Genomic DNA, 55716 nt, shown 5'->3' with positions numbered 1-55716 from the left:
AATTTCCGGCCGTTATGGCAACCGGCATCAGGAGACCCTGCATCCCGGCGATTATTCGGTGAAGGTGAGCTACGACAAGAAATCCGGGCGCGAGCCGAAGGAGATCAAGGCGACGGTCAAGGCCGCCGAGAGAACCGAGACGAATGTGCCGGAGTAGCAGTAAGCCGCTGCCCGGCCGGGTGCGGCGGCGGCTCGCCAATCTTCACGCCGGTAAATCCTGATGCAGCGATGCGATCGCACAGCCTAATCCACTGGCAGCCGCGACAGGCCTGCCGGATGTCTCCGGCGGCAAAGGCCAGACGCATTTTCTCAAGCAGCTCCGGCGTTGCCTGCAGTCGCTTTCCGGCGGTGATTGTCTCGTTCAAAAGCGTTGAAACCGAAAGCCGCGCCGCCTCGTCCCTCTGCACCACGCCCTCGTTGAAACAGTGGGCATGGCTTTCGCAAAACAGGCCAACGCAGATATCGTCCGGCCCATCGACCAGCTCGACATCCTCTTCGCCGGCGTTCAGCCGAGCGGCGACACGGTCGTAGTTTTCGACAAAGCCGGAGGTATATCCCTTCCCCACATAGGTCAGCATGCAGAGAAGGTGATGGGGGCGAAGGCGGACCGTCACGGGACGCATTTCCGATGAAGGAAACAGATCGGCGGACAGAGGAAAAATCCGCTCCGTGATTTCGCCGTATCAGCAGCCATCCATGCTCCCTTCACGCACCGCGGATCGTCATCGCGGGCGGATATCGATAACCGACTTTTCCGGCGGAGTCCAAACGAGCGCGGCCAATCGCTCCCCGCCTATCCGACGATGGCGAAGGCATCGTGCACCGAGCCTGAAGGGGTGCGGATTGCCTTGCGGCCGATCCATTGCACATGCCCGTCGAGAATTCGCACCGCCTCCTCGGCACGGCCGCCGCGCAATGCGTCGAGGATTGCGCGGTGATCGGTATCGGTGCGGCGCTCCCATCCTGCCCGCCAGGCGGAAAACAGGAACCGGGCGCTCGCGGCATGCAGGCCGTCGATCGCCTCCATCAGGCGCGGCATGTTGCAAGGCGCCGTGATGAGGCGGTGGAAGCGGCGATTGGCCTCTTCCCAATGCTGCACGTCGACCGCGCTATCGCCTTCGAGCGTGGCGGCCTCCGCCTGGTCGAGAATGGCTGAAGTCATGTTTGGAATGGCGTGGCGCAGCGCCAGAACCTCAAGCGCGGCGCGCATTTCCGCGACTTCGCGCACATCGGCGAGGCCGAAATCCGCGACCCGCACGCCGCGGCGCGGAATGCTGGCGGCCAAGCCCTGCGCCTCCAGCCTGCGGAACGCTTCGCGCACCGGCACATGCGATGCGCCGAATTCGGCGGCAATGTGATCCTGCCTCAGACGTTCACCCGGCGACAGCTCACCGCGCACGATGCGGTCAGCCAGTGTGCGGCTGATGCGTGCGGCAATGGTATCTTCGGGTCTGGTTTTCGCTGTCTTGGGCATAACATCCCATAACGCATCCGGCGCTGATCTGTGTAGCGGTTTTTGCACGCAGGAAACGCGCAAAGCCAAATCCCAGCTATGAGCCGGGCGCGACCGACCCTTGCGGGCCAGCCGGTTGAGCTTGACGCGGACTTGGTCTAAAAGCCCGGGCATCACTTTTTTCCAAGGCAAATCCGATACAGGGAGCGCCCATGAGCGGCTTCGACCTCATTATTTTCGACTGTGACGGCGTTCTGGTCGATTCCGAAATCATCGCCGCACAGGTGGAGTCCCGCCTTCTGACCGAGGCCGGGTATCCGATCTCCGTCGAGGAAATGGGCGAGCGTTTCGCCGGCATGACCTGGAAGAACATCCTCCTGCAGGTGGAAAGCGAAGCCAGCATCCCGTTTTCCGCATCGCTGCTCGACAAGTCGGAAAAGCTGCTCGACGCGCGGCTGGAACGCGACGTGAAGATCATCGAGGGCGTCAAGTTCGCTCTGTCGCGACTGACGACACCGCGCTGCATCTGCTCGAATTCCTCCAGCCACCGCCTCGACATGATGCTGACGAAGGTGGGCCTGAAACCCTATTTCGCACCACATATCTACTCCGCCAAGGATCTCGGAGCCGACCGCGTCAAGCCGAAGCCGGATATCTTCCTGCATGGCGCAGCCCAGTTCGGCGTTTCACCGGATCGCGCCGTCGTAATCGAGGATTCCGTGCACGGCGTGCATGGTGCAAAGGCAGCCGGCATGCGCGTCATCGGCTTCACCGGCGCATCCCACACCTATCCCAGCCATGCCGACCGGTTGACGGATGCGGGCGCGGAAACGGTGATTTCACGCATGCAGGACCTGCCCGCCGTTATTGCAGCGATGGCGGAATGGGAAGGCGCTTTTTAATCTCAGGCTTTGTCACAAACGCCACTTCGTCATGCTCGGGCCTGTCCCGAGCATCTGCAACGCGTTGATTTTGCTATACGTGTTTGAATCCTCGGGACGGGCCCGAGGATGACGTTGCGTATGAGGCATGGTTTGTTTGCGATCTGCCCGAAAGCCCGCAAAAGCAGCCTCCGGTTTTTACATTTCGCCCGTCAAATCACCGGCGCTTGGTCTTGGCCTTTGCGCCCTGCTCGGCAAAACCGATATAGACACTGACCGACCTCGGTGCGCCGCCCGGTCCGTTGGGAATGGCGACATGATCGTTGTTGAAGATGAACTGCGTGCCGGCACCGCCTGCAGCAACGTCGATGGCGAAATTGGTCGTTTCGCCATAAATCTCACCGTCGCCGTCCTTAACGGTGACGCGGATCGGTACGGTCACGCGGCCGGGCTTCGACATCGGGCCGGGAACGAGACGGCCCTGGGCCAGCACGTTTACCGTCAGCGTGGTTTCGTTCGCGGTGCAAGAGCGCGTCGTGTCTGACAGCGAAACCTGATAGGCGAGTTTCTGCGGATCGTCCTTTGCGCCACCGGCATAGACGCGGTGGACGGCATTGGCATCGAGAACCGTGACCGTCGGGCAGTTGGCCTGCACCACCGGAGCAACGGCATTTGCCTGCGCCGCCGGAGGGTTGACGGCAAGCGAGTCTGACGGATTGGAGGAATTGCATCCTGCAACAACGGCCAGAAGCGACATCGCGGCGGACAAACGCAAGAAATTCCCTGACACTCTTCTAATTCCCTCTCCATTGTCCCGGAACCGAACCGGAGACGCTGTTTATTGACCTTTCACGCAGGTTGGCGATGGTCTATAGCAGCGACGCCGGAAAAAATCGATTGGCATGTTTGGTTTTGCTTGAATTTTCAAAAAAGCCCTTCATTACCTCGCCAATCGCCTCATTCCGGCGGGATGCTGCTGATAAAGAGCCCGTAACGGCAACGGACAGACCGGTAAACGACAAGGGACTATCTCGTGAAATATGTATCGACCAGGGGTGCGGCCCCTTCGCTTGGTTTCTGCGACGCGCTTCTGGCGGGCCTTGGCCGTGATGGCGGGCTTTACGTGCCGCGCGAATGGCCCTCCATGTCGAAAAAGGAAATCCGCAACCTGCGCGGCAAGTCCTATCAGGACATCGCGTTTGAGGTTCTCTACCGTTTCACCGGCGGTGAAATTCCGGCCGACAAGTTCCGGGCGATGATCGACGACGCCTATGCGACGTTCCGCCATCCGGCCGTAGCACCCCTGACGCAGACCGGGCCGAACACCTTCGTGCTGGAGCTTTTCCACGGCACCACGCTTGCCTTCAAGGACGTGGCGATGCAGCTTCTCGCCCGCCTGATGGATTATACGCTGGCTGAGCGTGGAGAGCGCGCCACCATAGTCGGCGCCACCTCCGGCGACACCGGCGGCGCAGCCATCGACGCCTTTGCCGGGCGCGAGCGCACCGACATCTTCATCCTTTTCCCCAATGGCAAGGTCTCTCCGGTGCAGCAGCGCCAGATGACGACCTCCACCGCCTCCAACGTGCATGCGCTGGCGATCAACGGCAATTTCGACGATTGCCAGAACCTCGTCAAAGAAATGTTCAACGACGCGAAATTCCGCGACGGCGTCAAGCTTTCGGGCGTCAACTCCATCAACTGGGCGCGCATCATGGCGCAGGTGGTCTATTATTTCACGGCGTCCCTGTCGCTCGGCGGTCCCGACCGGAAGATTTCTTTCACCGTTCCAACGGGCAATTTCGGTGATATCTTCGCCGGTTACGTCGCCAAGAAGATGGGCCTGCCGATCGACAAGCTTGTCATCGCCACCAACGACAACGACATTCTGGCGCGCACGCTGAAGACCGGCCGTTACGAGATGCGCGGCGTCACCCCCACCACCTCGCCCTCGATGGACATCCAGATCTCGTCCAATTTCGAGCGGCTGCTGTTTGAAGCCTATGGCCGCGATTCCGCTGCGGTAAAGGCATCGATGGATGGCCTGAAGCAATCCGGCGCGTTTGAAATCCCGCCGCATGCGCTGAAATTCATCAAGAAGGATTTCCGCGCCGGCCGTGCCACCGAAAAGCAGGTGGCGGCGACGATCCGCGATACGCTTGAGAAAACCGGTTACCTGATCGACCCGCATACGGCGACGGGCGTTTTTGTGGCGGAAAAACACGAAAAAGCATCAAGCCCGATGGTTGTCCTGTCCACTGCCCATCCGGCTAAATTCCCGGCCGCCGTAAAATCCGCTTGCGCAATCGACCCGGCGCTTCCAGTATGGCTAGCTGACATTATGAACCGGGAGGAGCGTTTCGACATTCTGGACGCAGAGCTGAAGACGGTGGAAACCTTCATCGGCAGCCACGCACGCGCCGGCAAATAGAGACGCGGAAAGACTTGATATGAGAGTTAATGTGACCCGGCTTTCGTCCGGGTTGACCGTTGTCACGGAAAGAATGCCGCATCTCGAAAGCGTTGCTCTTGGGGTGTGGATCAAATCCGGGTCCCGCAACGAGACGACTGCCGAGCACGGCATCGCCCATCTTCTCGAGCATATGGCCTTCAAGGGTACGGCGCGCCGTACCGCCCGGCAGATCGCCGAAGAGATCGAAAATGTCGGCGGCGAAGTCAACGCCGCGACATCGACGGAAACAACTTCATACTACGCCCGCGTCCTGAAAGACCACGTTCCGCTCGCCGTCGATATTCTTGCAGACATCCTGACGGAGTCGCTGTTCGACGAAGACGAGCTGGAGCGGGAGAAAAACGTCATCCTCCAGGAAATCGGTGCCGCCACCGATACGCCTGACGATGTGATTTTCGACAATTTTTCCGGCGTCGCCTATCGCGACCAGACCATCGGCCGCCCGATCCTCGGCACTCCGGAAACCGTGCAATCCTTCACCAGCGCCCAGATCAGGCATTATCTCGCCCGCAACTATACGACGGATCGCATCTTCGTCGTTGCAGCAGGTGCTGTCGATCACCAGAGCTTCGTGAAGCAGGTGGAAGAACGTTTTGCCTCGCTGCCGCAGCTGCCGGTCACCACGCCGGTTCTCGAAAAGGCGATCTATACCGGCGGGGAAATCCGCGAGACCCGTGACCTCATGGACGCGCAGGTGCTTCTCGGCTTCGAGGGCAAGGCCTATCACGCCCGCGATTTCTACTGTTCGCAAATTCTCGCCAATATTCTTGGGGGCGGCATGTCATCGCGCCTGTTCCAGGAAGTGCGAGAGTCCCGCGGCCTTTGTTATTCCGTTTATGCCTTCCATTGGGGTTTTTCCGACACCGGCATTTTCGGCGTGCATGCGGCGACCGGCGGCAACGACCTGCCGGAACTGATGCCCGTCATCGTCGACGAGTTGCGCAAGTCTTCCCAGACCATTCATCAGGAAGAAATCGACCGCGCCCGCGCACAAATCCGCGCGCAACTGCTGATGGGTCAGGAAAGCCCGGCAGCCCGTGCCGGCCAGATGGCACGGCAGATGATGCTTTACGGCCGGCCCATCCCCAATGAGGAGATGATGGAGCGCCTGAACGACATCACGCGGGAACGCCTGACCGATCTTGCAGGACGGCTGTTTTTCGATACAGTTCCGACGTTGTCTGCAATTGGCCCGCTCGAACAGCTGCCGCCTCTTTCAGACATTACTGCCGCGCTTTCCGCGCAGCAGCCCGCAAGGATAAAGGCGAACGGCTGAGGGTTGCGGTTTCTTTCCGTACAGGGATGGTGAATGCTGCGTTTTCTTTCCCGACATAACGACACCCCGGAACTGCGCAGCGCCAACCATCTTCTCAGACTGCCGCGCTATGGCGATTTCAAGCAGTGGCACGTTCTGCGCTCGGAAAGCCGCCAGTTTCTCCAGCCATGGGAACCCACCTGGCGCCCGGACGAACTGACGGAAGGCTCCTTCCGCACGCGTGTGGTGCGCAACGGCCAGGAGTTTTCCTCCGGCACCGCCGTGTCGTTTCTGCTATTCGAGAAGGAGACGTTGCTCGTTGGCGGCATCACCATCGGTTATATCAGGAGGGGTGCTGCACAAAGCTGCATGATAGGATATTGGGTGGGCGAACGCTACGCCGCGCAAGGCCATATGTCTGCCGCATTAAAATTGGTAATACCCTATATCTTCAACGGACTTCAGTTGCACCGTATCGAGGCAGCCTGTATTCCGGAAAACTTCAAAAGCATCCGGCTTCTCGAAAATGCCGGGTTCCAGCGGGAAGGCCTCTTGCGGGAATATCTGAAAATCAACGGCCAATGGCGGGATCATACGATGTTTTCCCTTCTTGCCGACAAGCAAAGCTCCAGTGGAACGAAGTACGATACATGACTTACACTCACTCTGCGCCGTGCCTGTCGAAACGTCTGGCGGCAATTGCACTGGCTGCGCCGTTCTTCCTGTTTTTCCTGCTTTTTTCGTCTCTTTCCTACGCCTTCGAGCCGGTGAAGATTTCCCGTGACGATACGGCGCTAGATCTCACCGCGACAACCGATATCTATGCCAATCAGGGTGAAGCCTTTCAGGTCTCGACCGCGCCCGGTCCGGATGGCATCCGCCGCCGTATCGAGGTGCGCGCCAGCTCCACCGACCATCAGGGCGACTGGGCCGTCTTCGCGCTTGCCAACGTTTCGGAAGAGCAGCTGGAGCGCGTTATCGTCGCACCGCATTTCCGTCTGGTGAATTCCAAGCTCTTCTGGCCCGATCTCGGCTCGCAGCGCATCATCGCGATCACACCGAGCGAAGGCTTTGCGCTTGACCGGCAGCCAAGCCCGGATGCCGACGTCTTCCGCATCACGCTCAATCCCGGCTCCGTCATCACCTTCGTCGCCGAGCTGTCGACCCCGCAATTGCCGCAGATCTATCTGTGGGAACCGGAAGCCTACAAGGATACGATCAACGCCTTCACGCTCTATCGCGGCATCGTTCTCGGCATTGCCGGCCTGCTGGCCGTGCTCCTGACCATCCTGTTCGTCGTCAAGGGAACCTCGGTTCTGCCGGCGTCGGCCGCGCTCGCCTGGGCGGTGCTCGCCTATATCTGCGTCGATTTCGGCTTCCTTGAAAAACTCATCACCGTCACATCCAGCGATCAGCGAATATGGAGGGCGGGCGCCGAAGTGGCTCTCGCCTCCAGCTTCGTGGTCTTCCTGTTCACCTATCTCAATCTAAACCGCTGGCACGCACATCTGGGTTATGCGACCTTTGCCTGGGTGGTGGGTCTGGCGCTGCTGTTCGGCGTCGCGATTTACGATCCTTCGGTCGCCTCCGGTATCGCGCGCGTCTCCTTCGCGCTGACGGCGACGGCCGGCATCGCACTCATCATCTATCTTGGCTTCAACCGTTACGACCGGGCGATTTTGCTCGTTCCGTCCTGGGCGCTCATCCTCGTCTGGCTGTTCGGCAGCTGGCTGACGGTGACCGGACAATTGGACAACGACATCGTGCAGCCGGCGCTTGGCGGCGGGCTGGTGCTGATCGTGCTTCTGATCGGCTTCACAGTCATCCAGCATGCCTTTGCCGGCAGCGCCTATCAGCAGGGCCTGTTTTCCGATCTCGAACGGCAATCTCTCGCACTGACGGGCAGCGGCGATACCGTTTGGGACTGGGACGTGACGCGCGACCGCATCGTCACCACACCTGACATTTCCAATCGTCTGGGGCTGGAGCCCGGCACGATGCATGGTGCTGCGCGCAACTGGTTGCCGCGCCTGCATCCTGACGATCGCGACCGGTTCAAGGCAACGCTCGACGTGCTGCTCGACCATCGCAAGGGCCGCCTCAATCACGAATTCCGCATTCGCGCTGAAGACGGACATTTCCATTGGCTGCAAATCCGCGCCCGCCCGGTTCTTGGCTCTAACGGCGAAATCATCCGCTGCGTCGGCACCATCACCGACATCACCGAGCAGAAGAACTCGGTGGAGCGGCTGTTGCAGGATGCGATGAATGACAATCTGACCGGGCTACCAAACCGGCAGGTCTTCCTCGACCGCCTGCAATCGATCCTCAACCTCTCTCCTGAAAGCGACGGCGTGCGCCCGACGGTGATGGCGATCGATATCGACCGTTACAAGCTGGTCAACGATACGCTCGGCATTGCTGCAGGCGACAATATCCTCATCGCGTTGACACGGCGTCTGCGCCGCCTGTTGAAACCGCAGGATACGCTGGCGCGTCTCGGCGGCGATGAATTCGGCCTGATCCTGACCTCGGAGCGCGATCCGCAGCGGGTGGCCGATTTCGCCGATGCGGTGAACAAGGCAATCATGGTGCCGATCAATTTCGCCAATCGCGAAATCATCCTCACCGCCTCCATCGGCCTCGTTTCATGGATAGACCAGCAGGAAAGTGCCGCAGGTCTCTTGAGCGATGCGGAACTGGCGATGTACCGCGCCAAGCGCGCTGGCGGAAACCGCGTCGAGCCGTTCCGTCCCGCTTTCCGCACGTCCGGCACCGACCGCCTGCAAATGGAAAGCGATCTTCGCCGCGCCATCGAGCGCAAGGAGCTGTCGCTCGCCTATCAGCCCATCGTCAAGCTTGACGATGGCGCGCTGGCCGGTTTCGAGGCGCTGATGCGGTGGGAACACCCCAAGCGCGGCAACATTCCGCCAAGCGAATTCATACCCATCGCGGAAGCCTCCGGTCTGATCGAACCGCTCGGCATGTTCGCGCTGGAAAGGGCAGCGACCGACCTGATGGACTGGCAGCATTCCATCGAGAAGATGCCGATCTTCATCTCCGTCAATATTTCCAGCGCGCAATTGCTGAATAACGAACTGTATAACGACGTGCGCGGCATGCTGACGCGAACGCGCTGTAATCCGCAGCAGCTGAAGCTGGAGCTGACGGAATCCGTGGTGATGGAGAACCCGGAACAGGCGCGGCTGGTGCTTTCCAAGCTGAAGGAAACGGGCATCAGCCTCGCCATGGACGATTTCGGCACCGGCTATTCGTCACTTGCCTATCTCACCCGCTTCCCCTTCGACACGATCAAGCTCGACAAGGCACTGGTGGCAAATACCAGCGACAAGCGCAACGTGCTGCTGCGCTCCGTTATCGCCATGGCGCGCGCGCTCGATATGCAGGTGGTGGCGGAAGGCATTGAAACGCCTGAGGATGCGGCGGAACTCTCACGCATGAACTGCCATTTCGGCCAGAGCTTCCTGTTCGGCACACCGGTTTCCGGCGATGCGGCGCTGAAGCTTCTGCGGGAGCGGTTCCAGCCGACGAAGCGAGCTTCGTAAGAGGAATTGGAGTATGGGGTGGTAAAGGGCTACTCCATCCACCGCCGTAATTCCGGCATTGAGCCGGAATGACGGGAGAAGGAAACGACGCGTTTCCTGACTATGACTTCTCGTGTCTCGTATTCACTGCGCCATCGAGAACTGCTGCATCTGCTGTTGAGGCATCGCGTCGATCCTGCCGTGTAGCAGGTCGTGGATGAATTCCATCTTGCTCACAACAGGCGGGGCCAGCACGAAGGGATAAAGGTCCGCCTCCCCCATGCTGCGCTGGATCGAGTTGATGGCGACGCTGAGCGGAATCCAGGCCTTGACCAGTTGTGCGGCGCTACGGGCATTATAGGGATCGAAAGTGACTTCCGCCGCCATTTCCTCATGTCCGTCGGGGTCTATCGCCACGCCAAAGGCGCGCGCGGTTTCCAGCGTATCGACGATGTGAAGATAATGCGCGAAACACTCGGCAAAATCCTCCCAGGGATGCACGGAGGCGTAGGCGCTTATGAAGGTTTCCTGCCAGTTGGGGCGCGGCCCCTGCTCGTAGTTGCGCTGTAGCGCCGCGGCATAGTCTTCGCGCTCATCGCCGAATACCGCGCGGCAGGCCTCCAGTCGGTTCTCATCACGAACCAGCTTGTTCCAGATGAAATGCCCAACCTCATGGCGGAAATGGCCAAGCATGGTGCGATAGGGCTCGTTCATGTTGGCGCGCACCTGCTCGCGCGTCGCATCATCCACCTCTGCCGCGCGAATGGCGATCAGGCCCTCGTCGTGGCCGGTCATGGCGGGAATGACGGAACCGTCAGGTGCGACTTCGTCGACCAGAAAGTCGAAGACTAGCCCGCCGACAGGATCAGCATCGCGGTTGGGATGCGGCAGGCCGAGACGCAATATCGAATAAAACAAATGCCGCTGCGCCTGGCTGATGCCGCGCCATTGTTCGATACCCTTATCCGTCGCAATATTCGGCACGAGACGGTTATGGCTGCAGGCCGGACAAAAGGCGTTCTGGCTTTCCGCCGGCACAGACCAGTTGCAGATGTCGTTCACCTCATTGGCGCAGAACCGCACCTGTCTTTCCGGCTGGGCCACGAGTTGCCAGTTCGGCTCTCCCGCAGGCGCCAGCGCTTCCATGGAAAGGCGCTCCGGCACGAAGGCCAGACGATGGCCGCAAGAAACGCAGAAACGATTGTCGAAGTGGACCGGCTGGCCACAGGAAGCGCAGGAAAAAAGCTTCATTCATGAAACCCTTGCGGTGGATGAATTGGGTGAAGGCGAATATAAGAGACCAAGGTGAAAGGCGTAACAAACCCGCCCGTCAGGCCTCCAGACGACAAGAGCGCATGTGCGATAACACATGCGCTCCAAAGCACCGCATCAAAGACGCGGGAGCCCGTCAGGTGGCATTACATACGATCAACGACACCCTTGACCGCATCCTTGGCCTTGCCGACGTTCTTCTGTACCTTGCCTTCGGTTTCCTGAGCGGCACCCTTGGCGCGCAGCTCGTTGTTGCCGGTTGCTTCGCCGACGTTTTTCTTGACCTTGCCAGCAACTTCCTTGGCTGTACCGGCGATCTTGTCTGATGTGCTACCCATGTTACTGCTCCCTAGTTGAGCCGTACTGTCTGTGCGGCTTTCGGGACTGTTAACGTCAGGGATTGGGATTGGTTCCAGCAGTCGACAAAAGGAGCATCACGAAAAAATCAGGCGTGGCCGGCTTCCGCAGAAAGCATGCGAGCATCCACACCCATAAGCGCAAGCGCCCGTTCGTATTTGTTGTCCAGTCCACGGTCGAAAATCAGCTCTTCCGCCGCCGGGCAATTCAGCCATCCATTATTGGCGATCTCGTTTTCCAGCTGACCCGGACCCCAGCCGGCATAACCGAGCATCATGGTAGCCTTTTGCGGGCCGCGACCGTTGGAAATGGCGCGCACGATATCCAGCGTGGCCGTCAAGGAAATATCGTCGCTGACCGGAATGCTCGATTCACTTAAATAATCATCGGAATGCAGCACGAAACCCCGGCCAGATTCGACCGGGCCGCCGCATTGGATCGGAAATTCCCGGGTGCGGTTGGGCAGCATGATGGCGTCGTTGCTGTCCACCAGCTTCAGATGCAGCAGAATATCCGTGAAGGTGATCTGCTGCGGCCGGTTGATGATGAAACCCATGGCTCCGGCATCCGAATGGGCGCAGATATAGACCACCGAACGGGCAAAATTGCCATTGTCCAGCCCCGGCATAGCTATAAGGAACTGGCTGTCAAAAAAGCCACGTTCGCGTTTGTCCATCAGGGTTGAAAAGCTCACCGGCGCCTCCAGCTTGCCGAATTCCATCATTGAACGGGAAAGCGGCGTTCGCACTTCGACAGAGCACAGGATGCGGCATCGCGCCCGATCAATCAACCGAAAATGATGAACCGCACGAATTCGTAACTGGTCCATCAGGCGATGTTGGGTTAGACGGAAAGAATGAGCGTCAGGACATTCTTTCGATTTTCACATCTTCGCCTCGCCGTTGCCGTCGCCGCCCTTCTCGGTAGCGGGCAAGTAGCGCAGGCCGAAATTACCGACTGGGCGAGAAGTGAAGGCGGCCAGATGCGTGTGGCAAGCCTTGCCATGGATGCGGACGGCGTGGTGCGCGGCGTGTTGCAGATCGAGCCTAAAGACGGCTGGATAACCTATTGGCGCGAACCAGGCGAAGCTGGAATACCGCCCAAGATCACGCTTGATCCGGCAAGCGGTGTAAGCCTGACATCGATGGCCTATCCCGTTCCCAAACTCATCGAGAACGGCGATATCACCGATATCGGCTACGATCACGCCGTCAGCATTCCCTTTCAGTTGAAAGCCGTGGACACCAAAGCGGGAGGCAATATCGACCTCACCGCCTTCATCGGCGTCTGCCAGAATATCTGCATTCCCTTTGAGGCGACGTTTTCGATCAGCCGCGGCAATGCGGGCGATGACGACCACGAAGAGCGGCGATTGCTGGAAGAGGCGCGCGAGACGCTGCCAGAGGCTGCATCCGACGATTTCAAGGTTGTCGATTTCCACATCACGCCCGACAAGACCATGCTTGGCGTGCAATTGCAGCTGCCGGAAAACGCGCCGAAGGAGACCGAGATATTCATCGCCGGCCCCTCCGGTTTTGCCTATTATGAGCCGCAGAACCTGGTGCGAGACAAGCGCAAGCTCTCCTTCTACATGAACATCAAGGGCTTGCCAAAAACCTATCAGGTGCAGGGCAACAGCTGGCCCATTCTGGTCAAATCCGGCGATCGGACCATGGAGACCATGCTCAATTTTCCAAAGCCCTGACCGTTCAGGCGGCATATCCCGAACGGCTGTCTCAGCCATGTAATTTCCCGCGAAAACCGTATGACAGTTTTCTTTTCCTTGCTCTATAGTCGCGCGAACCAAACGGCCATAGGAGCATGGACATGACTATCAAGATCGGCGAAAAACTGCCTTCCGCAACCTTCAAGGAAAAGACCGCCGATGGCCCGGTGGAAACCACCACCGATGCGCTTTTTGGCGGCAAGACGGTGGTTCTTTTCGCCGTACCCGGCGCTTTCACTCCCACCTGCTCGCTGAACCACCTGCCGGGCTACCTCGAAAACCGCGACGCCATTCTCGCAAAGGGCGTGGATGACATCGCCGTCGTTTCCGTCAACGACTGGCACGTCATGGGCGCATGGGCACAATCGTCCGGCGGCCAAGGCAAAATTCACTTCCTCGCCGACTGGGACGCCGCCTTCACCAAGGCGCTCGGCCTCGATGCCGACCTCTCCGGCGGTGGCCTCGGCGTGCGCTCCAAGCGCTATTCGATGCTGGTGAAAGACGGCGTGGTTACATCGCTCAACGTGGAAGAAAATCCCGGCCAGGCGACGGTCTCGGCCGCTGCAGCGATGATCGAGCAGCTTTAAGCCACCTCTCTGTCGTCGCGAATGAAGTACAGTATCCATTAAAGGGCGGTCAAACCGCCCTTTTTCACACATTCATATCGAACACCAGAAGCCCGGCCAGACCGCCATCGGTCAGCGAGACCAAACGTTGACCGACTTCCATGTGTTGCGGGTGCGCCAGATATTCGTCGCGGGCTTCCGGGCTGTCCAGCGTCACGATGAAGCCATCGACGAAACCGCCATTCAGGCCTTCCGGCGAAACGTTCTGGCCGTATTTCACGTCGATTATGCCGGGTATCACGTTCTTGAGGGCCGCAATTGCTTCAAACACCGCGTGTTTTTCAGAGGATGCCGTTGCAGCCTTGAACCGTAGAAATACACAATGCAGGATCATCTGAATGTCTCTCCTCCGCTGGAACATCGTCCAACTGTTTGACGACAAGATAGATCGGGTTTCAGTTTTCACAATCCCTTATCACGGTTGGCCCGGATCAGGGCCGCATGGAAGAAATCAGACTTCCGTTACCGGCGTTTGAAAGGCTCCATGCCCTTGCGTGCCAATTCGTCGGCGCGCTCGTTTTCCGGGTGGCCTGCATGGCCCTTGACCCAGTGCAGCGTCACTTTATGGCGCTCCTGCGCCGCCTCCAGCGCCTGCCACAGCTCCACATTCTTGACCGGCTTGTTATCGGCGGTTTTCCAGCCCTTCTTTTTCCAGCCGAAAATCCACTTGGTGATGCCATCCTTGACATAGGCGCTGTCGGTATAGAGATCGACTTCGCAGGGACTTTTCAGCGCGTTGAGCGCCGAGATGGCCGCCAGCAGTTCCATGCGGTTGTTGGTGGTATCGGCCTCGCCGCCGGACAATTCCTTTTCGGTCTCGCCATATCGCAGCACGGCACCCCAGCCGCCCGGACCGGGATTGCCGGAGCAGGCGCCGTCGGTGAAGATATCGACATGTTTCATTCGCCAACCAGCCCGTATTCGGCGACATGACTGATGGAGCGGTGGAACCGCAGCTTGCGCAGATATTCCAGCGGGTCTTTCTTCACCACCAGCGCGCCCGCCGGCGTCGTCAGCCAGTCATAGAGGCGGGTCAGGAAGAAGCGCAGCGCCGAGCCGCGTGCCAGAAGCGGCAAGGCATCCAGTTCCGCCTCGCTCAACGGGCGCACCGACTGGTAACCTTCCAGCAGCGCCTTGCCCTTGGTGACGTTGTACGCACCATCCTTCTCGAAGCACCAGGCATTGAGGCAGATCGACACGTCATAGGCGAGCAGGTCGTTGCAAGCGAAGTAAAAATCGATGAGGCCGGAAAGCTCGTCACCGAGGAAAAAAACGTTGTCCTGAAACAGGTCCGCATGGATGACGCCCGCGGGCAAATCCTTCGGCCAATGGGCGGCGAGATAATCGATTTCCGGGCGGATCTCTTGCTTCAAGCCCTTCTCCACCTCGTCGGCGCGGTCTTCAGACTTGTCCCATAGCACCTTCCAGCCATCGACGGAGAGTGCATTGGGGCGCTTGATCTCGAACCCCTCACCGGCCAGATGCATGGCGGCCAGCGCCTTGCCGACTTCCCGGCAATGTTTCGCTTCCGGTTTTCGCAGCCACATGCCTTCAAGGAAGGAGATCAGCGCCGCTGGGCGACCGGACAATTCGCCCAGCAGTTCCCCGTCCTTGCGCGGCAGCGGCAAGGGGCAGGACAGACCCTTGGCGGCCAGATGCTGCATGAGACCGAGGAAGAACGGCAGATCGGATTTTTCCACACGCTTTTCGTAAAGCGTCAGGATCAGTGGATCCTTCGTCGTATGCAGCAGGAAATTGGAGTTTTCAACGCCTTCGGCAATGCCCTTATAGGATGTGAGGCTGCCAACGTCGTATTGTATGAGGAAATTCCTCAGATCATCTTCGGTGATGTCCGTATAAACTGCCAATTTCAAATCTCTTGATGAAGGATGGAGTGAAAATCTGAAGAGGGGATGACATATGCGCGGTGGGAACCGCTCACATATCTCGCCATCCCGGTCTAGGCGCCAGTGGCGGCTTTCGGTGGCAGGGCATTGCTGGCATTGCCGTTCACGAAAGCCATGTCGTCCGTCGTCAGCTCGATGCTGCGCAGTTCGCGGTTGACGAGGAAATGTTCCGTTTCCTCCACCGTGACGGCCAGATCGAGCGTCGTATCGAAACGCGCCTTGAAGGCTTCGATGATCTCATCAACTATGACCTCCGGCGCGGAAGCGCCCGCCGAAAGACCGACGGTGCGGATATCGCCGATCGCATCCCAGTCGATTTCCGCCGCACGCTGCACCAGAACCGAATGTTTGGCGCCAGCGCGCAGCGCCACTTCCACCAGCCGCTTCGAGTTTGACGAATTGGGAGCGCCGACCACGATGAAGAGATCGCAGCCGGGGGCCGCCTGCTTCACCGCATCCTGACGGTTGGTGGTGGCGTAACAAATGCTGTCGGCGGCTGGCGCCTGAATGGCCGGAAAACGTTCCTGCAACCGGGCAATAACGCCTGCGGTATCATCGACAGACAGCGTTGTCTGGGTAACGAAACCGAGGTTTTCTCGGTCCACCGGTTCATAGGTGCTGGCATCCTCCACCGTCTCGACCAGCGAAACAGTACCTTCGGGCAGCTGGCCCATGGTGCCGATGACCTCAGGGTGACCGGCATGGCCGATCAACACGACATGACGGCCGAGGCGCTGGTGGCGCATGGCCTGCTTATGGACCTTGGAGACGAGCGGGCATGTGGCATCGAGATAAAACAGGTTGCGCGCCTGCGCATCCTCCGGCACGGATTTCGGCACGCCATGGGCGGAAAAGACCACCGGCTGCTCGCGATGCTCGGTGGGGATTTCGTGCAGTTCCTCGACGAAAATCGCGCCCTTGGCTTCCAGCCCCTCGACCACATATCGGTTATGGACGATTTCGTGGCGGACATAGACCGGCGCGCCATAGGCTTTCAGCGCCAGCACGACGATCTGGATCGCCCGGTCCACGCCCGCGCAAAAGCCGCGCGGTCCGCACAGCCTTATCGTCAAAGGGGGTTTGGAAACGGCGATGTTCATTCGTGCTCCTTGGCGTGCTCCTTGCCCTTGCCCGGTAGCCAGCCTTACCGGACAGGGCGCGCGTTATTCACCTTGCGCCTTACCGTTCCGGAAATAGGCAAAACCGGCGACGATGACAAGGGCCGCCGCCAGACCATACCACGTTATCGCATATTGCAGGTGATTGTTGGGCAAATCTATCAGCGTCACGCCGCCCTGTGGCCAGCCGCCGGGGTTCGGCGCATCGTCGGCATCCACGAACAGGTTGACCAGCCTGTTGGGCGGGATATCGGTGCTCGACGCCATGGCCGCCAGATCCTTCCAATAGAAGATGTTCTTGGCGATATCGTTATCCGGCAGCAGGGAAGACGGTTTTGCAACGAGCGGCGCGCGCGCCAGTCCCTTGATCTCCACCTCGCCAGCGACCTGCCCTTCAGGCCGCTTCGTTGCCTCCTTCATCTCAAACGGCACGAAGCCGCGATTGACGAAGAGGATGCGGCCATCGGCAAGCGACAGCGGAGTATAGATGTAATAGCCGGTTCTGCCCTGGTGGGTGGCGAAGAAATGCCGCTCGCGGGCATGATCGAAAACGCCGGAAACGTTGACCCTGCGATATTCAATTTCGCCGCCGCTTTTGGCAATGGCTTCGATCTGCGAGAGCGTGGCCGGACTTGCGTTGCGCCGCGCCTCGATATCGGCAATCAGCGCTTCTTTCCAGTAAAGCCGCTTCACCTGCCATGTGCCTAGCCCGAGAAGGATGGCAAGTGCCAAAAGGACGAGCGGCGCGGCAAACCAGATGCGTCTTTCCGCCGCCTTCATGTGGGAAACCTCATTCACGATCAAGCCTGCCTTCGCTTGCATTGTTGTGGTATTGCAGCGCAATCATGATGCCCTTCATCTTGCGCAGCAGCACGAGGGAGACGATCACCGCAAAAGGCAACCAGAGCATGACATGCACCCAGACGGGCGGCGCAAAACGCTGATCGAACCAAAGCGCCAGCCCGACGACAAGGAAACCGACGATCAGCATGACAAAGACGGCCGGGCCTTCACCCGCATCGGCAAAGCCGTAATCCAGCCCGCAAGCACTGCATGCGGGTTTCGGGGTCAGGAAGCCGTCGAACAGCCTGCCATTGCCGCAACGTGGGCAGCAGCCCTTCAGCCCGACTTTTATTGGGTCCACCGGCGCAAAGCCGCCGTTTCCGGGTTCAGACATGATGGCCTCCCGCCTTGGGCCGGTTAAACCTCCGTCCGGCCCGCCTGTTTAAACACAAAGGGCGGCAGATGCCGCCCTCCGAGTCAGAAAACAAACCGCATCACTCCGCCAGCGGCGCGCCCCAGCCGCCCCAGATGTAGATCGCGAAGAACAGGAACAGCCAGACGACGTCAACGAAGTGCCAGTACCAGGCAGCTGCTTCGAAGCCGAAATGCTGTTTCGGCGTGAAGCCGCCGGCAATGGCGCGCAGCAGGCAGACCAGCAGGAAAACCGTGCCGACGAAAACGTGGAAACCGTGGAAGCCGGTCGCCATGAAGAAGGTCGCGCCATAGATCGAGTTCTTGAAGTCGAACGGGGCGTGCATGTATTCGTAAACCTGCACGGTCGAGAACAGGACGCCGAGGGCAACGGTGAGGACGAGACCGGTGATCAGCCCCTTGCGGTCATTGTGCAGCAGGGCATGGTGCGCCCAGGTGACGCAGGTGCCCGACAAAAGCAGGATGACGGTGTTGTAGAGCGGCAGGTGCCAGGGATCGATGACCTCGATGCCCTTTGGCGGCCACTGACCGCCAGTATATTCGAGGCGGGACGCCTGAATGGCCTCGTGCGGATAAAGGCTGGCATCGAAATAGGCCCAGAACCACGCGACGAAGAACATCACCTCAGAGGCGATGAACATGATCATGCCGTAACGCAGGTGAAGCGAAACGACGCGGGTGTGGCTACCCTCATTGGCTTCCTTGATCGTGTCTGCCCACCATGCGTACATGGTGTAAAGCACGATGACGAGACCGATATAAAACAGCCAGGGATTGGCCAGTTCCATGCCGAACAGCTTGAAGGAGCCAGCCGACAGGTAACGCATGTAACAGACGCCGCCGAAGGTCAGAATGAAGGCGCCGATCGAGGCCAGAAGCGGCCAGGGGCTTGGATCTATGATGTGGTAGTCGTGGTTCTTCTGATGCGTATCTGCCATGTGTGACAATCCCCTGGTATCTCTTCCCAGACCCGGCCCTGCTCAAAAGGCCCGAGTCTCCTCTCACAATTTGCTTTCGCCAGATTCAGTCTTTACCGGCAAGGACGCAACCGGTTTTTCGGTTTTGGCCGGATAAAACGTATAGGACAGCGTCAAAGTATGAATGTTCTTCGTTTCGCGCGCCGTGGCGATATCCGGATCGATGAAAAACACCACCGGCATTTCGAGCGTTTCGCCCGGCTGAAGCGTCGTTTCGGTGAAGCAGAAACACTCCACCTTGTTGAAATAAGCGCCTGCTTCCATGGGCGTGACGTTAAAGACCGCCGTGCCCGTGGTTGCCACCGCTGAGCGGTTCGTCGCCTTGAAATTGATCTGCACCGTCTCGCCGATTTTCGGCGTGACCAGCTTGTCGACCGGGCGGAAATCCCAGTTGAGGCCATTCGACGTATTGGCGTCGAAGGTGACGTTGATGGTCTTGTCGAGAATGACGTCGGAATATTGCTCGACGCGCTGGGTCGTGCCGTTATAGCCAGTGACGCGGCAGAACAGGCTGTAGAGCGGAACGGCGGCATAGGCCATGCCGATCATAGCGCAGAAAAAGACGAGACAGAGCACGAGGATGGAGCGATTGCTCACCCGCTGCGTGCCGGCCGTTGCCTTGTCTGCCCCGATATTTGCCCCAGTATTCGCCATGTCCCCCTCCTCTCCTCCGATCATGCCCTCACTGTCAGGCCGTCAATGCGAGCCGATCTTGATGATGGTGATGACGTAAAACAGCACCACCAGACCGGCGAGCAAGACGCCGAGCGCGACGTTGCGCCCGCGCCTCGATTTTTTCTGCGCCGTGCTCAGTTCCACGGTTTCCATCAAAAAACTCCCGAAATCACGGCTTTCAGGGCCGGAGCGAAATGATCGGCCAAAAGGCCGGAGAAGATGGCGAAGAGGTAAAGCACCGAATAGGCGAACATCTTCTTGGCGGGCAGCATTTTCTCGTCACCGTCAGGCATGCGCCGGACATCGAGCGAACAGTAAACGAAGATCGCGCTCAGCACGGCGGCGAAAATGCCATAACCGAGGCTCGCCAGACCGGTGAAATACGGCGCGACCGCAACTGCAGCCGTCAGCACTGCGTAAACGATCATCTGGTTCTTGGTGGAGCGCTCGCCCGCCACGTTCGGCATCATCGGAATGCCGACGGAGCCGTAGTCGCGCATCTTGAACAGCGCCAGCGCCCAGAAATGGGCTGGTGTCCACAAGAAGATGATGAGGAAGAGGATGACGCTATCAAGCGAAACGCCGCCGGTGACGCAGGCCCAGCCAAGCATGGGCGGGAAAGCGCCGGCAGCACCACCAATGACGATGTTCTGCGGTGTCGAGCGTTTCAGCCACATCGTATAAACGACGGCGTAGAAGAAAATGGTGAAGGCGAGCAGTCCGGCGGAGAACCAGTTGACCGCAAGCCCGAGGATGACCACCGAAAAGGCCGAGAGCGTCAGCCCGAAGGCCAGGGCCTCGCCAGGTGCTACGCGGCCGGACGGGATCGGCCGCTTGGCGGTGCGGCTCATCACGGCGTCGATGTCTGCATCGTACCACATGTTGAGCGCGCCGGATGCGCCGGCACCGACTGCAATACAGAGAATGGCGATGAGGCCGAGGACCGGGTTGATGTGGCCCGGCGCCAGCACGAGGCCCGCAAACGCCGTGAAGACGACGAGCGACATGACGCGCGGTTTCAGCAACTCGAAATAATCGCGCGCGCCGGCTTCCGAAAGTTCGGAGCTTTCCAGGCCAAGCATTTCGCGATTGTCGATGACGGTCATTTCGTATCCTGTTTTTCTTCAGATGCCGCTTGCCGCGGCATCCCTTGCACCAGCCCGAAAACAGAGTGTCGTTTTCGGCGTGCACGGTGCGTCAATTCATTGGTCCGAACGTTCCGGCACGGGCAGCACCGGGGTCAAAGACCCGATGCCATGCGCCTGGCATATCGCCACGCCCGTTCCGTCGCCCTGCTGCGTCTGCCCATTCATAGTGGCAGTACTTGGCTTTTATCATGTCGCACGAAAAGCTTCGCTTGGACAAAATGCCTCACGCAGCAGCAGACTCCGTCCGCCTCAAGGGAAACGGCGCGGATAAGCCACACCATCCCCTCTTTTCAGCTTCCGGAGTTCGCAAGCCCTGCCCGCGCACTCCGGTCCGGCATTCAGCGAATGCGCGGAAGCTGTTCCCACTGGTGGTACGGCGGCGGAGAGGACAGCTGCCATTCGAGCGTCGTCGCACCTTCACCCCAGGGATTGTTGCCAGCGATCCGCTTCTTGGCGAAGGCTTCCCAAACACCGAAGAGGAAAATCAACACGGCTACGGCAGAGATATAGGAACCATAGGAAGACACCAGGTTCCAGCCGGCATAGGCATCGGGATAATCGATGTAACGACGCGGCATGCCGGCAAGGCCGAGGAAGTGCTGCGGGAAGAAGATCAGGTTCACGCCAACGAACATCACCCAGAAGTGCAGCTTGCCGATGAACTCGTTGTACATGTAGCCGGTGATCTTCGGGAACCAGTAATACCAGCCGGCGAAGATCGCGAAGACCGCGCCGAGCGACAGAACGTAATGGAAGTGCGCCACGACGTAGTAGGTGTCGTGCAGCGAACGGTCGAGACCGGCATTGGCGAGCTGGACGCCGGTAACCCCGCCGACCGTGAACAGGAAGATGAAGCCGATTGCCCAGACCATCGGGGTCGAGAAGGTCAGCGAACCACCCCACATCGTCGCGATCCACGAGAAGATCTTGATACCTGTCGGCACCGCGATGACCATGGTTGCGAAGACGAAATAACGCTGCGCTTCCAGCGAAAGGCCGACCGTGTACATGTGGTGCGCCCACACGATGAAGCCGACAGCGCCGATGGCGACCATGGCGTATGCCATGCCGAGATAGCCGAAGACCGGCTTCTTGGAGAAGGTGGACACGATGTGGCTGATGATGCCGAAGCCGGGCAGGATCAGGATGTACACTTCCGGGTGGCCGAAGAACCAGAACAGGTGCTGGTAGAGGATCGGATCACCGCCGCCTTCCGGCGAGAAGAATGCCGTGCCGAAGTTACGGTCGGTCAGAAGCATGGTGATGCCACCAGCCAGAACCGGCAGGGAAAGCAGCAGCAGGAATGCGGTGACCAGAACCGACCAGGCAAAAAGCGGCATCTTGTGCAGTGTCATGCCCGGAGCGCGCATGTTGAGGATGGTGGTGATGAAGTTGATGGCGCCAAGGATCGAGGACGCGCCGGCAACGTGCAGCGAGAAGATCGCAAGATCCACCGCCGGTCCCGGCATGCCGTTGGTCGAAAGCGGCGGATACATGGTCCAGCCGCCACCCACGCCGTAACCGCCCGCCGGACCTTCGACGAAAAGCGACAGGAGCAGCAGGATGAACGCCGGAACGATCAGCCAGAAGGAAATATTGTTGAGGCGCGGGAAAGCCATGTCAGGAGCGCCGATCATGATCGGGATCATCCAGTTGGCAAAGCCGCCGATCATCGCCGGCATGACCATGAAGAAGATCATGATGAGCGCGTGCGCTGTCGTGAACACGTTGAACATGTGCTTGCCGCCGTCGATGGCAGCATCGCCCTCGAAGCCGTAAACCATGGAGGCCAGACCGTGGAAGATCTGGATGCCCGGCTCCTGCAACTCCATACGCATGACAACCGAAAGCCCGCCACCGATGATACCCGCCATGATGGCGAAGATCAGGTAGAGCGTGCCGATGTCCTTATGGTTGGTCGACAGGAACCAGCGGGCGAAAAAGCCCGGCTTGTGGGAATGATCATGCGAATGATCATCATGCGCGTGCCCATCATGAGCGGATTGACCATGCGAGTGATGATCGTCGTGTGCGGAAGGTCCAGCCATTGTCGTCACTCCAGGTCTCAGTTGGTTTCGTTGGCGGCAACGTCGACCGTGCGCGGAGCGCCATCGACGGAGGCCATCAGTGCCCGGTTCGCGCCGTTCAGATCTGAAGCGGCCGCGGCGTGCCAGGCATTGTACTGCTGTTCGGAAACCACCCGAATGGCGATCGGCATGAAGGCATGGTCCTTGCCGCAAAGCTCGGAACACTGGCCGTAATAAAGGCCTTCCTTCTCCGGCTTGAACCAAGTTTCGTTGAGGCGGCCCGGAACGGCGTCGATCTTAACACCGAAAGCGGGCATGGCGAAGGCGTGGATGACATCCGTAGGCGCCGCCGTCACCAGAAGGCGAACGGTCTTGCCGACCGGAACGACCATTTCATTGTCTACCGCGAGAAGACGCGGGTAGCGGGCCTTGTCCTCCTTGCCTGCAGCTGCACGATCCTGCTCTTTCAGCAGATAGCTGTCGAAGGCGAGCGGCTCGGCGCCCTCGGCAGCCTTGTATTCGTAGTTCCAGAGCCATTGCGTCGCAGTCGCCTTCAGCGTCAGATCAGGGTTTTCCGGCTGCGTCAGCTGCGCGTTCAGAAGATTGAACGACGGGAAAGCGAGGAACAGGAGAATGAGAACCGGCGCAAGTGTCCACACCACTTCGATCGCGGTGTTGTGGCTGGTCTTGGACGGCACCGGATTTTTCGCTGCACGGAATTTCAAGGCGACGATAATGAGCAGCGCAAGAACGAAAAGCGTAACCGGAACAATGAACCAGAGCGTATATTGTTCAAACCAGCGTATTTCGTGCATGATCGGCGTGGCGGCCTCCTGCATGCCCATTTGCCAATGCACCGGCTGATCGGCGTGGGCGCCGACAGCCGTGAGCAGACAGGTCATCCCCGCCAATGCTGCGTAAATCCTATTCGTCACGGTACCCTCTCCCTCACGCGTCTGATCTTGATCAATTACAGACGCAGAATCCATGCTTATGGTACTAACTTCAAACCACAGTTTGTCCTCTGCCGCAATATGCGTAAGGACACGGATGTCAGCCAATTTCACCATTGTTCGTCGCAGCCGAGTTTCCCATGTCCCGTATCCTGCAAGATATTTCAGGCGCGCTTGGCAATGGTCAAAATCCGGCGCAGCCCCTGCTGGCAGCGCTTTTGCAGCAGACTTCAGCCACCAGGCGCCGGCTGCCGCACGGTCAAATCAGGCGCCTGCACCCGGCAACAGGTCCTATTTCCGCCCAACTCGGCTGGAATTGAGGTACCAAGGCTTTTTTTCCGGATTATGGCGTCAAAATAGCCGCACTGATTCTGAATCCCAGAGGTATCCATGCGTCTTTCCCCGCTCGCGCGCACTTTTCTTGCCGCCGCCGGTCTTGCCATCATCGCTCCCGCCGCAGCGGCGCTGGCGCAACAGCAGCCGCCCGGAACGCCGAAGTCGACGCATGGAGCATGGTCGGTGATCTGCGACAAGCCGGCAGGCGCATCCGAAGATCAATGCGCCCTGATGCAGAACGTGATTGCCGACGACCGCCCGGAAGTGGGGCTTTCGGTGGTGGTCCTGAAAACCGCGGACCGCAAGTCGCGCATCCTGCGTATCCTCGCACCGCTTGGCGTGCTTCTGAAGGACGGCATGGAGCTTTATATCGACAACAACAATATTGGCCGCGCCTATTTCACCCGCTGCTTCTCCGAAGGCTGCTATGTCGAGGTCGATATTGACGACGAACTGCTGAAGGTTCTGCGCGCCGGCAAGAACGCGGTTTTCGCGCTGCGTGAATCCGTCGATCAGGATCGTGTCGGTATTCCGATCGAGCTCACCGGCTTTGCCGAAGGCTACGACGCGCTTCCCTGAAGCCTCGTGTAAAGAGACAGCCTTGCGTCTGTCGGCTCTAGTGCCTAAATCGAAGGAACGATAAAGACTGGAGCCTTCAATGACCAACGACCTTGTAAATCTCTTCGATTGCGACGAGACGCAGTTGCGCAAGCTGGTCGCGGAAGCGCTCACCGGCGCAGACGATGGCGAGTTGTTCATCGAACATGCGCAGGCAGAATCGCTGACCTTCGATAACGGCCGCCTCAAGGGCGGCTCCTTCAATACCGACCAGGGTTTTGGCCTGCGCGCCGTTGCCGGCGAGACCGTTGGCTACGCCCATGCGGGCGAGCTGTCGCAGGCTGCGCTGAAGCGAGCGTCGGATGCTGTCGGCGCCGTGACCAGAGGTTATTCCGGTTCCTATGCCGCAGCCCCACAACGCACTAACAAAAAGCTCTACGGCGACGAAAACCCGATCGGCAGCCCGAGCTTCGAGGAGAAGGTGAAACTTCTCACCGATATCGATGCCTATTTGCGCGACAAAGACGCGAATGTCCGGCAGGTGACGGCGACGATTTCCGCAAGCTGGCAGGTAGTGGATATTCTGCGCGCCGATGGCCATCGCGTCAGCGATGTCAGGCCCATGACCCGTATCAATATTTCCGTTGTCGCAGGTGAAGGCGACCGGCAGGAAAGCGGCTCCTACGGCATTGGCGGCCGCGTCGGCTTTGGCGATTTTATCACCACGGAGAACTGGCAGCGCGGAGCCGACGAGGCGCTGCGTCAGGCGCTCGTCAACCTGACCGCCGTCGATGCGCCGGCCGGCACCATGGATGTGGTTCTCGGCTCCGGCTGGCCCGGCGTCATGCTGCATGAGGCTGTGGGCCATGGCCTCGAGGGCGATTTCAACCGCAAGAAAACCTCGGCCTTTGCCGGCCTGATGGGCGAGATGGTGGCAGCCCCGGGTGTGACTGTGGTGGATGACGGCACCATCGACAGCCGCCGTGGTTCGCTCACCGTCGACGACGAGGGAACACCGTCGGCCTATAATGTGCTGATCGAGAACGGCAGGCTGGTGGGATACATGCAGGACCGCCAGAACGCCCGGCTGATGGGTGCGAAGGCGACAGGCAATGGCCGCCGGCAGGGTTATGCCTATGTGCCGATGCCGCGCATGACCAACACCTACATGCTGTCAGGCGACAAGACGCCCGAGGAGATCATCTCCTCCGTCAAGAAGGGCATCTATGCCGTTTCCTTCGGTGGCGGTCAGGTGGATATCACATCAGGCAAGTTCGTGTTCGGCTGCACCGAGGCCTATCTCATCGAGAACGGCAAGATCGGCGCGCCGGTGAAGGGTGCAATGCTGATCGGCAACGGGCCGGACGCAATGAAACGCGTCTCGATGATCGGCAACGATCCGAAACTGGACACCGGCATCGGCAATTGCGGCAAGGCCGGGCAATGGGTTCCGGTTGGCGTCGGCCAGCCGCATCTGCGCATGGACCAGATCACCGTCGGCGGCACGAAGGCGTAGTTCCGGCCTCGAGCCGGAATCCAGCCTACCCGCGTCCGCTTGGCGAGATGAGTCTTTGCAGCCCAAGGACTTGGGCTGACTGGGTGCCAGACCATGTCCGGCATGAGGTGAGAAAAGCTGTGGCAGGACGAAAAGTTGAACCCGCTTCAGCCCACAACTCCGCACATGGCTGCCATGATGAGGATTCCTCTGGCAAGTCACCCGGAAGACGATAATATCGCCCCATTACCGCAGGCCACGCCTCGCATCGCCGGGCCTGCGCGGCAAAGGAGACCATGACCATCATACGAAATGCCCTCGTCCCGGAACTAGCCGTCAGCGACTGGCAGAAAAGCCGCGCTTTTTATTGCGACCTGATCGGTTTTCATGTGGTTTATGAGCGCGCCGAAGAGGGCTTTGCCTATCTGGCGCTGGGTGATGCGCAACTGATGATCGACCAGATCGGTGCGACCCGGACCTTCGTGGCGGAAAATGCAGCGCTTGAATTTCCGCTGGGCCGCGGCATGAATCTGCAACTTGCCGTTCCTTCCCTGCTGCCCATCCTCGCGCGGCTTGAGCGGGCCTCGATCGATCTTGTCCTGCCGTCAGAAGAAAAATGGTACAGGCGCGGCACAGTCGAGGTCGGCAACCGGCAATTCATCGTCGCCGATCCGGACGGTTACCTGCTCCGCCCGTTCGAAAGCCTCGGCGAACGCCCCTTCCGGTTCGGTTGAGCCGCCATGCTGCCTTTTCTCCCGCATGCTGTCGTTTTCGACATGGACGGATTGCTGATCGAAAGCGAGACGCTTTATCGCGATTCCTTTCTGGCCGCGTCAGATGAGGGCGGCCACGGAATGCGGGTAGAGACCTATCAGAAGGTCTGCGGCAGCCCGTGGGATGTCATTACCGGCACCATTTTCGCCGATTATGGCGCGGATTTTCCGATCGACAGCTTCCGTGACGCCTGGCTCCGGCATCTTGCCGTGATGATGGCGGAAGGCGTGGCGCTGAAACCCGGCGTCGTCGAAATCCTCGATCTTCTCGACAGGCTTGATATACGCCGCGCCATCGCCACTTCCTCGCGGCACGATTCCGTCACGCGTCATCTCGGCCCCTATGACCTGCTCAAACGTTTCGATACCATCGTCGCCCGCGGCGACTATTCGGAGCCGAAGCCGTCGCCCATGCCATATCTTACTGCCGCAAAACGTCTCGGCATCGATCCGGGCCGTTGCCTGGCGCTGGAGGATTCCTGGCACGGCGTGCGCTCCGCCTCATCGGCGGGCATGATGACGATCATGGTGCCGGATGTCGCGCCGCCGACTGAGGAAATGCGGGAAAAATGCATTGCCGTTTCAACCGATCTTCATGCGGTTGCCGGCCTCCTGCAACAGGCGCCGTTATCAGAGGCATGAAGACGCGTCACATGCCTTTAGCCATTGGTCTTTATGGAGCCTCACATATAGGCTGACAGGCCGATCCTGCGCGAATTCATTTGTCGGCACATCCATAAACGGCGCGGCGCTGATATCGCTCGCTCTTTCCGCATTTCAGATTACCCTGCGGCAGGTCATGACGCCGGTGGCCGCCATTCTCGCAGCTCTGCTCTCTATCGTTTCGCTCTCATAATCGCGGCAGCGACAGAGCCGCAGCGGTAGGGCCGCGTCCCTCCCCGCAAACAAACCGACGGTGTAAAACGCCACTTGCGCTCTATCGATGCTTCGATGTCGAGGCGGTTATAATGGGCGAGCAGCAAAACGTGGCCCAAGAGATCGGCGGTTTCGTCGGCAAGATCGAGTTTCATCTCCTCTTCGCTTCTGTCTTTGCTGCGCCCACGCCCCGTCATCCGGTTCCAGGCCTGCGTGACCTCACCAACCTCCTCCTGAAGCTTCAGCATATACCAGTCGGGATCGCGGATGATCCCATTTTCCTCGGCGTATTTCTGTGAGGCAGCTTCAAACTGGCGCATCAAGACAGCAAGCATTTGTTCATCCTTTGTTCGTGAGATACAACTCTGATCACGATTCTCCGGCGGCGTCGTTTCGAAAGCGTATCGTGCGATAATCAGCTGAAATTTCCGCGACAGGTGCCTGCATGCGGGATAAAGAGGTATTCGAAACCCATGCAGTCACCTATGCCTCTCCTCGATTTTTTCTCGGCTCTTATCACCGCGCATAGTCCGACGCTGCTCGCCATGTTTGCGGGCGCCGCCTTTCTCGCCGGACTTGCCCGCGGCTTTTCCGGCTTTGGTGCGGCCCTCATCTTCATTCCGCTGGCAAGCGCCATTGTCGGCCCGCGCATCGCCTCGGTGGTTCTTCTTGTGGTGGACGGCGTTTTGACGCTCGGCATGATACCGCCGGCCTGGCGCATGGCCGACCGGCGTGAAGTCTTCACCATGGCAGCCGGTGCGCTTGTCGGTGTCCCCCTTGGAACGCTGCTGCTTTCCGGCGGGGATCCGCTCACCCTGCGCTGGATCATTTCCATCGTGGTTGTCGTGCTGCTGTTATTTCTCGTTTCCGGCTGGCGTTACAGCGGCCGGCCGAAAACGCCGCTCACCCTGTTCACCGGGCTTGTTGCCGGGCTGTTTTCGGGTGCGGCGCAACTGGGCGGTCCACCCATCGTCGCCTATTGGCTTGGCGGCGCCCTCAAGGGCGCTTTCGTGCGCGCGAATGTCATTCTCTATTTCGCGATTTCGACCGTGATCTCCGCCACCAGCTATTTTTTTGGTGGCCTGTTCACTGCCGACGTCTTTGTTTTTTTCCTGCTGGCCCTGCCGTTTTACGGGGCGGGTCTTTATGCCGGTGCGCGGCTGCACGGGCTTGCCGACGAGGCGGCGTTCAGGCGCATCTGCTACGGCCTGATCGCCATTTCCGCCGTCATCGGCCTGCCGCTATTTGATCTCGCTGCTGAAATAGGCAGGCAAGGACGGCCTGCCTCCTGCAGCTTTCAAGGATACATGCGGACCTTGGACCACGGTTCATCCGGCGTCTCGCGGCGGAATTCGACACGGTCGTGCAGGCGGAACTTGCGGTCGTGCCAGAACTCGATGCTGACCGGGCGAATGCGGAAACCGGACCAGTAGGAGGGGCGCGGAATATCGCCGATCGCATATTTCGCGGTGTATTCGGCAACCGCCTTTTCCAGCGCAAACCGGCCTTCCAGCGGCCGCGACTGCTTCGACGCCCAGGCGCCGATGCGGCTTCCGCGCGGACGCGAGGCGTAATAGCTATCCGCTTCCGCGTCGGTAACGATCTCCACCTCGCCGCGCAGACGCACCTGCCGGCGCAGGCTTTTCCAGTGGAAACACATGGCCGCTTTTTTCTGGCCTAGGATCTCGCGCCCCTTCTGGCTTTCGAAATTCGTATAGAAAACGAAGCCGCGATCGTCGACGTCCTTCAGCAGCACCATGCGCACATTCGGCAGGCCGTTTTCATCGACGGTTGCGAGTGCTACCGCGTTCGGATCGTTGATTTCGGAGGCCGTCGCGTCCTTCAGCCATTCGGCAAAAAGCGTGAACGGTTCATTTTCTTCAGTGAAGTCACTGGATGTTAACCCCGTTTCCGACATATTGACTAAAATGCTCCCGAGCTGATTTGGACCCCAGAGATGATCTCTGGCGAAAGATGGTGACCGTCATAGCAAAGTCGAACAGTCGAACAAAGGGCCTCCTTTCATCGATAGCGGAAGTTTCCGCGATCGTGTCAATGCTTGTGGTGCTGAGCGGATGCGTCAGCCTTGACCTGTTCGGCGGCGACAAGGTCGATCGCTCGCTTTCCACCGCCTCTGTTCCCAACCAGCCCAATAATAACCCGCAGACCGACGACGCGACCATCCGCAATGCGGTCACATCGGCGGATCTCACCAAACTCGCGGAACAGCCCCTGCCCTGGGCCAATGCCGCAACCGGCAGCGCCGGTGTCGTCACAACCATTCACGAAGACAAGTCCAGCGGTTTCGTCTGCCGCGATTTCAAGACGACACGCCACTCTTTCGAAGGTGTCGCGAGTTATGCCGGACAGGCCTGCCTGTCGGAAACCGGCGAATGGTTACTGACCCGCTTCGAACAGAAATAAACTGTTTACCCTGGCGCGCGGAATTAATCCGGCCGCATGGCGGCGCGCATTCCCCGTAAACAACTGCTTAGCAACTTATTGCCACAGTCGACGTTGTTTGAACCGAGGGCATGCATGCGAATGATCGCAGGCATCCCTTTTCGGAGGGGTTTGTTTCAGGATTGCGCCATGAGCGGCTGCACGTGCCTGAGCCAACGTAACTGGTGTTTCGCATGCGCGATCCGTATTCTATCCTCGGCTTAAAACGTGACGCCCGTCACGAAGACATCAAGGCTGCCTGGCGCACGAAGGCAAAAACCGTCCATCCGGACGCCAATCGCGATGACCCCGACGCGTCGGCGCGATCTGCCGAGGTCGGGCAGGCCTATGATCTTCTGAAAGACCCCAAAAAGCGCGATCTTTACGACCAGGCCCGCAAGGCGGCCGAGAAAAAGCAGCGCGGCGAAACAATCATGCAGCAGCGGGAGGCGGCGCGCGAGGCCGCCGAGCGCGCCAGGGCCGCTGAGAAGCTGATGGAGGAACTGGCCCGTGCGGATGCCCGCAACAGGGCGCAAACCGGCCAGAAAGCCGATGCAAAACCCGAAACGGCCGAAGATATCGTCGAGCGGATTTTCGGCGCCGACGCGCAGAACGACCCCAAGGCGCAGCAGGCAGCCGAAGCGGCGAAAGCCGCAGCCACGGGCGTTAAAGGCGATGTGCCCAGTGCTGGCGAAACCACGCAGACGTCTGCAAGCGAAACCGCAGCTGCCTCTCTCGCCGCCAATCTCTTCAGCGCTCTCGTGCGCCGCTTCCGCCCCCCGCAGACGCCGCCGGAAAAGGCACCTGACATCACGGCGGAAGCCACCGTTACGGTCACCGAACTTCTGGAGCGCAAATGGATCACCGTATCCCTTGCCGACGAACGCGAGGTTCGCTTCCAGCTTGAACCCGGCATGACGGACGGTCATGTGGTGCGGCTAAAGGGCCAAGGGCTGAAGCTGCCGAACATTGCGCGCGGCGATCTGGCCGTCACGTTGCTGGCGGCACGCGACGACGCCTTTTCCCTTCGCGGCTTCGATATTCATACGACGCTGCCAATCTCTCTCAGTGACGCGGTTCTGGGTTGCGAGACGAGTATCCGGACGCCGCTTGGCGAGGAAACCGTGACCATTCCTGCCTGGTCCGGCTCCGATCGCGAGCTGCGGCTTGCCGAAAAGGGGCTTGCGGACGGCAAGGGTGGATATGGCGATCTCGTCATCGAATTGCGCATCATCCTGCTCGAAAAGCCGGACGAGAAGGTGACTGACCTCATGCGCCACATGCGCGAAGGCCTTTATTTGTAAAAGTTTTGCGAATAGGCGGGACAACGCACCCTTTGTTACGTTCCCTAACAGTAGATGATCCTCGGCAATCTTGAACAGGATTGCAGCCTATGCCATAGGCAGGATCAATCGAAAGCATCAGGGAGCATACAATGGCTCAGGCATCCGGCCTTATGGCTGGCAAACGCGGCATCATCTTGGGTGTCGCCAATAATCGTTCAATCGCTTGGGGCATTGCCAAGGCTTGCGCGGACGCGGGCGCGGAAATCGCGCTCACCTGGCAGGGCGACGCGCTTAAGAAGCGTGTTGAACCGCTGGCGCAGGAACTGGGCGCCTTCATGGCCGGCCACTGTGACGTGACCGACCTCGAGACGATCGATGCGGTTTTTGCCGGGCTGGAAAAGCATTGGGGCAAGATCGATTTCGTCGTGCACGCCATCGCCTTTTCCGACAAGGACGAGCTGACCGGCCGTTATCTCGACACCAGCCGCGACAACTTCAACCGCACCATGGACATTTCCGTCTTCTCGCTGGCCGCCGTTGCCAAGCGGGCAGAGCCGATCATGAATGATGGCGGTTCGATCATCACGCTCACCTATTACGGTGCCGAGAAGGTCATGCCGAACTACAACGTCATGGGCGTGGCCAAGGCTGCACTCGAGGCCAGCGTGCGTTATCTCGCGGTAGACCTCGGCAGTCGCGGCATCCGCGTCAACGCGGTTTCCGCTGGCCCGATCAAGACGCTTGCGGCTTCCGGTATCGGCGATTTCCGTTACATTCTGAAATGGAACGAATACAACGCGCCGCTGAAGCGCACCGTTTCCATCGAAGAAGTCGGCAAGTCGGCGCTTTACCTGCTGTCCGACCTTTCGACGGCTGTCACCGGCGAAATCCACCACGTGGATTCCGGTTATCACACCATCGGCATGAAGGCTGTTGACGCGCCGGATATTTCGGTGGTCAAGGACTGAGCCGACCGAACTTTAAAACAGGGGTATCGCCTTGCTCGTCTATGTGATCCGGCACGGACAAACGGACTGGAATGCGATACGCCGGCTTCAGGGCCAGAAAGACATTCCGCTCAATGATTTCGGCCGCGCGCAAGCGGTCGGCAACGGCAAGGTTCTGGCGCAAATTCTCGGCGACTCCGCGCGTGATTTCGATTACGTGGCAAGCCCGCTCGGGCGCACGCGCGAGACCATGGAGCTGATGCGCGGAGCGATGGGGCTCGATCCCCACGCATACCGCACCGATGACCGCCTCGTCGAAGTTTCCTTCGGCGACTGGGAAGGCCAGACACTGCCGGAACTGAAAAAAGAATTTCCCGACCGGGTGAAGGCGCGCAAGGCCAACAAGTGGGACTTCATTCCCCCCGGTCAGCATGCCGAAAGCTATGAAATCCTGTCCTGGCGTATTGGCGCATGGCTTTCCTCAGTCGAGGTGCCGACGGTATGTGTCTGCCACGGCGGCGTGATCCGCTCGATCTTCCGCCTGGTTTCAGGTATGGACAAGGATGAAGCCTCTACGACGCAGATCCCGCAGGACCGGATTTTGAAGGTCGAGATCGACAGGAACAGTGCTGAGTGGATTTCGTGAGGGTATCGATCCTCCTCCGTCATTCCGGCCTCGAGCCGGAACCCGGCCAGCCCAAATCTTTAGGCTGAAAAACCAATCCCGCCACGCAGACGCTCGTCGGCTGGATGTCGGATCAAGTCCGGCATAATGGAAATTCTGGAGCTTCCCGACCGGGTTTAGAGAGGTCCGCGTCGACAACAGGCAGAGCAGAAACCGCAGTTTACTGCACGACCTCGAGATCGTCGACCACGCGTTTTCCGTCCACTTCCGTGTAGAAAACAACGACCTTCACACCTGCCTTCAGGCCTTCGAAATTGAACTCTTCCGGCACACGGTAATTCTTGCCGTCGTTCAAGGTAATGGTCAGCGCATTCACGTCGATCTTGCTGATCGTTCCCTCGACATCGACGCTCTGGGCGTAGCTGTTGATAGGCATAAGCAAGTTGGCGGTGGCCAGAAGGGCGGCAATCATCATACGCATCGATCTAGCTTTCGTGAATTTGCGTGAAAACCTTACATGCATAAAGAATTGCCTTTCGAATGTGGCGGAAATTGCCCGCAACCATGACATTTTCGGCCCAATTGATGAACGGATTTTGGATCACGTTCAAGTCGTTAGTGATTTTTACACCGCATTTCCCGGCAATATTGGAAAACCGCGAAACAGCGTGGAAAACACCAGCACCTTTACACTTTTGTCACCTGGAAAACTCTGCGCCGTTTCCGCCGAATCATTCATCCGGCCAGTCGTCAGCCATCGTCACCCCTGTCGTTTTCCGGGCTGCTTGGCGTCGTGAACGGTGCGTCACCGTCTTATCGGACTTGCGATGAAAGAAAGGCTTTTGCCTTGGTCCGATTTTCTACTATGACAAATCCGCTTGTTTTAAACGGCCCCTGTCCGCAGGCGCGCCCTCGTTTTCCGGTCTAGAGAAATATGTCGCATAACAGCTTCGGTCATCTTTTTCGCGTTACCACCTGGGGCGAAAGCCATGGGCCCGCTTTGGGCTGCGTGGTGGACGGCTGCCCGCCCGGTATTCGCTTCACGCTTGCCGAGGTGCAGCACTGGATGGACAAGCGCAAGCCCGGCCAAAGCCGCTTCGTTACCCAGCGCCGTGAAGATGACATCGTCAAAGTCCTGTCCGGCGTGATGCTGGATGAGGACGGCGAGACGATGATAACCACCGGCACGCCGATCTCCATGCTGATCGAAAATACCGACCAGCGTTCCAAGGATTACGGCGAGATTGCCCGCAGCTTCCGCCCCGGCCATGCCGACTTCACCTATGACCTGAAATACGGCATTCGCGATTATCGCGGCGGCGGACGCTCTTCCGCCCGCGAGACGGCGGCGCGTGTTGCCGCAGGCGCAATCGCCCGCAAGGTGGTACCGAGCCTCAACGTGCGCGGTGCGCTGGTGCAGATCGGCAAACACAAGATCAACCGCGACAATTGGGATTGGGACCAGGTCGATCAGAACCCGTTCTTCTGCCCCGATCCGGCGATGGTGCCGGTATGGGAAGAATATCTTGACGGTATCCGCAAGGCGGGATCGTCGATCGGCGCGGTCGTCGAAGTCGTGGCGGAAGGTGTTCCGGCCGGCATCGGCGCGCCGATCTACGCCAAGCTCGATCAGGATATTGCCTCCAGCCTGATGTCGATCAACGCCGTCAAGGGCGTGGAGATTGGCGAGGGATTTGCCTCGGCCGAGCTTTCCGGCGAGGAGAATGCCGACGAGATGCGTATGGGCAATGACGGCAAACCGATTTTCCTGTCGAACCATGCCGGCGGCATTCTGGGCGGCATCGCGACTGGCGAGCCCGTCATCGCCCGCTTCGCCATCAAGCCCACCTCCTCCATTCTGACGGAGCGCCAGTCCATCGACACCGACGGCCGCAACGTGGATGTGCGCACCAAGGGACGCCACGACCCCTGCGTCGGCATCCGCGCCGTGCCGATCGGCGAGGCGATGGTGGCCTGCACCGTTGCCGACCATTATTTGAGAGATCGTGGCCAGACCGGCCGGTTGAAGTGAGGTAAATCCGAAATGGCCTATGATCAGAAACGTGTCGTCGACGCTATCCGCGCTTTCGAAGCAGGCGAGATCGTTGTCGTGACCGACGACGACGACCGTGAAAACGAAGGCGATCTGATTATTTCGGCGGTTCATTGCACGCCGGAAAAAATGGCGCTGATCGTGCGCCACACATCCGGCATCGTTTGCGCGCCCATGCCGCGTGACGAGGCAAAGAGGCTGAACCTCAACGCCATGGTGGCGGAAAACGACAGCGCCCACACGACCGCCTTCACCGTCAGCGTCGATTTCAAGCATGGCACCACGACCGGTATTTCCGCGGATGACCGCACCTTGACGGTGCGCAATCTCGCCAACCCGAATGTCGGCGCGTCGGATTTCACCCGGCCAGGCCACATTTTCCCGCTGATTTCCCGCGAAGGCGGCGTGCTGATGCGTTCCGGCCATACCGAAGCGGCGGTCGATCTCTGCCGGCTCGCCGGCCTGCCGCCCATCGGCGTCATCAGCGAGCTGGTCAATGACGATGGCACCGTGATGCGCGGGCCGCAGGTCCTGGATTTCGCCGAAAAACACGGCATGAAGCATGTTTCGGTCGCCGATCTGATCGCCTATCGCCAGCGCAAGGAAACGCTGGTGGAGATGGAATCCTCCTTCACCATCCAAACCCCGTTCGGACCGGCCAAGGCGCATACCTATTCCCTGCCATGGGACCGGATGCAGCATATGGCGGTGATTTTCGGCGATATCCGCGATGGCGTCGATATTCCCGTGCGCCTGCACCCTGAAAACGTTGCTGACGACGTGTTCGGCGACCGCCAGCCGGTGCAGCACTATATGCAGAAGATCGCCGAAGAAGGCCGCGGCGTCATCGTCTATCTACGCGAAGGTTCTGTCGGCGTCGGCCAGGTGGACGGACGGCGCAAGGCGCGTGATCCCGACGAAGCGCACGCACAGGCCCGCTCCCGCGAAAATGAGTGGCTGGAAATCGGCCTCGGCGCGCAGATTCTCAAAGACCTCGGCATCAGCTCGATCAAGCTGATGACGACCCGCGAGCGCCACTATGTCGGGCTGGAAGGCTTCGGGATCAAGATTTCGGCAACGGATATCGGGTGAATTAGGGACGTCGCGAGGGCGCTTCGATTTGGCGTCCTCTCCTCCCGTCCGGCGTCATCCTCTGTCTTGTGCCGAGGATCTTCAGACGCATCCTATACATTTTCCGTTGCAGATGCTCGGGATGGGCCCGAGCATGAAGGAAGAAACAGTCGCCGGCTCAAGGCGCAATTACACATCCCGCCACCCCTCCAGATAATTCACACTCTCCACCCCCGTAAACTTAGCAAGCCGCGACAATTCCGCGTCTAGTTTCTCGAGCCTTCCTGCTGAGGCGCGCACGCCCGGTTCCAGCCACAGGCGGCGCACATCCAGCGTGCCGCGCTTGCGGTCTGCCTTCATGTCGATACGGCCGATCAGCCGGTCGCCTTCCAGAAGCGGGAAGACGTAATAGCCATATTGCCGTTTCGGCTCGGGTACGAAGACCTCGATACGGTAATAGAAGCCAAACAGCCGCTCCGTGCGGTTGCGGTCGCGCAACAGCGGATCGAAGGGGCTCAGCACACGAACGCGGGACGACGGTTCCGGCAGGTTGGCGACATCGGCGCTGAAATCCGCAAAGGCATAGGACGGACGGGCAGCACCGCCATCGCTTGCGAGAAGCGAGACCTCGCACAGTTCGTCACGGCGGCTCTTGACCCAGCCCTCGCCTCCTGCGGGGTAACGAGATCAAAAAAGGCGGCGATTTCGCCATGGGTGGCAAAACCCAGACGGGTGAGCGCCTGCCGGCAGGCCCAGTCGACGAATTGCGTATGCTCCACTTCGCTTTCGTGGTGCTCGCCGGGAATGACCCGCTCCGCCAGATCATAGACCTTCTGGAAATTCACGCGGCCGGATATGGCAAGCTTGCCGGTGTGCCACAGATATTCGAGTGCGGTCTTGGAAGGATGCCAGTTCCACCAGCCGCCGGACTGATGCCCCTCCTCCTTCAACTCACGCGCCAGAACAGGACCCGTGGCGGCGATGCGCTCTAGCGTCTCGGCGAAAGCCGCATCGAACCCCTCACCATGCCATTTGCGCCAGCGCTCCTGAATGATCGGCTCGCGGCGGCGGAAGCGGTGCTTCCAATAGGGGTAAAATTCGGTCGGCACGATGGAGGCATCATGCGTCCAGTGCTCGAACAGCGCGCGGTCCTTTTCCAGCAGTGCTGTCAGATGTTCGCGCCTGTAGGTCTGGTTTCGGGAGAATATTATCTGGTGATGGGCGCGCTCCACCGTGCCGATACTGTCCACCTGCACGAATCCGATATCGGTAATGAGCTGCAACAGGCCATCCTTGGAAAGCGCCTTTCCGGGCGGAGAGCAAAGCCCCTGCCGCGCCAGAAAAATCCGCCTTGCCGCTTCGTTTGAAACCTTGATCGTCATAAAGCAGAAGGTATGACGGCTTTTTCAGGATTGCAATGTTCTTTTTTTGTTCTTTGTTTCACTTCTGTTGATGACACTATATAGAACCGGAAAGCGATAGAGGGATGCATCAATCTTGGAAATCCGTTTCGACACCGCAGGCGTCGCCTTCGAGGGCAGGCAGGCTTTACTGCCCGTGTCCCTGACATTGACTGAACGGCGTATCGGCGTCATTGGCCTCAACGGCTCGGGCAAGACCACCTTTGCGCGGCTGATCAATGGTCTGACAAAGCCGACGCGCGGCAAGGTGTCGGTGAACGGTCTCGACACCGTCAAAGATGCGAGAGCGGTATTGCAGGCAGTCGGTTTCATCTTCCAGAATCCGCAGAACCAGATCATCCTGCCGATCATACGCGACGATGTCGCCTTCGGCCTCAAGCGACTCGGTATCGGCAAGACGGAGACAGAAACGCGGGTCAAGGCCGTGCTTGCCCGGCTCGGTATCGCTCATCTGGAAGAACGGCGCGCGCACGAGCTTTCCGGCGGCGAATTGCAGCTGGCGGCGCTGGCCGCCCTGCTGGTCACTGAACCGCAAATCCTCATTCTCGATGAACCGACCAATCAGCTCGACCTCAAAAACCGCGCGACCGTTGAAAAGACAATGGCTGCGCTGTCGCAGGCGCTTGTCGTCATCACCCATGATCTGCCGCTGCTTTCCGGCTTCGATCGCGTACTGGTTTTTCACGAAGGCGAGCTGGTTGCAGACGCCAACCCCGAAGAGGCGGTGGCACGTTATCTGGAGGTTGCGTCGCGATGAAGTCGCTTCATGTCGAAGGCACGGGCTGGCTCTACCGCGTCTCTCCACGCCTCAAGCTCGTGACGCTGATGGTTTTCAGCATTGCGCTGTTTCTCACCCGCGATCTGCTTTTGCTGGGATGCGCCGTCGTTGTCGCCGCCGCCATTCTGCGCGAGACGCGGCTGCAATTCCGCGAGATCGGCCTGCGGCTACGCCCGGTGATGCTGACCATTCTCCTCGTTGCCGCCTTCAGCCATCTGCTGCTTCCGGTACACGATGCGAGTGTCAATCTTTTGCGGCTGACTGCACTGGCGCTTCTCGCCACCGCCGTCACCATCACCGTCAGCATTTCGCAATTCATGGACGAAATCGCGCTTGCCGCCGCCCCGCTGGAAAGGCTGGGGCTGGTCAAGGCGGCCGATATCGGGCTCGCGGTCGGGCTCGTCGTGCGGTTCGTGCCGGAGATCGTCAATCGTTACCATGCGGTGCGCGATGCGCACCGCGCGCGCGGCCTCCCCGTTCGGCTGGCCACGATCATCGTGCCGCTCGTCATTATGACGTTGAAGGATGCGGATGCCATTGCCGACGCCATTGACGCGCGCGGTTTCAGAGGCCAAAGCTGACGGCAAAACAACCATCCGGAGTTCCCGAGCCATGACGACCCGCGACCTTGTGCTGATCTCGCTGTTTTCCGCCATCATCATCGCACTCGGACTTTTGCCGCCGATCACGCTTGGTTTCATTCCGGTGCCCATCACCGCGCAGTCGCTTGGCGTCATGCTGGCCGGTGTCGTGCTGGGGGCGAAACGCGGCACGCTCGCGGTTCTTCTGACCATCCTCATCGCCGCAATCGGCCTGCCAGTCCTCTCAGGCGGACGCGGCGGCCTTTCCATCTTCACCACGCCGACCACGGGCTTCCTGATCGGCTGGATTGCTGCCGCTTTCGTCACCGGCATGCTCTCGGAAAAACTCGTCAATCGCGGCCAGTCGGCTCTGACGCAGGGTATCGGTTTCTTCATCGCCAGCCTCGCCGGCGGCGTGGTCGTGCTTTATGCCTTCGGCATCTCCTATCTGGCGCTGGTGGTCGGGCTCGGGTTTGAAAAGGCGTTCATGGGTTCGCTCGCCTTCATTCCCGGCGATGCGTTGAAGGCCGTGCTTGCCGCCCTTGCCGGCCGCGCTGTGATGGTCGGTTATCCGCTTTTGCCGCAGCGCGCTTGATCAGCTTATTTCGGGAGGATTAGAGAATGGCGACCCGTCTTTACGAACATCCGATCTTCCTTGAACACATCACGCCGGAAGGCCATCCCGAGCGGCCGGATCGGCTGCGATCTCTGAACATTGCGCTCGAACATCCGAATTTCGAGCGACTGGTCCGCAAGCAAGCACCGCAGGCCAACGAGGATGCCGTGCTTCTGGCGCATCCGGAGGAGCATCTGCTGTCCGTCATGCGCCAGATTCCGAGGAAGATGGCGAGATCAACCGCGTCGAGGCCGACACCTATGTCTCGCCGAAAAGCCTGCAGGCGGCGCTGACCGGTATAGGCGCTGCGATGGTGGCGGTAGATGACGTGTTTACGGGTGCCGCCGACAACGTCTTCGTTGCGTCCCGCCCGCCCGGCCACCATGCGGAAACCGCAAAGGCTATGGGGTTCTGTCTCTTCAACAATGCAGCAATCGCCGCACGTCACGCCCAGAAGGTGCACGGCGCAGAGCGCGTCGCCATCATCGACTGGGACGTGCATCACGGCAACGGTACGCAGGATATCTTCTGGAACGACACGTCAGTGCTGTTCTGTTCCACCCACCAGATGCCGCTTTACCCGTGGAGCGGCGATAAAAACGAAACCGGCGTGAAGAACAATGTCGTCAACGCGCCACTTTCCCCCAATACCGGCAGCGAGTATTTTCGCGAGGCGTTCAAATCCCGCGTCCTGCCGGCGATCGCCGATTTTTCGCCCGATCTCATCATCATCTCCGCCGGTTTCGACGCGCATCACCGCGATCCGCTGGCGCAGATCAATCTGGTGGGCGAGGATTTCGACTGGGCGACGGGGCGGCTGCTGGAAATGGCGGACAAATACGCCTCGAACCGGGTCGTCAGCCTGCTTGAAGGCGGTTATGATCTGGAAGGGCTGGCGGAATCGGCGGCCATGCATATTTTGAGAATGATGAAGGGTTGAAAATGACGGAAAATGCCAACACAGCCGATGTCAGCGGTTATTCCTTCGAAAAGGCCGTCGCCGAGCTGGAAAGCATTGTTGCACGCCTGGAGCGCGGAGACGTGGCGCTGGACGAGTCGATCGCCATCTACGAGCGCGGCGAAGCCCTGAAAAAACATTGCGAGACGCTGTTGAACGCCGCCGAAAAGCGTATCGAGAAAATCCGTCTCGACCGCGCCGGAAAACCACAGGGCGTGGAGCCGCTGGACGGGGAATAAACACGTCCTGTTGAACGGGGGCGACACAGCGTTCAACATTACGGCGCTCCCACGTCGTATCGTTCGTGGTAAGCTTGCGTGTAACGACACGAGGAGCTTCGGATGTCCTTCTTTCCCGGCAACGATCCTGTCGCGGGTGATGCTTTCGCCTGCGACGCCATCGAAAACCTCATCATTCCGCGCACCAGCGATATTGGCGGCTTCGCCGTGCGGCGTGCGCTGCCGACGCGGCAGCGGCGGCTGGTCGGCCCATTCATCTTTTTCGACCGCATGGGTCCGGCCATCCTGAAGGCGGGCGAGGCGCTGGATGTCAAGCCGCATCCGCATATCGGGCTTTCCACCGTTACCTATCTGTTTGACGGCGAAATCAAGCATCGCGACAGCCTCGGCACCGAACTGGTCATCCGGCCCGGCGACATCAACCTGATGACGGCGGGGCGCGGAATCGTGCATTCGGAGCGCACGCCCGAAAACCTGCGCGGCCATCCGCTTTCCATGTCCGGCCTGCAGACCTGGCTTGCCCTCCCCGATCATATGGAGGAAATCGCCCCGGCCTTTTCCCATACCGCCCGGGAAGACATGCCTCTGATCGATATCAAGGGCGCATCCGGTCGGGTCGTCATCGGTGATTTCGAAGGCCTCACTTCCCCCGTTTCGGCTTTTACCGACACGCTTTACGTTGACCTGACGCTGGAACCGGGTGTGAAATTCCCGTTCTCCGCCGACCATGAGGAACGGGCGATCTACATTCTTTCCGGCTCTCTGGATGTCGCGGGTGACGTTTTTGCCGCCGACCAGTTGCTCGTCTTCCGGCCCGGCGACGACATCACATTGCAGAGCGGCAGCGGCGGCTGTCACATCATGATCTTCGGCGGTGCGGCACTCAACCAGCGCCGTTACATCTGGTGGAACTTCGTTTCGTCATCAAAAGAACGCATAGAGCAGGCCAAACAGGAGTGGAGAGCCGGACGCTTCGATATCGTTCCCGGCGACGAAGAAGAGTTTGTCCCTTTGCCGGAGGGTTGAAATTCTATAGAAGTGAACGACATGCAGGGCTCAACTGCCGGCTTTCCATATGAAAGACGCACTGGTGCCCACCGCTGACACGAGAAAAGGCCGAACGATTGACCGGAATGCCACAGACCCCATTGCTTGACCGGGTGAATTTTCCATCCGATCTCAAGGAGATCGACGATCGCGACCTGCCGGAACTGGCAAGGGAGTTGCGCGACGAGATGATCGACGCGGTGTCGAGCACCGGCGGGCATCTGGGTGCCGGTCTGGGCGTGGTGGAGCTGACGATTGCCATCCATAAGGTGTTCAACACGCCTGAAGACCGGCTGATCTTCGATGTCGGCCACCAATGTTATCCGCACAAGATCCTGACCGGCCGTCGCGAGCGCATCCGCACGCTGCGCCAGGAAGGCGGCCTTTCCGGTTTCACGCGTAGGGCCGAGAGCGAATATGACGATTTCGGCGCCGGCCATTCCTCCACCTCCATTTCCGCCGGTCTCGGCATGGCGGTGGCTGCGGGGCTGGATCAGAGCGACCGCAAGGTTATCGCCGTCATCGGTGATGGCTCCATGTCTGCGGGCATGGCGTTTGAGGCGCTCAACAATGCCGGTGCGCTCGACGCGCGGCTGATCGTCATCCTCAACGACAACGACATGTCGATTGCGCCGCCGACGGGCGCGATGAGCGCTTATCTCGCGCGGCTGGCCTCCGGCCGCACCTATATGGGCTTTCGCGATTTCGGCAAGAAACTCACCGCCTATCTCGGCAAGACCATCGACCGCGCCATTACCCGCGCCGTGACCCATGCGCGCGGTTACGTAACCGGCGGCACGCTGTTCGAGGAGCTTGGCTTCTATCACATCGGCCCGATCGACGGTCATTCCTTCGATCACCTGCTGCCTGTGCTGCGCAATGTGCGCGACAACCAGAAAGGCCCTGTTCTCATCCATGTGGTGACGCAGAAGGGCAAGGGTTATGCGCCGGCGGAAGCGGCAGCGGACAAATATCACGGCGTCAACAAGTTCGATGTCATTACCGGCGCGCAGGCGAAAGCCAAGCCGAATGCGCCGAGCTATACCAGCGTGTTTGCCGAAGCGCTTATCCAGGAAGCGACCCTCGACGACAAGATCATCGGCGTCACCGCCGCCATGCCTAATGGTACCGGGCTGGACAAGATGGCCGAGCTTTTCCCGGCCCGCACCTTCGATGTCGGCATTGCCGAGCAGCACGCCGTCACCTTCGCGGCGGGGCTTGCGGCGGATGGCTACAAGCCGTTCTGCGCGCTTTATTCCACCTTCCTGCAACGCGGTTACGACCAGCTGGTGCATGATGTGGCGATCCAGAGCTTGCCCGTGCGCTTCCCCATCGACCGCGCCGGTTTCGTCGGCGCAGACGGACCGACTCATGCCGGCTCTTTCGACACCACATTCCTTGCCACCCTGCCCGGCATGGTGGTTATGGCGGCGTCCGACGAGGCCGAGCTGAAACATATGGTTCGCACAGCCGCAGCCTATGATGAAGGCCCGATTTCCTTCCGTTATCCGCGCGGCGAAGGCGTGGGTGTCGAGATGCCCGCGCGCGGTGAGATTTTGCAGATCGGCAAGGGCCGCATCATCAAGGAAGGCACGAAGGTTGCACTTCTTTCCTTCGGTACGCGCCTTGCGGAGTGCCTGGCGGCTGCCGAAGACCTCGATGCGGCCGGACTTTCGACCACGGTTGCCGATGCGCGCTTCGCCAAGCCGCTCGACCTCGACCTCATCCGCCAGCTTGCCGCTCATCATGAGGTTCTGGTGACAATCGAGGAAGGCTCTGTCGGCGGTTTCGGTGCACATGTGCTGCATTTCATGGCAAGCGCAGGCTTGCTCGACCACGGCCCGAAGGTTCGGACCCTGACGCTGCCCGACCATTGGGTGGAGCAGGCCAAGCCGGAGACCATGTATGCCAATGCCGGCCTCGACCGCGCCGGCATCGTTTCCACCGTGTTCAATGCGCTCGGCCAGCGTCAGGCCGGCGTCGGTTTCGCCGGCTGACAGAATTACCGGGACAGAAGGCGGGACGACCCGCCTCTGCCTCAGGATGCGGCGCCATCGAGAAAACCGACGACATTTTCAATCTGCCCCTCGGCATTTAGGCTGACGACATCGGTTCCGCCGGCAACATCTTCTCCGTCAGGCGAAATGAGACGCCATGAAAAACGGGTGAAGTTGCCGTGGCCATCCGGGGTGCCTGTGAGCACAAAGCGATATCCCGGAAATTTCTGCCGCGCCGCCTCGATCATCGCGGCAATCCCCTGCTGCCCCTCACCCTGCATCAAAGGATCTGTATAGCACGCCATTTCAGCCCAGCCTTGGCTGACGAGGCGCTGGCGGCGTTCATCGTTCTCCTCGTTCCAGACAGCGAGGTAGGTTTCGGCGATTGCAAGATGTTGCGTCATGATTGCGCTCCTTTTGGTTGACGGCCTGAGCATGCCGGGGGCTGTGACGCAGAACAATTACCTGCGAGGTAATCGCATTGCCGATATCTTCTGCTAGGCTGCGGGGCATGACACATCATCAAGAACATGTCGGCCAGGTGCTTAAGGAATGGCGGGCGCGCCGCAGATTGAGCCAGCTCGATCTGGCGTCCGATGCCGAGATATCGGCGCGCCATCTGAGTTTTGTGGAAAGCGGGCGATCTTCGCCCAGCCGTGAAATGCTGGCGAGGCTGGCAGAGCAGCTTTCCATGCCAGCCCGCGCCGCCAACCGGCTGATGCTGGCGGCAGGCTATGCGCCGATCCATTCCGAACGATCACTGGATGCGCCTGATATGACGGCCGTTCGTAAGGCCGTCGAAACCGTGGTGCAGGGCCACATGCCCTTCCCGGCACTTGCCGTCGACCGCCATTGGAATCTGGTTCTTGCAAATGATGCGATCAAATCGCTTCTCGCCGGCATATCCGAAGACCTGCTTCACCCGCCCCTCAATGTATTGCGGCTGAGCCTGCATCCTGATGGCTTGAGTTCACGCATCGTCAATCTTGCCGAATGGCGGCATCACCTGCTGGATCGCCTACGCCGCCAAGTCGAAGAGACCGGAGACGAGACGCTTTCCCGGCTGCATGCGGAACTTTCCGCCTATCCCGCGCCCGCAGCTCCACGGCATTCCGCCGGGGCCGATCCGCTGGCGATACCGCTCGAACTACGCGATCCGTTGTCCGGGGGCGTGCTGCGCTTCATTTCGACCACCACGGTTTTCGGAACCGCCACGGATGTGACGTTGTCCGAGCTGGTGCTGGAATGTTTCTACCCGGCCGACGCCGAGACCCGCGCCGCCCTGATGAACGGTACAAAGGAGTAACTATCCATGCACACCACCTATCTCATCGGCTTCAAGGTCCGTGCCGATCAGCGCGAACGTTTTCTAGGATTGCTGAATGATCTGCTCGACGCCATGCGACACGAGAACACCTTTGTGAACGCAACCCTGCATCGGGACGGCGAAAACGAAAACCACTTCCTGCTGCATGAGACCTGGAGCGACCATCAGGATGTCCTCGACGTGCAGGTTCATCGTCCCTATCGGCAGGCTTGGCACGATGCCTTGCCCGAGCTTCTAGATGCCCCGCGCGACATTTCCGTCTGGCACCCCATGCGGGCTGATCATGCCGGCCCCGCGGCGAAACCTGGCGTGTCTTCGTCTACGTACCCTGTGGCCTGAACATCCGTGCAAAGAACACTTCGTCGGACAGGCGATGCAGCAAGGCTGCAATAGCGGCGGTTGCCACAATGGCGAAAACGAGCCGTCCGACCAGAACGCCGTAGACATCTGCACCCAGCGACATCACGACAATGGTGTCCTCAATGACGCTATGCGCAAACCCCATGAACACGCATGACAGAAAGACCTGACGCGGCGATATCGCTCCCGATTGCGCCTCGCGGATCAGAAGACCGGCGCCATAGGAGATACCGAGGAACAATCCGATGGCGGTGAGATGTTCGGCCTCGCCGCGAATGCCGGCAAGACGCAGCACGGGCGAAAGCGCTTTCATCATCAAGGCCAGGACGCCGGTCAGCCTGAGGATTTCAAGGCCAAAGGACAGGACCAGAAGGATGACGAGCATCGAAAGCATGGTTTCGCCAAGGCCCCAAAAATAGTCCGCCCAGTCGGGTGTGGCGCCCATGGCAGTCCAGACCGGGTTCACCGGGGCCGACAGCCACCCTGTCACCTCCAGAAAATGGTGCAGGAGAAAGGCATAGAGCAATCCGCCCCCGATACGCAGCAGCGTCGTTGCGATCACGCCGGGACCGGCCTTTTCAATGATCTTCTGCTCAATGGGCAGCCCATGCGCGAACAGGATGAGGGCCGAGAAAACCGTGACATCCGCCACGCTGAGCGAGGATACCGGAACCAGCGTGAAGACCAGCGGCACCGCGCCCCATATTCCCACCAGCATTCCCGTCAACCAGGCCAGCCCCAGCTCCGGCGGAAGCCCGATCAGGTTCATGACCGGCGCAAAGACCGGGGCCACGGCCTCGATCGCGCCCATTCTCGACAACAGTTCGGTGAGGATCGCAATCGGAACGGTGATCCGGACAAGCACCCAATAGATTTCAAGCGTTTCCCGCGTTTTACGCCAGACCGGCATCAGCAATGGCATCTGAAACTCCTTAAAGATTGTCTCAATCCACTAGCTCGAGCCGGTTCGCATTTGTGGTCAAAGATTGCAGCTTTGTGCAATTTTATTGCAAGTTGACCATTAGAGATTATGCTGCGGCAATGGACCGTATCGACCGCAAACTTTTAAACCTCATGCAGCGTGACGCATCGCGCACCAATGTGGACATGGCCGAGGAGGTGGGGCTGTCGCCATCCAGCTGCCTGCGCCGTCTGCAGCGGCTGCGCAAATCGGGCGTGATCGACCGCATTGTCGCGATCCTCAATCCCGCCAGAGCCGGACGGGCAATCAAGGCGCTGGTGACGGTGGAGCTGAAATTGCACGGCGAGCAGCATATGCGCCGTTTTCTCGACCTGGCGAGCGCCGAGGACGCGGTTTCGCACACCTATTCCGTTACCGGAGCCACCGATGTCGTTCTGATGCTGCGCTTGCGCGACATGGAGGAGTTCGACGCGCTATGCGACAGGCTGTTCCGCGACCAGAACAATGTCGCACGCTTCTTCACCATGGTCGTCATACGAACGGCGAAAGAGGAAACAGCCATTCGGCTCGATTGAATTCTTCCATTTCACTCGTCAAAACGCTCCTCCTTGGAGAAGTCGTCGTGGCAAATGGGTCTCTAGATGAGCGAATGCCCTGCATTTTTCAGCAGAACGAAAGCTTTTTCCAGATCGTTCGATTTCACAAGCAGGTGGTCGCCATCGAAAGTCGAAACCACGAATATACCGATCTCATTGGTCGAGAGCGGCTCGATAACGGACAAGACGATGCCCGTTTCATCGAAGGCAAATGGCCCCTGTAGCTTTAGACAGGACCAACCCGTATCAGATCTGACATGCCCAGGTATACGATCTTCCCGGCAGACGATGGAAAGCTCATCATCGGTCCGGGTGATACTGACGAAGCCACCGCCATCGGCCCAGGCCGGAATGGCTTCAGATGCCTCAAGTCGGGCCACCCCATATGCACCATCCAGAACTTTCAACTTGATCCTAGGTGCCATCTCGAAATCACCTTTGTTGGGAAACTGCGACAGAACGCGTGGTTGAGTGCTCGCGCCGTAAATCTAGCAACAAAAAGGGGCTTCACAGCCCCCTGATTCACGCTTGATGATCGTGACCGTCAGGCTCAGAACTCCGTCCAGTCCTGATCCTTGGCAGCCGGCGCTTCTGCTTTGCCGCCAAAGGCGCGGGCAAGGCTTTGGCCAAGGGCGCGGGCGGGTGACGCGACCGGCCTTGCGGTTGTGGAGGCAGGCTTCACTGCGGCTTTTCTGACTGGTGCGGCGGGTGCGGACTGGTAGACAGGCTTCACCGAGGACTGGCGAGGAGCAGAATATCCGCCGGCGCCGGCAACGGCACCTCGAACGCCGCCCACCTTGAACTGGCCGAGCAGGCTATTGAGCGCTTCCGCTTCACGGGCGAGCGAATGGCTGGCAGCGGTCTGCTGCTCAACCATTGCGGCATTCTGCTGCGTGCCCTGATCCATGGTGTTCACGGCCGTGTTGATTTCTTGCAGACCAGTCGCCTGTTCGCGGGCAGCGACGACGATGGCGCTGACATGGGTGTTGATCTCCTCGACTTCCGCCACGATGAGTTCGAGCGCCTTGCCGGTCTCGTCGACGAGGTTGACGCCGTTTTCCACCTGCTGGCTGGAAGCGCCGATCAGCGTCTTGATTTCCTTTGCGGCATTGGCGGAACGCTGGGCGAGTTCACGCACTTCCTGCGCGACGACGGCAAACCCCTTGCCCGCATCACCCGCACGGGCGGCTTCGACGCCTGCGTTCAGCGCAAGCAGGTTGGTCTGGAAAGCGATATCGTCGATGACGCCGATGATATTGCCGATTTCGCCTGATGATTTTTCGATCTCGCGCATGGCGGCAACCGCCTTGCGGACCACGATGCCGGATTTTTCCGCTCCGCTGCGGGCGCGCTGAACCAGATTGCCAGCGTCCTCAGCACCCCTTGCGCTATCACGCACCGTGGTGGTGACTTCTTCCAGTGCTGCGGCGGTTTCCTCAATGGAAGCAGCCTGCTGTTCGGTGCGGCGCGACAGGTCGTCGGCAGCAGAGAGCATTTCCGAAGCCCCGGCATTGATTGCAGCGGCATTCTCGCCAACTGCGCGCATGGCCTGCTGCAGCTTTTCGACAGCGCTGTTGAAGTCGATACGGATGGGGTCGATGTAGGAGGCGAACGGCGTTTCGATACGGTAGGCGAGATCGCCTTCCGCCAGAGCCGCAAGACCCTTGCCAAGCTCATCACGCGCAAGGGCGTTAGCGGCTTCGTCCTGGGCCTTCTCTTCTTCGTTGCGGCGGCGCTCGGTCTCGGTTGCGGAGCGCATGCGCTCGGTTTCGCTGGCAAGGCGGGATTTTTCCAGCCCAGCTTCCTTGAAGACGAGAACGGCTTTCGCCATTTTGCCGACTTCATCCTTGCGGTCGAGAGCCGGAACTTCCGTGGTCATATCGCCGTCGGCAAGCCTGCTCATAGCCGCCGTCATACCGACGATCGGCGTGACGATGGAGCGCGACAGGGCCCAGATGAGGGCCACGGCCAAAAGACCGGCAACCGCGCCGCCACCCAGAAGTGCGAGCTTGAGGTTGAGTGCGGCAGCATCCTGCTGTGCGGCGTAGCTTGCCGACAAGCCATTCAGCTGGTCCTTGATCTTGGCGGCGGAGGCGCGGAAACCGTCGAGCTGACCCTTGGCCTGATTGCGACCGATCTCGATGATTTCGGAAATCGGTGCTTCGGTCGTCTTGCGGGCGGCAAGCTGCGGTTCCGCCAGTTCCTTGAAGAACACGGTTGCGGATGCCTGCATGTCATCGATGGATTTCAGAATGTCCGGCTGGCCGGCGGCAAGCGCACGGGCTTCACCGAGCTTCTTCAGCATTAGATCGCGCTGGGCGAAAACATCGTTGTAGGTGCTGTCGCTACGAAACAGCAGAAAGCCGCGCTGGTTGACGGCCTGTTCCAGCATCGCGGCCGTCGCACCGTCAACCGCATGCAGGATTTTGTTGGCCTTGTTGTTCTGGACCGTGACGTGCTCGCTCCCCAGCGTCTGCCAGAAGACCACCGCCGAGGCGAGCAGGCAAACGCCCATCAATACGCAGAAGGTGACAATGAGCTTAATGTTGATGGGGAAATTTTTTAGCGACATCGCAAACTCTCTCGGCGACCTGATGCCACGGAGCAAGCGTCTGCGCTGCAACGGTCGCAATTTTGGGAATGGGAGGAGATGCCGTCATGGCAGGTTCCGACTGGCCGCACGGGCCTTGCAGACAAAGTGCAATACAAGCCTTTATATTGGATTAATCGCATATGCTGTTTAACGACCACGAAACGACCCTGCGCTGCGGCAAATGGTGCCGTTGCGAAGCCTTGCGCGCGATAAATAGCTTGCATCTGCGGGGTTTGGCGGTCATTGACACGGGACCATGTCCAAAACACCTGAAAATGAACGGCTTGACCAGCTTCTTGTTTCGCTCGGCCACTTTGCCAGCCGCTCGCGTGCGCGCGATGCGATTGCGCGCGGCACCGTGAGCGTCAACGGGAAAACGGCCACGAAGCCCAGCCAAACCGTTGCCGGAAACGTCAAGATCGCCATTACCGATCCGGCGCAGGCCTATGTTTCCCGCGCCGCCCTCAAGCTCACCGCCGCGCTCGATCACTTCGGGCTCGATCCGAAGGGCCTTGATTGCCTCGACGTCGGCGCCTCCACCGGCGGCTTCACCGAGGTATTGCTCCATCGCGGCGCAAAACACGTCACCTCCATCGATGTCGGCCACGGGCAGATGCATCCACGGATCGAGAACGATCCGCGCGTGACCAATCTGGAAGGGCTGAATGCGCGCTTCCTGACAACCGACGACATTGATGACCGGTCCGTGGACTTCATCGTCTCCGACGTGTCCTTCATCTCCATAAAGCTCGCCCTTGCCCCGGCACTCGCACTTGCCGCCTCCGGCGCGCACGCGGTTCTGCTGGTCAAGCCGCAATTCGAGGCAGGCCGTGATGCCATCAGCAAGGCCGGGCTGTTGAAAGAGCCGGAAACGGCGCCTGCCGTTGCTGCCGAACTGGAACGCTGGCTCGTTGAAGACATGGGCTGGAAGAGCCTCGGCCTCATCCCCTCGCCGATTTCCGGCGGCGATGGCAATATCGAATTTCTTCTCGGAGGCGAAAAGCCATGAGCACGCAGACCGTCAGCATCAAGAGCCTTGGCGCCCAGGGCGACGGCATTGCGCACTGTCCCGACGGCCCGGTCTATGTGCCCTTCGCCCTGCCCGGCGAAACGGTGGCGATCGCCAAGGTCAAGGATACCGGCACCATCATCTCGATTGCGGAAGCCTCCGCGGATCGCCGCGAACCCGTGTGCCGCCACTTCGGCCCCGAGGGCGTTAACGGCACCTGCGGCGGCTGTTCGCTGCAGCACTTTGCCGACCAGCCCTACCACGCCTTCAAGCGGGAGCTGGTGGTTTCGGCGCTGAGATCGAAAGGCCTGACGCCGCCAGTAGACGATCTCGTCATCTGTCGCCCCGGCGAGCGCCGCCGCGCGGTGTTTGCCGCCCGCAAGACGGAAAAAGGCCTACTGCTCGGCTTCAACCAGGCAAACAGCCATCACATCGTCGCCATCGAGGAATGTCCCGTCACCTCGCCTGGTATCGTCGCGCGGCTGGACGCCGTGCGCGCAATCGGCCTTTCCCTTGCGTCGAATGCCGAACCGTTCCGCATGACCGTTCTTGAAACGCTTTCGGGCCTCGACATTTCCGTCGACGGCATCAAATCCGTCGGCGACAAACAGCGGCGCACATTGACGGAAACGGTGCTGGCAATGCGTGGCATCGCCCGTGTCGCGCTATCAGGCGAAATCCTGATCGAACCGCAAAAGCCGATCATTGAATTCGGCGGCATTCCGGTTTCCCCACCGGCCGGCGGTTTCACGCAGGCAACCAAACAGGCCGAAGACGCCATGGCGGAACTGGTGCTTGCCCATGTTGGCAAATCCAAACGCATCGCCGATCTCTTCTGCGGTTCCGGCACGTTTGCGCTGCGGCTTGCGCGCGTCGGCCGCGTGCATGCGGTTGAGGCAGAGGACAAGCCGCTGAAAGCGCTCGATTTCGCCGCGCGCAACACGCAGGGCCTGAAACCCGTCAGCATCGAAAAGCGTGATCTTTTCCGCCGGCCGTTGATGACGAGCGAAATGAAGAATTACGATGCCGTTGTGTTCGATCCGCCGCGCGCCGGTGCGGAAGTCCAGTGCAAGGAACTTGCGCGCAGCGCGGTGAAGAAAATCGTAGCCGTCAGCTGCAATCCGCTGACGCTTGCGCGCGACCTCGCCATTCTGGTGGAGGGCGGCTATCGCGTCACGCGCGTCACGCCGGTCGACCAGTTCTTGTGGTCGCCGCATGTGGAAGCGGTGGCGACGCTGGAGAAATAATCACCAGGCGGTGTCAACAGTGCCGTTGCCGACCACGCCCGAGCAACGGCAGGCGCCGCCAACGCGGCCCTGCTCGATGGGGCAGACATAGGGCCGACGACGATTGGCGCTGTCCGGTGGAGTGATGACGCAAACGAAACGCGCGCGGCGCTGGCGATCGCGGGAATTGCCGGAGTAATAATTCGGGCTGTCGTCTTGCGTGGACTGCGCCAGAATGACGTTATTGCTCGAACCCGGCAAAGGCACGGTCGCCGCTGCCTCTGCGACAGTCGCAGCGGAGAGGAGGACGGTCAGGGCGAAAACAAAGTGACGCATGGCGGGTGGCCTTCGAAGGATGACGTTGCGTTATCTAACCCAAGCCATATTACCCGGTTGCTTAACAGCAAGGAATTCCTGCCGGAACGCTTAACGCCGCATGAATGCCTCGAAAGCGGCCCGCGCCTCGGCACTCTGCAATTGCGCGGTGAAATGGCGGGCTTCCTCATCGATGCGGGCCAGCACATCTGCCGGATTGCCGCGCACGAGATCGCGGGCAATCTTCAGCGCCTGCTGCGGCTTGGCGGCAAGCCGCGTGGCAAGCGCCAGCGTTTCGCTTTCGACATGTTCCGGCGCCACGACTTTCCAGATCATTCCGGCCTGCAAGGCCTGTTCGGCGGTAAAACCTTCGCCCATGGCCAGCAGGGCAAAGGCGCGCTGATGGCCGATGAGCTTTGGCGCAAGCAGGCTGGACGCAGCTTCCGGCACCAGCGCCAGATCAACAAACGGCGTCTTGAACAGGCTGCGGTTGGAGGCAACGGTCAGATCGCAATGCAGGTTCAGCGTCGTGCCGATGCCGATGGCCAACCCATCGACGCCCGAAACCAGCGGCTTTTCGAAGGTTGCCAGCGCCTTCAGAAGATCGAGCACCGCGAGCTTGCCCTTTGCGCCAGACATGGCGAAGGCAAGAAAATCGGCCATGTCATTGCCGGCGGAAAAGCAGCCTTCCGTACCCAGAAACGCGACGACACGGATATCCGGGTCTGCATTGGCGGCCTTCAGAGCCTCTGCCATGCGCAGATACATTGCATCGGTGATGGCGTTTTTCTTTTCCGGCCGGTTAAAGCGGATGGTCAGAACGTCAGGCGCATGACTGACCCGCTCGACGAGAATATGGTCGTCCGACATGGTTTTCTCCTTAACCCAGCACGGCGCGGGCGGCGGCAAGGCTTGCTGCACCGGCAATGACGCGATCCCTCAGCGCTGCCGTTTCCGCCAGCAGGTTTTCCGCCGCAAACCGGCAGAGCGATGCGCGATGCGCTCCCCTGCCGTCATCCACCTGGGCCAGGGCGCCCTTGGCAAGATAGGCTCCGGTGAGCGCCAGCCCGAAGAGGCGCTGATAGGGCGTGGCACCGGCCAGCGCGGTTTCGGTTTCCCCCGCTTTCCGGCGTTCCAGCAACCAGTCGGTCGCCGTTTCGAGATCGGTGAGACTCGTTTCGAGATAACGGGCAGTCTCGCCGAGATCGGTGCGGTTCGAGGCAGCAGTTCGGGCGACGATTTCACGCAATTCTGCGATGAAACCGCGCACCTGTGCGCCATCGGAAAGCGGCAGCTTGCGCACCACCAGGTCGATCGCCTGAATGCCGTTGGTGCCTTCGTAGATCGGCGCGATGCGGGCATCGCGCAGGTAACGCGCCGCACCGGTTTCCTCGATGAAGCCCATGCCGCCATGCACCTGAATGCCCATGGAAGCGACATCGACACCGGCATCGGTGGAGAAGGACTTGGCGATTGGCGTTAAAAGAGCTGCGCGCTCCTGCCAGTGGGCGCGTTCAGCCACGTCTTCGGCGGCATGCGCCATATCGATGGCGTGGGCGCAGTTGAAGGAGATGGCGCGCGCACCTTGCGTCAGCGCTTTCATCGTCAACAGTGTGCGGGCGATATCGGGATGCTCGATGATCGGGCTCATGCCCGAACCCTGCCAGCCGGGCGCCTTGCCCTGCGTGCGTTCCCTGGCGTATTCGATTGCCTTCTGTGTCGCCGCCTCGCAGATCGCCACGCCCTGCATGCCAACGGCAAGGCGGGCGTTGTTCATCATGGTGAACATGCAGGCGAGACCCTTGTTCTCCTCGCCGATCAGCCAGCCCAGGGCACCCTTCTCTTCGCCAAACTTTCCGTCCCCGAAGATCATCGTGCAGGTGGGCGAGCCGTGAATGCCGAGCTTGTGCTCCAGCGAATGGCAGAAGACGTCGTTGCGACTGCCCGGCGTGCCATCGTCTTCGGGCAGGAATTTCGGCACGAGGAACAGCGAAATTCCGCGCGTGCCGGCCGGCGCATCCGGCAGGCGGGCAAGAACGAGGTGGATTATATTGTCCGCGGCGTCATGTTCGCCCCAGGTGATGAAAATCTTCTGCCCGAAAATGCGGTAGGTGCCGTCACCATTACGCTCGGCACGGGTTTTCAGCACGCCAAGGTCCGATCCCGCATGCGGTTCGGTGAGGTTCATCGTGCCGGTCCATTCGCCGGAGACGAGTTTGGGAAGATAGATGCGCTTCAGGTCGTTGCTACCGTGGGCAACGAGAGCTTCCACCGCGCCCATGGTGAGCGTCGGCGCAAGCGCGAAAGCCATGGAACCGGAATTCCACATTTCGAGCGCGGCGACATTCAGCATATGCGGCAGGTTCTGGCCGCCGAATTCTTCCGGTGCGGTGAGGCTGTTCCAGCCGGCCGCAGCCCAGCGCCGGTAAAGATCGGCCCAACCGTCCGGCGTTGAGACCTTGCCGTCGCTCAGCCGCGCGCCCTGTCGGTCGCCTATATCGGCAAGCGGCGCGACCTGCTCGGTGGCGAAACGGCCGGCCTCCTGTAATATGGCATCGACCACATCTTCACCGAGGTCTCCCAGAGCACCTCTGGACAACGCGTCTTGCAGACCCGCCACATGTTTGAGTGTAAAGGCGATATCATCCACCGGCGCGGTATACATGCTGCCTCCTCCCGAAGCTCTTGCCTATCGTGCTGTTGCTTTCGGGCTAAATGATTTTTACGTAAACGTCAATTTGAAAATTCCCGCCTTTTAAGCGGGATTGTTATAAAACTGTCATATGAATTTGCTCAGCATGCGCTGACAGGTGCCGTGCCACCGCTGCCGTTTCCGTCTTGGGGCGACGGACGCCTCCCCTCCCATTCCGCCGGTCAGGACTGCCACGATGGATCTCATAACGCCCGCTATCCCCGGCCTTGTCTGGGCCTATCAATTCCACCCCGGAACGGCGCCATGCCGGCGGCTTGCGCCCGATGCGGGCTTTGGCGAGATGGCGCAATGCGAGGGCTTCTTCTGGCTGCACCTCAATCTTGCGGATCAGCGGGTGGCGGGCTTTCTCGAAACGATCGATGGTCTCGATCCGGCAGCGCTGGCAAGCCTCACCACCCATGAAACCCATCCGTCCATCACGGTGGATGAAAAGTCACTTTATGGGACGCTGGTCGATTTCCAGCGCGAGTTCGATCAGGAAACGCGTGATTTCGGTTGGCTGCATTTCGCGGTCAGCGACCGTTTTATCATCACCACCCGGCTGCAACCGTTGCGCTCAGTGGACCGGCTGAAAGCGGCAGTCGACAAGAATTCCAACCGCTACCTCACGCCGGCCCATGTCTTCGAAGGCCTCGTCGCGGAATTCCAGCGTTCGCTGATCAGCCTGGTGATGGAAACGACCGAAGAGCTGAACGCCATCGAGGACCTGGTCTATGACAGCGAAAACCGCGACGAGCGGCGGCGGCTTGCGCCGCTCAGGCGCACGGTCGTTCGCCTCCACCGGCATCTGCGCACGGTGCTCACCCTGATGCGGCGGGCGTCTGCCGCCGATGAGGACGAGATGCCTGACGGTTTCGAGGATGTCGCCTCGCGGCTGATGGGCCGCCTCGAGGCCGTCGATCACGATGTCTACGCCCTTCAGGAACGCGCAAGGCTGCTGCACGAGGA

The 55716-nt window shown here is 59.9% G+C and carries 57 protein-coding genes and 4 pseudogenes (2 of these 61 running past the window's edge); 32 read left to right on the top strand and 29 right to left on the bottom strand.

The genetic code is table 11. The features are described from left to right. A protein-coding gene (locus RBH71_RS16365) for a hypothetical protein (protein WP_003511826.1) crosses the window boundary here: on the top strand, positions 1–157 show its 3' end. It extends 944 nt beyond the left edge of the window; 157 of the gene's 1101 nt are visible here — the last part of the coding sequence; its start codon lies beyond the left edge, outside the window; it ends in the stop codon at positions 155–157. Here RBH71_RS16365 and RBH71_RS16360 read toward each other — a convergent pair. Continuing rightward, on the bottom strand, positions 117–578 hold the full coding sequence (locus RBH71_RS16360) for a DUF1284 domain-containing protein (protein WP_003511825.1): 462 nt from the start codon (positions 576–578) through the stop codon (positions 117–119). The two genes, RBH71_RS16365 and RBH71_RS16360, sit on opposite strands and share 41 nt — an antisense overlap. Positions 579–793: 215 nt before the next feature. Further along, positions 794–1474, bottom strand: coding sequence for a GntR family transcriptional regulator (locus RBH71_RS16355; protein ID WP_013635630.1), 681 nt, complete (start codon positions 1472–1474; stop codon positions 794–796). A 191-nt stretch (positions 1475–1665) separates the two neighbouring features. Here RBH71_RS16355 and RBH71_RS16350 point away from each other — a divergent pair, with 191 nt between their 5' ends. Further along, a complete protein-coding gene (locus RBH71_RS16350) occupies positions 1666–2355 on the top strand; it encodes an HAD family hydrolase (RefSeq protein WP_003511821.1) in 690 nt (229 codons plus the stop codon). A gap of 196 nt (positions 2356–2551) precedes the next feature. Here RBH71_RS16350 and RBH71_RS16345 read toward each other — a convergent pair whose 3' ends face one another. Continuing rightward, positions 2552–3091 carry a hypothetical protein gene (locus tag RBH71_RS16345; protein ID WP_003511819.1) on the bottom strand — a complete coding sequence of 180 codons (540 nt, stop codon included), beginning with the start codon at positions 3089–3091 and terminating at the stop codon, positions 2552–2554. Between the two features lie 276 nt (positions 3092–3367). Here RBH71_RS16345 and thrC point away from each other — a divergent pair, with 276 nt between their 5' ends. The 4 genes from thrC to RBH71_RS16325 are packed head-to-tail and all read left to right on the top strand — an operon-like array spanning position 3368 to position 9628. Beyond that, positions 3368–4765 (top strand): threonine synthase, encoded by a 1398-nt coding sequence (gene thrC, locus RBH71_RS16340; protein ID WP_003511817.1) that lies wholly within the window; start codon positions 3368–3370, stop codon positions 4763–4765. Between the two features lie 19 nt (positions 4766–4784). Further along, the gene (locus tag RBH71_RS16335) at positions 4785–6083 is read left to right on the top strand and encodes a M16 family metallopeptidase (RefSeq protein ID WP_003511816.1); all 1299 of its coding nucleotides are present in this window, start codon (positions 4785–4787) and stop codon (positions 6081–6083) included. Positions 6084–6116: 33 nt separating this feature from the next. After that, a complete protein-coding gene (locus RBH71_RS16330; protein WP_003511814.1) occupies positions 6117–6716 on the top strand; it encodes a GNAT family N-acetyltransferase in 600 nt (199 codons plus the stop codon). After that, on the top strand, positions 6713–9628 hold the full coding sequence (locus RBH71_RS16325) for an EAL domain-containing protein (protein ID WP_003511812.1): 2916 nt from the start codon (positions 6713–6715) through the stop codon (positions 9626–9628). Before RBH71_RS16330 ends, RBH71_RS16325 begins: the two co-directional genes overlap by 4 nt. Positions 9629–9751: 123 nt before the next feature. Here the strand turns inward: RBH71_RS16325 and RBH71_RS16320 are convergent, their stop codons facing one another. The 3 genes from RBH71_RS16320 to RBH71_RS16310 all read right to left on the bottom strand — a co-directional run bounded on the left by RBH71_RS16320 (position 9752) and on the right by RBH71_RS16310 (position 11930). Continuing rightward, on the bottom strand, positions 9752–10858 hold the full coding sequence (locus tag RBH71_RS16320; RefSeq protein WP_003511810.1) for a zinc-binding metallopeptidase family protein: 1107 nt from the start codon (positions 10856–10858) through the stop codon (positions 9752–9754). 167 nt (positions 10859–11025) lie between these two features. Further along, entirely contained in the window at positions 11026–11217 is a 192-nt protein-coding gene (locus RBH71_RS16315) for a CsbD family protein (RefSeq protein ID WP_003511808.1), read from the bottom strand. A gap of 107 nt (positions 11218–11324) precedes the next feature. Continuing rightward, the gene (locus RBH71_RS16310; RefSeq protein ID WP_003511807.1) at positions 11325–11930 is read right to left on the bottom strand and encodes a YqgE/AlgH family protein; all 606 of its coding nucleotides are present in this window, start codon (positions 11928–11930) and stop codon (positions 11325–11327) included. A 162-nt stretch (positions 11931–12092) separates the two neighbouring features. Between RBH71_RS16310 and RBH71_RS16305 the strand changes: the two genes are divergently transcribed. After that, positions 12093–12941: a protein-disulfide reductase DsbD domain-containing protein gene (locus RBH71_RS16305; protein ID WP_003511804.1), complete on the top strand. Its 849-nt coding sequence runs from the start codon at positions 12093–12095 to the stop codon at positions 12939–12941. A gap of 122 nt (positions 12942–13063) precedes the next feature. After that, positions 13064–13549: a peroxiredoxin gene (locus RBH71_RS16300; RefSeq protein ID WP_003511803.1), complete on the top strand. Its 486-nt coding sequence runs from the start codon at positions 13064–13066 to the stop codon at positions 13547–13549. A gap of 64 nt (positions 13550–13613) precedes the next feature. Here RBH71_RS16300 and RBH71_RS16295 read toward each other — a convergent pair whose 3' ends face one another. The 12 genes from RBH71_RS16295 to coxB all read right to left on the bottom strand — a co-directional run bounded on the left by RBH71_RS16295 (position 13614) and on the right by coxB (position 23557). After that, positions 13614–13922: a Dabb family protein gene (locus RBH71_RS16295; RefSeq protein ID WP_003511801.1), complete on the bottom strand. Its 309-nt coding sequence runs from the start codon at positions 13920–13922 to the stop codon at positions 13614–13616. Between the two features lie 128 nt (positions 13923–14050). Continuing rightward, entirely contained in the window at positions 14051–14491 is a 441-nt protein-coding gene (gene rnhA, locus RBH71_RS16290) for a ribonuclease HI (RefSeq protein WP_003511799.1), read from the bottom strand. Further along, entirely contained in the window at positions 14488–15456 is a 969-nt protein-coding gene (locus RBH71_RS16285) for a homoserine kinase (RefSeq protein ID WP_003511797.1), read from the bottom strand. The genes rnhA and RBH71_RS16285 overlap by 4 nt, the downstream gene beginning before the upstream one ends. Positions 15457–15548: 92 nt before the next feature. Then, the gene (gene ispH / locus RBH71_RS16280) at positions 15549–16595 is read right to left on the bottom strand and encodes a 4-hydroxy-3-methylbut-2-enyl diphosphate reductase (protein ID WP_003511794.1); all 1047 of its coding nucleotides are present in this window, start codon (positions 16593–16595) and stop codon (positions 15549–15551) included. A gap of 63 nt (positions 16596–16658) precedes the next feature. Then, positions 16659–17393, bottom strand: coding sequence for an SURF1 family protein (locus RBH71_RS16275; RefSeq protein WP_003511792.1), 735 nt, complete (start codon positions 17391–17393; stop codon positions 16659–16661). Positions 17394–17403: 10 nt separating this feature from the next. Then, on the bottom strand, positions 17404–17790 hold the full coding sequence (locus RBH71_RS16270; RefSeq protein ID WP_003511790.1) for a DUF983 domain-containing protein: 387 nt from the start codon (positions 17788–17790) through the stop codon (positions 17404–17406). Positions 17791–17890: 100 nt separating this feature from the next. Continuing rightward, positions 17891–18766 (bottom strand): cytochrome c oxidase subunit 3, encoded by an 876-nt coding sequence (locus tag RBH71_RS16265; protein ID WP_003511788.1) that lies wholly within the window; start codon positions 18764–18766, stop codon positions 17891–17893. A gap of 63 nt (positions 18767–18829) precedes the next feature. Further along, on the bottom strand, positions 18830–19459 hold the full coding sequence (locus RBH71_RS16260) for a cytochrome c oxidase assembly protein (RefSeq protein ID WP_003511786.1): 630 nt from the start codon (positions 19457–19459) through the stop codon (positions 18830–18832). Between the two features lie 42 nt (positions 19460–19501). Continuing rightward, complete coding sequence (locus RBH71_RS16255) at positions 19502–19633, bottom strand: hypothetical protein (RefSeq protein ID WP_003511784.1); 132 nt, start codon at positions 19631–19633, stop codon at positions 19502–19504. After that, complete coding sequence (gene cyoE / locus RBH71_RS16250; RefSeq protein ID WP_065688067.1) at positions 19633–20586, bottom strand: heme o synthase; 954 nt, start codon at positions 20584–20586, stop codon at positions 19633–19635. Before cyoE ends, RBH71_RS16255 begins: the two co-directional genes overlap by 1 nt. A 380-nt stretch (positions 20587–20966) precedes the next feature. Continuing rightward, on the bottom strand, positions 20967–22676 hold the full coding sequence (ctaD, locus tag RBH71_RS16245; RefSeq protein WP_003511781.1) for a cytochrome c oxidase subunit I: 1710 nt from the start codon (positions 22674–22676) through the stop codon (positions 20967–20969). Between the two features lie 17 nt (positions 22677–22693). After that, on the bottom strand, positions 22694–23557 hold the full coding sequence (gene coxB, locus RBH71_RS16240) for a cytochrome c oxidase subunit II (protein ID WP_019564187.1): 864 nt from the start codon (positions 23555–23557) through the stop codon (positions 22694–22696). A 441-nt stretch (positions 23558–23998) separates the two neighbouring features. Here coxB and RBH71_RS16235 point away from each other — a divergent pair, with 441 nt between their 5' ends. The 4 genes from RBH71_RS16235 to RBH71_RS16220 all read left to right on the top strand — a co-directional run bounded on the left by RBH71_RS16235 (position 23999) and on the right by RBH71_RS16220 (position 27412). Continuing rightward, on the top strand, positions 23999–24523 hold the full coding sequence (locus RBH71_RS16235; protein ID WP_003511775.1) for an invasion associated locus B family protein: 525 nt from the start codon (positions 23999–24001) through the stop codon (positions 24521–24523). Between the two features lie 79 nt (positions 24524–24602). Continuing rightward, positions 24603–26018: a metalloprotease TldD gene (gene tldD, locus RBH71_RS16230; RefSeq protein WP_323687419.1), complete on the top strand. Its 1416-nt coding sequence runs from the start codon at positions 24603–24605 to the stop codon at positions 26016–26018. Positions 26019–26293: 275 nt separating this feature from the next. Further along, positions 26294–26731 (top strand): bleomycin resistance protein, encoded by a 438-nt coding sequence (locus RBH71_RS16225; RefSeq protein WP_003511773.1) that lies wholly within the window; start codon positions 26294–26296, stop codon positions 26729–26731. A 6-nt stretch (positions 26732–26737) separates the two neighbouring features. Then, positions 26738–27412, top strand: coding sequence for an HAD family hydrolase (locus tag RBH71_RS16220; protein ID WP_003511772.1), 675 nt, complete (start codon positions 26738–26740; stop codon positions 27410–27412). Between the two features lie 269 nt (positions 27413–27681). Here the strand turns inward: RBH71_RS16220 and RBH71_RS16215 are convergent. Next, a pseudogene (locus tag RBH71_RS16215) lies at positions 27682–27981 on the bottom strand (MazG nucleotide pyrophosphohydrolase domain-containing protein); the annotation flags it as partial. 150 nt (positions 27982–28131) lie between these two features. Here RBH71_RS16215 and RBH71_RS16210 point away from each other — a divergent pair. Continuing rightward, a pseudogene (locus tag RBH71_RS16210) lies at positions 28132–28896 on the top strand (TSUP family transporter); the annotation flags it as partial. 47 nt (positions 28897–28943) lie between these two features. Here RBH71_RS16210 and pdxH read toward each other — a convergent pair. Further along, on the bottom strand, positions 28944–29564 hold the full coding sequence (gene pdxH / locus RBH71_RS16205; protein ID WP_003511768.1) for a pyridoxamine 5'-phosphate oxidase: 621 nt from the start codon (positions 29562–29564) through the stop codon (positions 28944–28946). A gap of 56 nt (positions 29565–29620) precedes the next feature. On the opposite strand from pdxH, the gene RBH71_RS16200 reads away from it, so the two are divergent. The 4 genes from RBH71_RS16200 to RBH71_RS16185 all read left to right on the top strand — a co-directional run bounded on the left by RBH71_RS16200 (position 29621) and on the right by RBH71_RS16185 (position 32967). After that, a complete protein-coding gene (locus RBH71_RS16200; RefSeq protein ID WP_003511767.1) occupies positions 29621–30070 on the top strand; it encodes an RT0821/Lpp0805 family surface protein in 450 nt (149 codons plus the stop codon). Positions 30071–30282: 212 nt separating this feature from the next. Further along, a complete protein-coding gene (locus RBH71_RS16195) occupies positions 30283–31392 on the top strand; it encodes a DnaJ C-terminal domain-containing protein (protein WP_323687418.1) in 1110 nt (369 codons plus the stop codon). Between the two features lie 131 nt (positions 31393–31523). Further along, positions 31524–32342: an enoyl-ACP reductase FabI gene (gene fabI, locus RBH71_RS16190; RefSeq protein WP_003511762.1), complete on the top strand. Its 819-nt coding sequence runs from the start codon at positions 31524–31526 to the stop codon at positions 32340–32342. Positions 32343–32373: 31 nt separating this feature from the next. Then, positions 32374–32967 carry a histidine phosphatase family protein gene (locus RBH71_RS16185; RefSeq protein ID WP_003511761.1) on the top strand — a complete coding sequence of 198 codons (594 nt, stop codon included), beginning with the start codon at positions 32374–32376 and terminating at the stop codon, positions 32965–32967. A 199-nt stretch (positions 32968–33166) separates the two neighbouring features. Here the strand turns inward: RBH71_RS16185 and RBH71_RS16180 are convergent, their stop codons facing one another. Beyond that, complete coding sequence (locus RBH71_RS16180) at positions 33167–33427, bottom strand: DUF1344 domain-containing protein (protein WP_003511760.1); 261 nt, start codon at positions 33425–33427, stop codon at positions 33167–33169. 453 nt (positions 33428–33880) lie between these two features. Between RBH71_RS16180 and aroC the strand changes: the two genes are divergently transcribed. Further along, on the top strand, positions 33881–34978 hold the full coding sequence (aroC, locus tag RBH71_RS16175) for a chorismate synthase (protein ID WP_003511758.1): 1098 nt from the start codon (positions 33881–33883) through the stop codon (positions 34976–34978). A 12-nt stretch (positions 34979–34990) separates the two neighbouring features. After that, on the top strand, positions 34991–36091 hold the full coding sequence (ribB, locus tag RBH71_RS16170; RefSeq protein WP_003511757.1) for a 3,4-dihydroxy-2-butanone-4-phosphate synthase: 1101 nt from the start codon (positions 34991–34993) through the stop codon (positions 36089–36091). Between the two features lie 168 nt (positions 36092–36259). Here the strand turns inward: ribB and RBH71_RS16165 are convergent. After that, positions 36260–37452, bottom strand: a pseudogene (locus RBH71_RS16165) (winged helix-turn-helix domain-containing protein). A gap of 115 nt (positions 37453–37567) precedes the next feature. On the opposite strand from RBH71_RS16165, the gene RBH71_RS16160 reads away from it, so the two are divergent. From RBH71_RS16160 to dxs, 7 genes and pseudogenes are all read left to right on the top strand, one after another. Then, the gene (locus tag RBH71_RS16160; protein WP_003511755.1) at positions 37568–38248 is read left to right on the top strand and encodes an energy-coupling factor ABC transporter ATP-binding protein; all 681 of its coding nucleotides are present in this window, start codon (positions 37568–37570) and stop codon (positions 38246–38248) included. Further along, positions 38245–38850, top strand: coding sequence for an energy-coupling factor transporter transmembrane component T family protein (locus tag RBH71_RS16155; RefSeq protein ID WP_003511754.1), 606 nt, complete (start codon positions 38245–38247; stop codon positions 38848–38850). The genes RBH71_RS16160 and RBH71_RS16155 overlap by 4 nt, the downstream gene beginning before the upstream one ends. A 31-nt stretch (positions 38851–38881) precedes the next feature. Beyond that, positions 38882–39445 carry a biotin transporter BioY gene (locus RBH71_RS16150; RefSeq protein WP_003511752.1) on the top strand — a complete coding sequence of 188 codons (564 nt, stop codon included), beginning with the start codon at positions 38882–38884 and terminating at the stop codon, positions 39443–39445. A 26-nt stretch (positions 39446–39471) separates the two neighbouring features. Then, positions 39472–40406, top strand: a pseudogene (locus RBH71_RS16145) (histone deacetylase family protein). Between the two features lie 2 nt (positions 40407–40408). After that, entirely contained in the window at positions 40409–40663 is a 255-nt protein-coding gene (locus RBH71_RS16140; protein ID WP_003503059.1) for an exodeoxyribonuclease VII small subunit, read from the top strand. Positions 40664–40765: 102 nt separating this feature from the next. Continuing rightward, positions 40766–41689 (top strand): pirin family protein, encoded by a 924-nt coding sequence (locus RBH71_RS16135; protein ID WP_323687417.1) that lies wholly within the window; start codon positions 40766–40768, stop codon positions 41687–41689. A 98-nt stretch (positions 41690–41787) separates the two neighbouring features. Further along, positions 41788–43707 carry a 1-deoxy-D-xylulose-5-phosphate synthase gene (dxs, locus tag RBH71_RS16130; RefSeq protein WP_003511745.1) on the top strand — a complete coding sequence of 640 codons (1920 nt, stop codon included), beginning with the start codon at positions 41788–41790 and terminating at the stop codon, positions 43705–43707. A gap of 41 nt (positions 43708–43748) precedes the next feature. Here the strand turns inward: dxs and RBH71_RS16125 are convergent, their stop codons facing one another. Continuing rightward, entirely contained in the window at positions 43749–44111 is a 363-nt protein-coding gene (locus RBH71_RS16125; RefSeq protein ID WP_003511743.1) for a nuclear transport factor 2 family protein, read from the bottom strand. A gap of 107 nt (positions 44112–44218) precedes the next feature. Between RBH71_RS16125 and RBH71_RS16120 the strand changes: the two genes are divergently transcribed. Continuing rightward, positions 44219–45013, top strand: coding sequence for a helix-turn-helix domain-containing protein (locus RBH71_RS16120; RefSeq protein ID WP_003511741.1), 795 nt, complete (start codon positions 44219–44221; stop codon positions 45011–45013). Between the two features lie 6 nt (positions 45014–45019). Continuing rightward, positions 45020–45373, top strand: coding sequence for a putative quinol monooxygenase (locus RBH71_RS16115; RefSeq protein ID WP_003511740.1), 354 nt, complete (start codon positions 45020–45022; stop codon positions 45371–45373). Here the strand turns inward: RBH71_RS16115 and RBH71_RS16110 are convergent. Next, a complete protein-coding gene (locus RBH71_RS16110; RefSeq protein ID WP_003511739.1) occupies positions 45354–46316 on the bottom strand; it encodes a nucleoside recognition domain-containing protein in 963 nt (320 codons plus the stop codon). The two genes, RBH71_RS16115 and RBH71_RS16110, sit on opposite strands and share 20 nt — an antisense overlap. Positions 46317–46435: 119 nt before the next feature. Between RBH71_RS16110 and RBH71_RS16105 the strand changes: the two genes are divergently transcribed. Continuing rightward, positions 46436–46891, top strand: a complete 456-nt coding sequence (locus RBH71_RS16105; protein WP_003511738.1) for an Lrp/AsnC family transcriptional regulator — start codon at positions 46436–46438, stop codon at positions 46889–46891. Between the two features lie 62 nt (positions 46892–46953). Here the strand turns inward: RBH71_RS16105 and RBH71_RS16100 are convergent, their stop codons facing one another. Together RBH71_RS16100 and RBH71_RS16095 are read right to left on the bottom strand one after the other, a co-directional pair. After that, positions 46954–47337, bottom strand: a complete 384-nt coding sequence (locus tag RBH71_RS16100; RefSeq protein ID WP_003511736.1) for an ACT domain-containing protein — start codon at positions 47335–47337, stop codon at positions 46954–46956. A gap of 125 nt (positions 47338–47462) precedes the next feature. Continuing rightward, positions 47463–49484, bottom strand: coding sequence for a methyl-accepting chemotaxis protein (locus RBH71_RS16095; protein WP_003511735.1), 2022 nt, complete (start codon positions 49482–49484; stop codon positions 47463–47465). A gap of 277 nt (positions 49485–49761) precedes the next feature. Here RBH71_RS16095 and RBH71_RS16090 point away from each other — a divergent pair, with 277 nt between their 5' ends. Both RBH71_RS16090 and RBH71_RS16085 read left to right on the top strand, forming a co-directional pair. Next, complete coding sequence (locus RBH71_RS16090) at positions 49762–50514, top strand: TlyA family RNA methyltransferase (protein ID WP_003511732.1); 753 nt, start codon at positions 49762–49764, stop codon at positions 50512–50514. Beyond that, entirely contained in the window at positions 50511–51761 is a 1251-nt protein-coding gene (locus RBH71_RS16085) for a class I SAM-dependent RNA methyltransferase (RefSeq protein WP_003511729.1), read from the top strand. The genes RBH71_RS16090 and RBH71_RS16085 overlap by 4 nt, the downstream gene beginning before the upstream one ends. On the opposite strand, the gene RBH71_RS16080 is transcribed toward RBH71_RS16085, so the two are convergent. The 3 genes from RBH71_RS16080 to RBH71_RS16070 all read right to left on the bottom strand — a co-directional run bounded on the left by RBH71_RS16080 (position 51762) and on the right by RBH71_RS16070 (position 54720). Continuing rightward, positions 51762–52076 carry a hypothetical protein gene (locus RBH71_RS16080; protein ID WP_003511727.1) on the bottom strand — a complete coding sequence of 105 codons (315 nt, stop codon included), beginning with the start codon at positions 52074–52076 and terminating at the stop codon, positions 51762–51764. A 90-nt stretch (positions 52077–52166) separates the two neighbouring features. After that, on the bottom strand, positions 52167–52925 hold the full coding sequence (locus RBH71_RS16075) for a crotonase/enoyl-CoA hydratase family protein (RefSeq protein WP_003511725.1): 759 nt from the start codon (positions 52923–52925) through the stop codon (positions 52167–52169). A gap of 10 nt (positions 52926–52935) precedes the next feature. Next, entirely contained in the window at positions 52936–54720 is a 1785-nt protein-coding gene (locus RBH71_RS16070; protein WP_003511723.1) for an acyl-CoA dehydrogenase, read from the bottom strand. Positions 54721–54943: 223 nt separating this feature from the next. On the opposite strand from RBH71_RS16070, the gene RBH71_RS16065 reads away from it, so the two are divergent. Continuing rightward, on the top strand, positions 54944–55716 hold the 5' portion of the coding sequence (locus RBH71_RS16065; protein WP_003511722.1) for a transporter. The gene runs 223 nt beyond the window's last position; the window shows 773 of its 996 coding nt (coding positions 1–773); its start codon is at positions 54944–54946; its stop codon lies beyond the right edge, outside the window.

The organism is Rhizobium sp. AN68 (assembly GCF_030758035.1).
Taxonomy (GTDB): Bacteria; Pseudomonadota; Alphaproteobacteria; order Rhizobiales; family Rhizobiaceae; genus Agrobacterium; species Agrobacterium tumefaciens.
Note: the sequence above shows the minus strand (reverse complement) of the source record. Positions and strands in the feature narration are given on the sequence as shown.

Excerpts from the sequence above, each read along its gene's own strand:
- RBH71_RS16110 (WP_003511739.1), bottom strand. The coding sequence starts at position 46,316 with ATGCCATTGCTGATGCCGGTCTGGCGTAAAACGCGGGAAACGCTTGAA.
- coxB (WP_019564187.1), bottom strand. The coding sequence starts at position 23,557 with ATGACCTGTCTGCTCACGGCTGTCGGCGCCCACGCCGATCAGCCGGTG.
- cyoE (WP_065688067.1), bottom strand. The coding sequence starts at position 20,586 with ATGACCGTCATCGACAATCGCGAAATGCTTGGCCTGGAAAGCTCCGAA.
- RBH71_RS16305 (WP_003511804.1), top strand. The coding sequence starts at position 12,093 with ATGAGCGTCAGGACATTCTTTCGATTTTCACATCTTCGCCTCGCCGTT.
- RBH71_RS16195 (WP_323687418.1), top strand. The coding sequence starts at position 30,283 with ATGCGCGATCCGTATTCTATCCTCGGCTTAAAACGTGACGCCCGTCAC.
- RBH71_RS16135 (WP_323687417.1), top strand. The coding sequence starts at position 40,766 with ATGTCCTTCTTTCCCGGCAACGATCCTGTCGCGGGTGATGCTTTCGCC.
- RBH71_RS16235 (WP_003511775.1), top strand. The coding sequence starts at position 23,999 with ATGCGTCTTTCCCCGCTCGCGCGCACTTTTCTTGCCGCCGCCGGTCTT.
- rnhA (WP_003511799.1), bottom strand. The coding sequence starts at position 14,491 with ATGAAACATGTCGATATCTTCACCGACGGCGCCTGCTCCGGCAATCCC.
- RBH71_RS16120 (WP_003511741.1), top strand. The coding sequence starts at position 44,219 with ATGACACATCATCAAGAACATGTCGGCCAGGTGCTTAAGGAATGGCGG.
- ribB (WP_003511757.1), top strand. The coding sequence starts at position 34,991 with ATGGCCTATGATCAGAAACGTGTCGTCGACGCTATCCGCGCTTTCGAA.
- RBH71_RS16115 (WP_003511740.1), top strand. The coding sequence starts at position 45,020 with ATGCACACCACCTATCTCATCGGCTTCAAGGTCCGTGCCGATCAGCGC.
- ispH (WP_003511794.1), bottom strand. The coding sequence starts at position 16,595 with ATGAACATCGCCGTTTCCAAACCCCCTTTGACGATAAGGCTGTGCGGA.
- RBH71_RS16335 (WP_003511816.1), top strand. The coding sequence starts at position 4,785 with ATGAGAGTTAATGTGACCCGGCTTTCGTCCGGGTTGACCGTTGTCACG.
- RBH71_RS16140 (WP_003503059.1), top strand. The coding sequence starts at position 40,409 with ATGACGGAAAATGCCAACACAGCCGATGTCAGCGGTTATTCCTTCGAA.
- RBH71_RS16220 (WP_003511772.1), top strand. The coding sequence starts at position 26,738 with ATGCTGCCTTTTCTCCCGCATGCTGTCGTTTTCGACATGGACGGATTG.
- pdxH (WP_003511768.1), bottom strand. The coding sequence starts at position 29,564 with ATGTCGGAAACGGGGTTAACATCCAGTGACTTCACTGAAGAAAATGAA.
- tldD (WP_323687419.1), top strand. The coding sequence starts at position 24,603 with ATGACCAACGACCTTGTAAATCTCTTCGATTGCGACGAGACGCAGTTG.
- RBH71_RS16265 (WP_003511788.1), bottom strand. The coding sequence starts at position 18,766 with ATGGCAGATACGCATCAGAAGAACCACGACTACCACATCATAGATCCA.
- RBH71_RS16300 (WP_003511803.1), top strand. The coding sequence starts at position 13,064 with ATGACTATCAAGATCGGCGAAAAACTGCCTTCCGCAACCTTCAAGGAA.
- RBH71_RS16225 (WP_003511773.1), top strand. The coding sequence starts at position 26,294 with ATGACCATCATACGAAATGCCCTCGTCCCGGAACTAGCCGTCAGCGAC.
- RBH71_RS16315 (WP_003511808.1), bottom strand. The coding sequence starts at position 11,217 with ATGGGTAGCACATCAGACAAGATCGCCGGTACAGCCAAGGAAGTTGCT.
- ctaD (WP_003511781.1), bottom strand. The coding sequence starts at position 22,676 with ATGGCTGGACCTTCCGCACACGACGATCATCACTCGCATGGTCAATCC.
- RBH71_RS16350 (WP_003511821.1), top strand. The coding sequence starts at position 1,666 with ATGAGCGGCTTCGACCTCATTATTTTCGACTGTGACGGCGTTCTGGTC.
- aroC (WP_003511758.1), top strand. The coding sequence starts at position 33,881 with ATGTCGCATAACAGCTTCGGTCATCTTTTTCGCGTTACCACCTGGGGC.
- RBH71_RS16330 (WP_003511814.1), top strand. The coding sequence starts at position 6,117 with ATGCTGCGTTTTCTTTCCCGACATAACGACACCCCGGAACTGCGCAGC.
- RBH71_RS16275 (WP_003511792.1), bottom strand. The coding sequence starts at position 17,393 with ATGAAGGCGGCGGAAAGACGCATCTGGTTTGCCGCGCCGCTCGTCCTT.
- RBH71_RS16320 (WP_003511810.1), bottom strand. The coding sequence starts at position 10,858 with ATGAAGCTTTTTTCCTGCGCTTCCTGTGGCCAGCCGGTCCACTTCGAC.
- RBH71_RS16260 (WP_003511786.1), bottom strand. The coding sequence starts at position 19,459 with ATGGCGAATACTGGGGCAAATATCGGGGCAGACAAGGCAACGGCCGGC.
- fabI (WP_003511762.1), top strand. The coding sequence starts at position 31,524 with ATGGCTCAGGCATCCGGCCTTATGGCTGGCAAACGCGGCATCATCTTG.
- RBH71_RS16095 (WP_003511735.1), bottom strand. The coding sequence starts at position 49,484 with ATGTCGCTAAAAAATTTCCCCATCAACATTAAGCTCATTGTCACCTTC.
- RBH71_RS16355 (WP_013635630.1), bottom strand. The coding sequence starts at position 1,474 with ATGCCCAAGACAGCGAAAACCAGACCCGAAGATACCATTGCCGCACGC.
- RBH71_RS16100 (WP_003511736.1), bottom strand. The coding sequence starts at position 47,337 with ATGGCACCTAGGATCAAGTTGAAAGTTCTGGATGGTGCATATGGGGTG.
- RBH71_RS16345 (WP_003511819.1), bottom strand. The coding sequence starts at position 3,091 with ATGTCGCTTCTGGCCGTTGTTGCAGGATGCAATTCCTCCAATCCGTCA.
- RBH71_RS16075 (WP_003511725.1), bottom strand. The coding sequence starts at position 52,925 with ATGTCGGACGACCATATTCTCGTCGAGCGGGTCAGTCATGCGCCTGAC.
- RBH71_RS16090 (WP_003511732.1), top strand. The coding sequence starts at position 49,762 with ATGTCCAAAACACCTGAAAATGAACGGCTTGACCAGCTTCTTGTTTCG.
- RBH71_RS16150 (WP_003511752.1), top strand. The coding sequence starts at position 38,882 with ATGACGACCCGCGACCTTGTGCTGATCTCGCTGTTTTCCGCCATCATC.
- RBH71_RS16295 (WP_003511801.1), bottom strand. The coding sequence starts at position 13,922 with ATGATCCTGCATTGTGTATTTCTACGGTTCAAGGCTGCAACGGCATCC.
- RBH71_RS16200 (WP_003511767.1), top strand. The coding sequence starts at position 29,621 with ATGGTGACCGTCATAGCAAAGTCGAACAGTCGAACAAAGGGCCTCCTT.
- RBH71_RS16080 (WP_003511727.1), bottom strand. The coding sequence starts at position 52,076 with ATGCGTCACTTTGTTTTCGCCCTGACCGTCCTCCTCTCCGCTGCGACT.
- RBH71_RS16325 (WP_003511812.1), top strand. The coding sequence starts at position 6,713 with ATGACTTACACTCACTCTGCGCCGTGCCTGTCGAAACGTCTGGCGGCA.
- RBH71_RS16360 (WP_003511825.1), bottom strand. The coding sequence starts at position 578 with ATGCTGACCTATGTGGGGAAGGGATATACCTCCGGCTTTGTCGAAAAC.
- RBH71_RS16155 (WP_003511754.1), top strand. The coding sequence starts at position 38,245 with ATGAAGTCGCTTCATGTCGAAGGCACGGGCTGGCTCTACCGCGTCTCT.
- RBH71_RS16125 (WP_003511743.1), bottom strand. The coding sequence starts at position 44,111 with ATGACGCAACATCTTGCAATCGCCGAAACCTACCTCGCTGTCTGGAAC.
- RBH71_RS16105 (WP_003511738.1), top strand. The coding sequence starts at position 46,436 with ATGGACCGTATCGACCGCAAACTTTTAAACCTCATGCAGCGTGACGCA.
- RBH71_RS16180 (WP_003511760.1), bottom strand. The coding sequence starts at position 33,427 with ATGCGTATGATGATTGCCGCCCTTCTGGCCACCGCCAACTTGCTTATG.
- RBH71_RS16270 (WP_003511790.1), bottom strand. The coding sequence starts at position 17,790 with ATGTCTGAACCCGGAAACGGCGGCTTTGCGCCGGTGGACCCAATAAAA.
- RBH71_RS16255 (WP_003511784.1), bottom strand. The coding sequence starts at position 19,633 with ATGGAAACCGTGGAACTGAGCACGGCGCAGAAAAAATCGAGGCGCGGG.
- RBH71_RS16070 (WP_003511723.1), bottom strand. The coding sequence starts at position 54,720 with ATGTATACCGCGCCGGTGGATGATATCGCCTTTACACTCAAACATGTG.
- RBH71_RS16085 (WP_003511729.1), top strand. The coding sequence starts at position 50,511 with ATGAGCACGCAGACCGTCAGCATCAAGAGCCTTGGCGCCCAGGGCGAC.